The 54,953-nt window shown below is 65.2% G+C and carries 53 protein-coding genes, 2 pseudogenes and 1 riboswitch (2 of these 56 cut by a window edge); of the genes and pseudogenes, 23 read left to right on the forward strand and 32 right to left on the reverse strand.

What is annotated here, in order from left to right:
- The 3 genes from QAZ22_RS23375 to QAZ22_RS23385 form a co-directional block, all read right to left on the reverse strand.
- Positions 1-9, reverse strand: partial view of a pitrilysin family protein gene (locus QAZ22_RS23375; protein ID WP_278203070.1) — the start only. Its footprint begins 1,353 nt before the window's first position; 9 of the gene's 1,362 nt are visible here — the first part of the coding sequence; the start codon lies at positions 7-9; its stop codon lies off the left edge, out of view.
- A gap of 84 nt (positions 10-93) precedes the next feature.
- A complete protein-coding gene (gene rsmD, locus QAZ22_RS23380; protein ID WP_278203072.1) occupies positions 94-648 on the reverse strand; it encodes a 16S rRNA (guanine(966)-N(2))-methyltransferase RsmD in 555 nt (184 codons plus the stop codon).
- Positions 629-2,548: a pseudouridine synthase gene (locus QAZ22_RS23385; RefSeq protein WP_278203074.1), complete on the reverse strand. Its 1,920-nt coding sequence runs from the start codon at positions 2,546-2,548 to the stop codon at positions 629-631. The genes rsmD and QAZ22_RS23385 overlap by 20 nt, the downstream gene beginning before the upstream one ends.
- Before the next feature lie 183 nt (positions 2,549-2,731).
- On the opposite strand from QAZ22_RS23385, the gene QAZ22_RS23390 reads away from it, so the two are divergent.
- Positions 2,732-3,193 (forward strand): nucleoside deaminase, encoded by a 462-nt coding sequence (locus tag QAZ22_RS23390; protein ID WP_278203075.1) that lies wholly within the window; start codon positions 2,732-2,734, stop codon positions 3,191-3,193.
- A 77-nt stretch (positions 3,194-3,270) separates the two neighbouring features.
- Here QAZ22_RS23390 and QAZ22_RS23395 read toward each other — a convergent pair whose 3' ends face one another.
- Together QAZ22_RS23395 and ileS are read right to left on the reverse strand one after the other, a co-directional pair.
- Positions 3,271-3,948, reverse strand: a complete 678-nt coding sequence (locus QAZ22_RS23395) for a hypothetical protein (protein WP_278203077.1) — start codon at positions 3,946-3,948, stop codon at positions 3,271-3,273.
- 247 nt (positions 3,949-4,195) lie between these two features.
- A complete protein-coding gene (gene ileS / locus QAZ22_RS23400; RefSeq protein ID WP_278203079.1) occupies positions 4,196-7,180 on the reverse strand; it encodes an isoleucine--tRNA ligase in 2,985 nt (994 codons plus the stop codon).
- Between the two features lie 208 nt (positions 7,181-7,388).
- Here ileS and QAZ22_RS23405 point away from each other — a divergent pair, with 208 nt between their 5' ends.
- Together QAZ22_RS23405 and QAZ22_RS23410 are read left to right on the forward strand one after the other, a co-directional pair.
- Complete coding sequence (locus QAZ22_RS23405; RefSeq protein WP_278203080.1) at positions 7,389-7,934, forward strand: antitoxin Xre/MbcA/ParS toxin-binding domain-containing protein; 546 nt, start codon at positions 7,389-7,391, stop codon at positions 7,932-7,934.
- Positions 7,935-7,936: 2 nt separating this feature from the next.
- Positions 7,937-8,371, forward strand: a complete 435-nt coding sequence (locus QAZ22_RS23410; protein WP_278203082.1) for an RES family NAD+ phosphorylase — start codon at positions 7,937-7,939, stop codon at positions 8,369-8,371.
- Positions 8,372-8,374: 3 nt separating this feature from the next.
- On the opposite strand, the gene QAZ22_RS23415 is transcribed toward QAZ22_RS23410, so the two are convergent.
- From QAZ22_RS23415 to QAZ22_RS23425, 3 genes are all read right to left on the reverse strand, one after another.
- Complete coding sequence (locus QAZ22_RS23415) at positions 8,375-9,172, reverse strand: MipA/OmpV family protein (protein ID WP_278203083.1); 798 nt, start codon at positions 9,170-9,172, stop codon at positions 8,375-8,377.
- A gap of 235 nt (positions 9,173-9,407) precedes the next feature.
- The gene (locus QAZ22_RS23420) at positions 9,408-9,620 is read right to left on the reverse strand and encodes a hypothetical protein (protein ID WP_278203086.1); all 213 of its coding nucleotides are present in this window, start codon (positions 9,618-9,620) and stop codon (positions 9,408-9,410) included.
- Between the two features lie 23 nt (positions 9,621-9,643).
- Entirely contained in the window at positions 9,644-11,194 is a 1,551-nt protein-coding gene (locus tag QAZ22_RS23425) for an acid phosphatase (RefSeq protein WP_278203087.1), read from the reverse strand.
- A gap of 143 nt (positions 11,195-11,337) precedes the next feature.
- On the opposite strand from QAZ22_RS23425, the gene QAZ22_RS23430 reads away from it, so the two are divergent.
- On the forward strand, positions 11,338-11,892 hold the full coding sequence (locus tag QAZ22_RS23430; RefSeq protein WP_278203089.1) for an HdeD family acid-resistance protein: 555 nt from the start codon (positions 11,338-11,340) through the stop codon (positions 11,890-11,892).
- A gap of 300 nt (positions 11,893-12,192) precedes the next feature.
- Here the strand turns inward: QAZ22_RS23430 and QAZ22_RS23435 are convergent, their stop codons facing one another.
- Together QAZ22_RS23435 and QAZ22_RS23440 are read right to left on the reverse strand one after the other, a co-directional pair.
- Positions 12,193-13,176, reverse strand: a complete 984-nt coding sequence (locus QAZ22_RS23435; protein ID WP_278203091.1) for a bifunctional riboflavin kinase/FAD synthetase — start codon at positions 13,174-13,176, stop codon at positions 12,193-12,195.
- 47 nt (positions 13,177-13,223) lie between these two features.
- Positions 13,224-14,084, reverse strand: coding sequence for a TIGR01459 family HAD-type hydrolase (locus QAZ22_RS23440; protein WP_278203093.1), 861 nt, complete (start codon positions 14,082-14,084; stop codon positions 13,224-13,226).
- Positions 14,085-14,383: 299 nt separating this feature from the next.
- Here QAZ22_RS23440 and QAZ22_RS23445 point away from each other — a divergent pair, with 299 nt between their 5' ends.
- The 3 genes from QAZ22_RS23445 to QAZ22_RS23455 all read left to right on the forward strand — a co-directional run bounded on the left by QAZ22_RS23445 (position 14,384) and on the right by QAZ22_RS23455 (position 19,284).
- On the forward strand, positions 14,384-16,324 hold the full coding sequence (locus QAZ22_RS23445; RefSeq protein ID WP_278203094.1) for a TadE/TadG family type IV pilus assembly protein: 1,941 nt from the start codon (positions 14,384-14,386) through the stop codon (positions 16,322-16,324).
- Positions 16,325-16,351: 27 nt separating this feature from the next.
- Positions 16,352-18,325 carry a pilus assembly protein gene (locus tag QAZ22_RS23450; RefSeq protein WP_278207919.1) on the forward strand — a complete coding sequence of 658 codons (1,974 nt, stop codon included), beginning with the start codon at positions 16,352-16,354 and terminating at the stop codon, positions 18,323-18,325.
- A 326-nt stretch (positions 18,326-18,651) separates the two neighbouring features.
- Entirely contained in the window at positions 18,652-19,284 is a 633-nt protein-coding gene (locus tag QAZ22_RS23455; protein WP_278203096.1) for a LysE family translocator, read from the forward strand.
- 3 nt (positions 19,285-19,287) lie between these two features.
- Here QAZ22_RS23455 and QAZ22_RS23460 read toward each other — a convergent pair whose 3' ends face one another.
- The gene (locus QAZ22_RS23460; RefSeq protein WP_278203097.1) at positions 19,288-20,112 is read right to left on the reverse strand and encodes a DUF2189 domain-containing protein; all 825 of its coding nucleotides are present in this window, start codon (positions 20,110-20,112) and stop codon (positions 19,288-19,290) included.
- 231 nt (positions 20,113-20,343) lie between these two features.
- On the opposite strand from QAZ22_RS23460, the gene QAZ22_RS23465 reads away from it, so the two are divergent.
- A complete protein-coding gene (locus QAZ22_RS23465; protein WP_278203100.1) occupies positions 20,344-20,865 on the forward strand; it encodes a CAP domain-containing protein in 522 nt (173 codons plus the stop codon).
- 233 nt (positions 20,866-21,098) lie between these two features.
- Here the strand turns inward: QAZ22_RS23465 and QAZ22_RS23470 are convergent, their stop codons facing one another.
- The 4 genes from QAZ22_RS23470 to QAZ22_RS23485 form a co-directional block, all read right to left on the reverse strand.
- Complete coding sequence (locus QAZ22_RS23470; RefSeq protein ID WP_278203103.1) at positions 21,099-22,631, reverse strand: DHA2 family efflux MFS transporter permease subunit; 1,533 nt, start codon at positions 22,629-22,631, stop codon at positions 21,099-21,101.
- 349 nt (positions 22,632-22,980) lie between these two features.
- On the reverse strand, positions 22,981-24,225 hold the full coding sequence (locus tag QAZ22_RS23475; RefSeq protein ID WP_278203105.1) for an HlyD family secretion protein: 1,245 nt from the start codon (positions 24,223-24,225) through the stop codon (positions 22,981-22,983).
- The gene (locus QAZ22_RS23480) at positions 24,222-24,701 is read right to left on the reverse strand and encodes a MarR family transcriptional regulator (RefSeq protein WP_278207920.1); all 480 of its coding nucleotides are present in this window, start codon (positions 24,699-24,701) and stop codon (positions 24,222-24,224) included. The genes QAZ22_RS23475 and QAZ22_RS23480 overlap by 4 nt, the downstream gene beginning before the upstream one ends.
- Before the next feature lie 119 nt (positions 24,702-24,820).
- A complete protein-coding gene (locus tag QAZ22_RS23485; RefSeq protein WP_278203106.1) occupies positions 24,821-25,723 on the reverse strand; it encodes a hypothetical protein in 903 nt (300 codons plus the stop codon).
- A 267-nt stretch (positions 25,724-25,990) separates the two neighbouring features.
- Here QAZ22_RS23485 and QAZ22_RS23490 point away from each other — a divergent pair, with 267 nt between their 5' ends.
- From QAZ22_RS23490 to QAZ22_RS23520, 7 genes are all read left to right on the forward strand, one after another.
- Positions 25,991-26,887, forward strand: a complete 897-nt coding sequence (locus tag QAZ22_RS23490; protein WP_278203108.1) for a glycosyl hydrolase family 43 — start codon at positions 25,991-25,993, stop codon at positions 26,885-26,887.
- Between the two features lie 103 nt (positions 26,888-26,990).
- On the forward strand, positions 26,991-27,599 hold the full coding sequence (locus tag QAZ22_RS23495) for a CDP-alcohol phosphatidyltransferase family protein (protein WP_278203109.1): 609 nt from the start codon (positions 26,991-26,993) through the stop codon (positions 27,597-27,599).
- 31 nt (positions 27,600-27,630) lie between these two features.
- Positions 27,631-29,418, forward strand: coding sequence for a bifunctional alpha/beta hydrolase/class I SAM-dependent methyltransferase (locus QAZ22_RS23500; RefSeq protein WP_278203110.1), 1,788 nt, complete (start codon positions 27,631-27,633; stop codon positions 29,416-29,418).
- A gap of 75 nt (positions 29,419-29,493) precedes the next feature.
- On the forward strand, positions 29,494-30,831 hold the full coding sequence (locus tag QAZ22_RS23505) for a phosphatase PAP2/dual specificity phosphatase family protein (protein WP_278203112.1): 1,338 nt from the start codon (positions 29,494-29,496) through the stop codon (positions 30,829-30,831).
- Entirely contained in the window at positions 30,828-31,271 is a 444-nt protein-coding gene (locus tag QAZ22_RS23510) for a hypothetical protein (protein WP_278203114.1), read from the forward strand. Before QAZ22_RS23505 ends, QAZ22_RS23510 begins: the two co-directional genes overlap by 4 nt.
- On the forward strand, positions 31,268-31,927 hold the full coding sequence (locus tag QAZ22_RS23515; RefSeq protein ID WP_278203115.1) for a lysophospholipid acyltransferase family protein: 660 nt from the start codon (positions 31,268-31,270) through the stop codon (positions 31,925-31,927). The genes QAZ22_RS23510 and QAZ22_RS23515 overlap by 4 nt, the downstream gene beginning before the upstream one ends.
- Complete coding sequence (locus QAZ22_RS23520) at positions 31,927-32,862, forward strand: phosphatidate cytidylyltransferase (protein ID WP_278203118.1); 936 nt, start codon at positions 31,927-31,929, stop codon at positions 32,860-32,862. The genes QAZ22_RS23515 and QAZ22_RS23520 overlap by 1 nt, the downstream gene beginning before the upstream one ends.
- A gap of 107 nt (positions 32,863-32,969) precedes the next feature.
- Here the strand turns inward: QAZ22_RS23520 and QAZ22_RS23525 are convergent, their stop codons facing one another.
- From QAZ22_RS23525 to QAZ22_RS23535, 3 genes are all read right to left on the reverse strand, one after another.
- On the reverse strand, positions 32,970-33,956 hold the full coding sequence (locus QAZ22_RS23525; protein ID WP_278207921.1) for an iron ABC transporter permease: 987 nt from the start codon (positions 33,954-33,956) through the stop codon (positions 32,970-32,972).
- Positions 33,957-34,306: 350 nt separating this feature from the next.
- Positions 34,307-35,254 (reverse strand): ABC transporter substrate-binding protein, encoded by a 948-nt coding sequence (locus tag QAZ22_RS23530; protein ID WP_278203119.1) that lies wholly within the window; start codon positions 35,252-35,254, stop codon positions 34,307-34,309.
- Between the two features lie 26 nt (positions 35,255-35,280).
- Positions 35,281-36,069, reverse strand: coding sequence for an ABC transporter ATP-binding protein (locus QAZ22_RS23535; protein WP_278203122.1), 789 nt, complete (start codon positions 36,067-36,069; stop codon positions 35,281-35,283).
- 180 nt (positions 36,070-36,249) lie between these two features.
- A riboswitch (cobalamin riboswitch) is annotated at positions 36,250-36,455 on the reverse strand.
- Positions 36,456-36,662: 207 nt separating this feature from the next.
- Between QAZ22_RS23535 and QAZ22_RS23540 the strand changes: the two genes are divergently transcribed.
- Positions 36,663-37,496: an AraC family transcriptional regulator gene (locus tag QAZ22_RS23540; protein ID WP_278203123.1), complete on the forward strand. Its 834-nt coding sequence runs from the start codon at positions 36,663-36,665 to the stop codon at positions 37,494-37,496.
- A gap of 170 nt (positions 37,497-37,666) precedes the next feature.
- Here the strand turns inward: QAZ22_RS23540 and QAZ22_RS23545 are convergent, their stop codons facing one another.
- From QAZ22_RS23545 to QAZ22_RS23560, 4 genes are all read right to left on the reverse strand, one after another.
- Positions 37,667-38,602 (reverse strand): helix-turn-helix domain-containing GNAT family N-acetyltransferase, encoded by a 936-nt coding sequence (locus QAZ22_RS23545; protein ID WP_278203126.1) that lies wholly within the window; start codon positions 38,600-38,602, stop codon positions 37,667-37,669.
- Positions 38,603-38,934: 332 nt separating this feature from the next.
- Positions 38,935-40,071: an alanine racemase gene (locus QAZ22_RS23550; RefSeq protein ID WP_278203127.1), complete on the reverse strand. Its 1,137-nt coding sequence runs from the start codon at positions 40,069-40,071 to the stop codon at positions 38,935-38,937.
- A complete protein-coding gene (locus tag QAZ22_RS23555) occupies positions 40,068-41,348 on the reverse strand; it encodes a D-arabinono-1,4-lactone oxidase (protein ID WP_278203128.1) in 1,281 nt (426 codons plus the stop codon). The genes QAZ22_RS23550 and QAZ22_RS23555 overlap by 4 nt, the downstream gene beginning before the upstream one ends.
- 13 nt (positions 41,349-41,361) lie before the next feature.
- A complete protein-coding gene (locus tag QAZ22_RS23560; protein WP_278203130.1) occupies positions 41,362-42,546 on the reverse strand; it encodes an MFS transporter in 1,185 nt (394 codons plus the stop codon).
- A gap of 119 nt (positions 42,547-42,665) precedes the next feature.
- Here QAZ22_RS23560 and QAZ22_RS23565 point away from each other — a divergent pair, with 119 nt between their 5' ends.
- Complete coding sequence (locus QAZ22_RS23565) at positions 42,666-43,286, forward strand: TetR/AcrR family transcriptional regulator (RefSeq protein WP_278203131.1); 621 nt, start codon at positions 42,666-42,668, stop codon at positions 43,284-43,286.
- Positions 43,287-43,489: 203 nt separating this feature from the next.
- On the opposite strand, the pseudogene QAZ22_RS23570 reads toward QAZ22_RS23565, so the two are convergent.
- Positions 43,490-43,699: pseudogene (locus tag QAZ22_RS23570) on the reverse strand (LysR substrate-binding domain-containing protein); the annotation flags it as partial.
- A 383-nt stretch (positions 43,700-44,082) separates the two neighbouring features.
- Here QAZ22_RS23570 and groES point away from each other — a divergent pair.
- On the forward strand, positions 44,083-44,379 hold the full coding sequence (gene groES, locus QAZ22_RS23575) for a co-chaperone GroES (protein WP_040975262.1): 297 nt from the start codon (positions 44,083-44,085) through the stop codon (positions 44,377-44,379).
- A 62-nt stretch (positions 44,380-44,441) separates the two neighbouring features.
- A complete protein-coding gene (groL, locus tag QAZ22_RS23580) occupies positions 44,442-46,094 on the forward strand; it encodes a chaperonin GroEL (protein ID WP_278075846.1) in 1,653 nt (550 codons plus the stop codon).
- Between the two features lie 250 nt (positions 46,095-46,344).
- On the opposite strand, the gene QAZ22_RS23585 is transcribed toward groL, so the two are convergent.
- Positions 46,345-46,962 carry a TetR/AcrR family transcriptional regulator gene (locus QAZ22_RS23585; RefSeq protein ID WP_278203133.1) on the reverse strand — a complete coding sequence of 206 codons (618 nt, stop codon included), beginning with the start codon at positions 46,960-46,962 and terminating at the stop codon, positions 46,345-46,347.
- A 108-nt stretch (positions 46,963-47,070) separates the two neighbouring features.
- On the opposite strand from QAZ22_RS23585, the gene QAZ22_RS23590 reads away from it, so the two are divergent.
- Genes QAZ22_RS23590 through QAZ22_RS23600 form a run of 3 tightly spaced genes read left to right on the forward strand, consistent with a single transcriptional unit; the run spans position 47,071 to position 48,944 of the window.
- Positions 47,071-48,081: an NAD(P)-dependent alcohol dehydrogenase gene (locus QAZ22_RS23590; protein WP_278203134.1), complete on the forward strand. Its 1,011-nt coding sequence runs from the start codon at positions 47,071-47,073 to the stop codon at positions 48,079-48,081.
- Between the two features lie 22 nt (positions 48,082-48,103).
- Positions 48,104-48,538, forward strand: coding sequence for an OsmC family protein (locus QAZ22_RS23595; protein ID WP_278203135.1), 435 nt, complete (start codon positions 48,104-48,106; stop codon positions 48,536-48,538).
- 19 nt (positions 48,539-48,557) lie between these two features.
- Entirely contained in the window at positions 48,558-48,944 is a 387-nt protein-coding gene (locus QAZ22_RS23600) for a nuclear transport factor 2 family protein (RefSeq protein WP_278203136.1), read from the forward strand.
- A 76-nt stretch (positions 48,945-49,020) separates the two neighbouring features.
- Here the strand turns inward: QAZ22_RS23600 and QAZ22_RS23605 are convergent, their stop codons facing one another.
- Both QAZ22_RS23605 and QAZ22_RS23610 read right to left on the reverse strand, forming a co-directional pair.
- Positions 49,021-49,536 (reverse strand): OsmC family protein, encoded by a 516-nt coding sequence (locus QAZ22_RS23605; protein WP_278203137.1) that lies wholly within the window; start codon positions 49,534-49,536, stop codon positions 49,021-49,023.
- 57 nt (positions 49,537-49,593) lie between these two features.
- On the reverse strand, positions 49,594-50,019 hold the full coding sequence (locus QAZ22_RS23610) for a GFA family protein (protein ID WP_278203138.1): 426 nt from the start codon (positions 50,017-50,019) through the stop codon (positions 49,594-49,596).
- Between the two features lie 291 nt (positions 50,020-50,310).
- On the opposite strand from QAZ22_RS23610, the gene QAZ22_RS23615 reads away from it, so the two are divergent.
- Positions 50,311-51,330 carry an AraC family transcriptional regulator gene (locus QAZ22_RS23615; protein WP_278203139.1) on the forward strand — a complete coding sequence of 340 codons (1,020 nt, stop codon included), beginning with the start codon at positions 50,311-50,313 and terminating at the stop codon, positions 51,328-51,330.
- Between the two features lies 1 nt (position 51,331).
- Here QAZ22_RS23615 and QAZ22_RS23620 read toward each other — a convergent pair whose 3' ends face one another.
- The 6 genes and pseudogenes from QAZ22_RS23620 to QAZ22_RS23645 all read right to left on the reverse strand — a co-directional run.
- Positions 51,332-51,943 carry a LysE family translocator gene (locus tag QAZ22_RS23620; protein WP_278203140.1) on the reverse strand — a complete coding sequence of 204 codons (612 nt, stop codon included), beginning with the start codon at positions 51,941-51,943 and terminating at the stop codon, positions 51,332-51,334.
- A gap of 259 nt (positions 51,944-52,202) precedes the next feature.
- A pseudogene (locus tag QAZ22_RS23625) lies at positions 52,203-52,541 on the reverse strand (YkgJ family cysteine cluster protein); the annotation flags it as partial.
- A 197-nt stretch (positions 52,542-52,738) separates the two neighbouring features.
- Positions 52,739-53,542 (reverse strand): SRPBCC domain-containing protein, encoded by an 804-nt coding sequence (locus tag QAZ22_RS23630; protein ID WP_278203141.1) that lies wholly within the window; start codon positions 53,540-53,542, stop codon positions 52,739-52,741.
- Complete coding sequence (locus QAZ22_RS23635; RefSeq protein WP_278203142.1) at positions 53,542-53,874, reverse strand: metalloregulator ArsR/SmtB family transcription factor; 333 nt, start codon at positions 53,872-53,874, stop codon at positions 53,542-53,544. Before QAZ22_RS23635 ends, QAZ22_RS23630 begins: the two co-directional genes overlap by 1 nt.
- An 86-nt stretch (positions 53,875-53,960) precedes the next feature.
- Positions 53,961-54,716, reverse strand: a complete 756-nt coding sequence (locus QAZ22_RS23640) for an SDR family NAD(P)-dependent oxidoreductase (RefSeq protein ID WP_278203143.1) — start codon at positions 54,714-54,716, stop codon at positions 53,961-53,963.
- Between the two features lie 113 nt (positions 54,717-54,829).
- Positions 54,830-54,953, reverse strand: partial view of a glutathione S-transferase family protein gene (locus QAZ22_RS23645; RefSeq protein WP_278203144.1) — the end only. 536 nt of this gene lie beyond the right edge of the window; 124 of the gene's 660 nt are visible here — the last part of the coding sequence; its start codon lies off the right edge, out of view — the gene reads right to left on this strand; it ends in the stop codon at positions 54,830-54,832.

Consider the following 54,953-nt stretch of genomic DNA (forward strand, 5'->3'; position numbering starts at 1 on the left):
GAATGTCATCAAATGCTCCGGTCCCGGTCGCGCGACGATAGAAAGCCTCCCGGACGAGGCAAAGTGAATTGTTCGTCATTTTCGAGGCGGCGTTTACCCAACCTCGATGAACCGGACCACCGTATCGCCATAGCCGCGCTGGTCCACCACCGAAAAACCCGCGCCCGGCTCGAACGACGCGGAGGCCGCCTCCTCGACGACGCAGAGCGCGCCGGGCAACAGCCAGCCGCCGGCCTTGGCCGAACGCAGCGCGCGCTCGCCGAGGCCCTTGCCGTAGGGCGGATCGGCGAAGACAAGGCCGAAGGGCGAGAGCGTGCCGGCCTCGCCGAGATGGGTGGCGTCGCGACGGAAGATCTTCGTCCGGCCGGTGAGCCCGAAGGCCTCGACATTCTCGCGGATCAGCCCGCGCCCTTCCGTCGATTCCTCGATGAAGACGCAATAGGAGGCGCCGCGCGACAGCGCCTCCAGCCCAAGCGCGCCGGTGCCGGCAAAGAGATCGAGCACGCGGCCGCCTTCGAGCTTTTCGGCATGGCGATGCGCCAGCACGTTGAACACCGCCTCGCGGGTTCGGTCGGTGGTCGGGCGGATGGCGTTCGAACGCGGCGTCGCCAGCGGACGCCCGCGCAACTCACCGCCGACGATCCGCATTGCCACCCCTCGGACCCTTCGGACCGCGCGGCCTGTCGCCGCCTTCCCCTTCGGGGCGATCGCCCTTCGGTTTGCCGAACGGCTTGCCCTTGCCGCCGGGTTTGAACGATGCCTTGCGCGCCTTAGCCTCGGCAGCCTTCGCGGCGTCGGCCTCCGCCCTTCCCTTGCCTATGGGGCGCGCGCCCGGCGCCATCCAGACATTGGCCTTGCGTTGACCGGGCGGCTCGATCGGGCGCGGCTCGCCTTTCTTGCCGCCGAAGTCACGGCCGGACTTGCCGAAGCCGCGTTCGGATTTGTCGAACTTGGGACCGCGCTCGCCGAAAACCCTCTCAGGCTTCGTCGAAAGCTTGCTCAGCGCCTCGTCGCGGCTGCCTTCGCGGCGCTTGCGGGCCTTGATCAGCCCGCCCTCGCCTATCGGCCGGCGGTCGCCGTCGCGCGAGAATTTCGGCCGCTCGCCCTCGTCACGGCGCGACTCGCTGCGCCGCACCGGCTTGTTGGAGAAAGGCTTTTGGATTTCCGCCTCGAAGTTGGCGCCGGACTCCTCGACCAGCCGTTCGCCGAGCTGCTCGCGCAGCGTGCGGCCCTTGATCTCCAGCACGTGGCCTTCGGGCAGCTCGTTCAGCTGGAACGGCCCGTAGGAGATGCGGATCAGCCGCGTCACGTCCAGGCCAAGCGCGCCGAGAATGTTCTTCACCTCGCGGTTCTTTCCCTCGCGCAGACCGATCGTCAGCCAGGCGTTGCTGCCCTGCTCGCGATCGAGCGAGGCTTCGACCGAACCGTAGAAGACGCCGTCGACGGCAATGCCGTCGCGCAAGGCGGCCAGCGCACTCTCCTCGACCTTGCCGTGGACGCGCACGCGATAGCGCCGCAGCCAGCCGGTGGCCGGCAATTCGAGCACCCGCGACAGCCCGCCGTCATTGGTGAGCAGCAGCAACCCTTCGGTGTTGATGTCGAGACGGCCGACGGTCATCAGCCGCGGCAGGTCGGCGGGCAGCACGTCGAAGACGGTCTTGCGGCCCTCCGGATCGCGGTTGGTGGTCACGACGCCCGCCGGCTTGTGGAACAGGAACAGCCGCGTGCGTTCGATCGGCGGGATTTCCGTGCCGTCGAGATGGATGACATCGTCGGCCATGACGTTGAAGGCCGGCGAGGACAGCACCTTGCCGTTGACCTTGATGCGGCCGGCGGCGATCAGTTCCTCGGCGTCGCGGCGCGAAGCAATGCCGGCGCGCGCCAACCGCTTGGCGATGCGCTCGCCGGCTTCCGGCACTGCTTGCGAAGGCCGCGGCCGCGGCTTGAAGCCGCCCTCGGGCTTTCCCGCGGCGGCGCGCGGCGGGCGATCGGCGAAATCTCGCTTGGGGCGGTCGAAGCGCCGTTCGCCGCGCTCGCCTTCGGCGGCTACGGGCCGGTCGCCGCGCGGCGTGTAGGGCCGGCTTTCTTCACGTTTTTGGAAGGGCTTGCCCTCGCGCGGCGGGCCCTTGCGGAACGGTCTTTCGCCACGCTCTCCACCCTCGCCCACTTCACGCGGCTTGTAGCTGCGCTTGAAATCGCGGCGCTCGCCTTCGGCGGCCATGGGGCGGCCGCCGCGCGGCGCGTATGGCTTGCGGTCTTCACGCTTCTCGAAAGGCTTGCCCTCGCGCGGCGGGCCTTTGCGAAACGGCCTGTCGCCGCGTTCCGCACCCTCGCCAGTTTCACGCGGCTTGTAGCTGCGCTTGAAATCGCGCGCCGGGCGCTCGCCATCCGCGGCCATCGACCGGTCGCGCTTGGCGAACGGCTTCTTGCCGCCGAAGGATGCCTTGCCATCGCTGCCCGCGGCTCCGCCGCGGCCGCGCGGGCCTGCCGGCCTCGATCCGCCTTTGCCCGCACCCTTGCGCGGAAATTTCTTGTCGTTGTCGTCCATTACCTTGGCTCTTCTTAAAGCTGCTACGATGCCGCCCGCCCTTTCGGACGCCCAACGCAGGCAGTGTCGTCTTGATTTTTGCGCATATGTCAGCGCGGCAAAAACCGATTCCGGTTTTCAGGGTCTCGCGCTAGATAACAGGATCACCATCGGGTGGCGAGGAGTAATCGGAATGGAAACCGCGTGAGGCGGCCGGATTTCATGGCTTTGGCCCTCCAGGAGGCCGAGGCGGCCGCAAGCCGCGGCGAAGTGCCGGTCGGCGCGGTGATTGCCAATGGCAGCACTGTCGTCGCGAAGGCAGGCAACCGCACGCGCGAGCTCGCCGACCCGACCGCCCATGCCGAGATGCTGGCGATCCGCGAAGCCTGCCAAAGGCTCGCCAGCGAACGGCTTACCGGTCACGACCTCTATGTGACGCTGGAGCCCTGTACCATGTGCGCCGGCGCCATCTCGTTCGCACGGTTGCGGCGACTTTATTTCGGCGCCGCAGACGATAAAGGCGGCGCGGTGGTCAACGGCGTGCGCTTCTTCGCTTCACCCACCTGCCACCACACGCCCGATATCTATCCCGGGCTGGGCGAAAGCCAAGCCGCTCTCATCCTGAAGGAGTTCTTTCGCGAGAAACGGAATGGTGGTGAATGGTGAATGCAGTGAGTAGTAAGTTAGCAGTTTGTGAATAGCGCAGAGGACTTATTCACTATTCACTATTCACTATTCACTATTCACAGACCCAGCCAGTCGAACCAGCCGCCGCTCTTCTTGCCTTCCGCCTGCGCCTTCAGCCGGCGCTCCTTCTTGTATTCGTCCTCGCCGAGCTCGTTCTGCGGCGCGGTATCGGCGGCCTGACGATAGGCGAGCGGCGGCTCGCTCAGATATTTGCGGACATTGGGATTGCCCTGCTTCTGCTCGGCAAGGCGGCGCTGGATCTCGGCGGTGCGGGTCGCGCTGGAATCGTCCGGCGACCAGCGCGGCGGATGGCTCGACGCCGAATCGGCCATCGCCTTCTTCACCGCCACCGGATCGGTCTGCACATCCTCGACGGCTTCCGGCTGATAGTTCGGATCATTCTGGTGGGCGGTGGCGTCGGCGCGGATACGGGCGCGGCGCGCCTCGGGCGATTCCGGCCAGTCGGCGCTCGCCGTCTGGATGCTTTCCTGCGGCGGCGGCAGGTTTTCCTTCTGTCCCGGCGCAGGCTTCACCAAGTCGGGGCGCGGCTTGTAGTCGATCGGGTCGCGGTGCTTCGGCGTGATCGAGGCGGCGCCGGAAACGTCGTCGAAAAGCTGGGCGGCAGCAGTCTTATCGGTTCCGTAGGTGGGCGAACTGACGCAGCCGGACATGGCGAAGGCCGATGCCACAAGCGGCGCCAGCAGCGCGGCGCGCGCAAACGTTCTTTCGGTCATGCCAAAAAGTCCCACTCTAACAGCCTTTCGGTCGCCACCGGCCACAGGGGCGCGGTCCCCTTCTTCCCCGCATTTGCGATGGAAATCCGGCGACAATTTGTCTGCCGGAGTGCCGCGTGTTTACCTCAACCGCTTATCAAGGGCAACGCGCGGGCGGATTTGCGCCGCCCGGCGTGGCACTTTTGCACTTGTTTGATGGTGCATGTCGTTGTCCCAAAACCGCCGCACACTTTTGGGCGCCATGCACCTAGAGCCGCCCAAGCGCCTTCAGCTCGTGCAGCACCGCCGCGTCGCGGGCCGAGACATCCGGGAATTCCGGGTCCTGCCCGACATCGGCGGTGTAGCGCCAGGAGCGCGCACATTTGACCAGACCGCGATCCTCGGCCTTTTCCACGACCACGGCGACGCCCTTGACATCGTCGAGAGTGAAAGCGCCCCCAGGCGCCGTGCCGTGCTGAATGACGAGGTCGCTGGTGATCGCCATCTCGGCCATGTCGACATCGGCGATCGCGGCTTCCAGCGCGGCGTCGTCGATGGTGACCACCGGCACGGCCTCGAGCGAGGAACCGATCAGTTTTTCCGCGCGCGCGATCTCGAGCGCGCCGGTTACGACGCGGCGCACCTGCCGGACCTTGCGCCACTTCTCGGCCAGCGCCTCGTTGCGCCAGTTTTCCGGGATCCTCGGGAACTGGTCGAGATGCACCGAGACGGCATCCGGGTGACGGTCGAGCCAGGCCTCCTCCATGGTGAAGGGCAGCATCGGCGACAGCCACTTCACCAGGCATTCGAAGAGGTGGCGCACGACCTGCACCGCCGCCTTGCGGCGCAGGCTGGAAGGCGCGTCGCAGTAGAGTGCGTCCTTGCGGATGTCGAAGTAGAAGGCCGACAGCTCGACCACCATGAAGTCGAGCAGGGCGCGGGTGATGCGCTTGAACTCGAAGGCGTCGTAGCCCTGGCGCACCACCTCGTCGAGCTCGGATAGCCGGTGCAGCATCAGCCGCTCCAGCTCCGGCATGGTCTCCAACGGCACGTCCTCGCCATCGTCATGGGCCAGCGTGCCCAGCATCCAGCGGATCGTGTTGCGGAGCTTGCGGTAGGCGTCGATATTGGTCTGCAGCACGTTCTTGCCGAGCCGCTGGTCTTCCCAATAGTCGGTCGTCACCACCCAGAGCCTGAGGATATCGGCGCCGGACTGTTTTATCACGTCCTGCGGCACGACGGTGTTGCCGAGCGACTTCGACATCTTGCGGCCTTCCTCGTCCATGGTGAAACCATGGGTGATGACCGTGTCGTAGGGCGCCCTGCCCCTGGTGCCGCAGCTTTCGAGCAACGAGGAATGGAACCAGCCGCGGTGCTGGTCGGAACCTTCGAGATAGACGTCGGCCGGCCATTTGAGATCCGGACGATCCTCCAGCGTGAAGACGTGCGTCGAGCCGGAATCGAACCAGACATCGAGGATGTCCCTGACCTGATGCCATTTCGATGCGTCGTGATTGCCGAGGAAACGTTCCTTGGCGCCGGGCGCGAACCAGGCGTCGGCGCCCTCCTTCTCGAAGGCGTCCATGATGCGCTGGTTGACGGCCTCGTCCTTCAGCACGTTGCCGTCCTCGTCGGCGAAGACGGCGATCGGCACGCCCCAGGCGCGCTGGCGCGACAGCACCCAGTCGGGCCGTTCCTCGATCATGGCGCGAATGCGGTTCTGGCCCGCCCCGGGCACGAAGCGGGTGTCGTCGATCGCCTTCAGCGCGCGGCTGCGCAGCGTCGTGCCGTCGCCGAGGTCCTTGTCCATATAGACGAACCATTGCGGCGTGTTGCGGAAGATGACGGGCTTCTTCGAGCGCCAGGAATGCGGATAGCTGTGCTTCAGCCGGCCGCGCGCGAAGAGCGCGTTGCGCTTGATCAGCTCGTCGATGACCGCCTGGTTGGCGTTGCCCTTCTTGCCGCTGTCGTCGATGACGCGCGCGGCACCGCCCTCGCGGTCCGGGCCGAAGCCGGGCGCGTCCTTGGTGAAGAAGCCTGCGTCGTCGACCGGGAACGGGATCGTGGTGTCGACGCCGCGCTTGAGCAGCTCTGCCACCGCATCCATCCAGGCATCGAAGTCCTCGCGGCCGTGGCTGGGCGCGGTGTGCACGAAGCCGGTACCGGCGTCGTCGGTGACATGCTCGCCGGCAACCATCGGCACCGGGAATTCGTAGCCGCCGCCGAGGCCCTTGAAGGGATGCGAAAGCGTAAGGCTTGCAAGCTGTTCGCTTGAGACGCTGTGAAGCCGGTTCAAGGTGACCTTGGCCTTGGCGGCGCTTTCCTCGGCGAGCGCGTCGGCGAAGATCAGCTTCTCGCCGGGCTGCGGGCCGAAGGCGTTTTCCGCCGCCGTGACCTCGTAAAGACCATAGCCGACGCGCGGCGAATAGCTGACGGCGCGGTTGCCGGGGATGGTCCAGGGCGTCGTCGTCCAGATGACGACATGCGCCTCGACGAGATCGAGCGCGGTCTCGCTCAATGCCGGTGTCGTGTCGGCGCCGGCGACCGGCTGGGCGAGACTGGCGACCGGGAACTTCACCCAGATCGTGTCGCTCTCATAGTCCTGGTACTCGACCTCGGCCTCGGCGAGCGCGGTGCGCTCGACGACGCTCCACATCACCGGCTTGGAGCCGCGATAGAGCTGGCCGGACATGGCGAACTTCAACAGCTCGCCGGCGATCCGCGCCTCGGCGTGGTAGGCCATGGTGGTGTAGGGATTGTGGAAATCGCCGATGACGCCGAGGCGCTGGAACTCGTCGCCCTGCACCTTGATCCAATGCTGGGCGAAGTCGCGGCATTCCCTGCGGAACTCGTTGACCGGCACCTCGTCCTTGTTCTTGCCCTTGGCGCGATACTGCTCCTCGATCTTCCATTCGATCGGCAGGCCGTGGCAGTCCCAGCCCGGCACGTAATTGGCGTCGTAGCCGCGCATCTGGAAGGACCGGTTGATGACGTCCTTGAGGATCTTGTTCAGCGCGTGGCCGATATGGATGTTGCCGTTGGCGTAGGGCGGGCCGTCATGCAGCACGAATTTCTCGCGGCCGGCGGCTTCCTCGCGCAGCTTCCTATAAAGGTCCATGTCCTGCCAGCGCTTGACCAGCACCGGTTCCTTCTCGGGCAGGCCCGCGCGCATCGGGAAATCCGTCCGCGGCAGGTAAAGCGTGCTGGAATAGTCGATCGTTTCAGCGGTATCGGTCACTGGGGTGTCGGTCATCGATCTGTCATCTCAATTGCCCGGCGGCGGGAAGCTCGGGCGCTGAAGTATCATGTTCTGGAAAAAGCGCGAGGGGCGCGCGCGAAACTTCCCGGCGGCTCCGGCGGCGCTCAGGCCGCCCGGAACACCGGGCCCGTAATTCGTATCGCGATCGCGAAAAGGCGCGAAAAGCTCGTCATGGCGTGGCTTTTAAACGAGGCGCGGCGGCTTGAAAAGCCTGAACTCCACGGCATTTCCCAGCCAGCAGCCTTCGGGCGCCAGTTTCTGTCACCAGTTTTCTTTCTGTCACCGGTTTGCTTGCGGCATGGGCCATTTGCGCCTATATTCATGGGCAAATGGCAACGGGGCCAAAACCATGTCCAGCTCGCATATCGGCGCACAGACAAAGGCTGCGACGTCGTCCGCAGCGGTAACAGACCGGTTTCTCGTCCCCGTGGCCAGGGTCGAAGGCCTTCGTCAGCGAGGCTTCAGTAATGACGAAATCTACAGAATAGTCGGTCCGCGGCGCACGTTGGCTCGCCGCAAAGAGCGAGGCGAAGCACTGACAGTCGCCGAATCCGATCGGGTCGTGCGGCTAGAGCGGATCTCTGCGATGGCAGATCGGGTATTCGGTAGCCATGAAAAAGCCCAACGTTGGCTCCGCAAGCACAGCAAGGTGCTCGGCGAAACACCTATCAACCTGCTCCAGTCCGAGACAGGCGCCGTACTGGTGGAGGAAGAACTCCATCGCATAGACTATGGCATTTTTGCCTGAGAATGCGGCTCTGGCGTATCTCCAATTATGCCGACCTGTCGGGCATCGGCGGCACGTTAAGCACCGGCCGCTGGCATTCCTTGGGAACACCCATCGTCTATTGCGCCGATCAGCCGGCGACGGCGCTTCTTGAGATACTGGTTCATCTCGACGCGGAAGACCTGCCTCAGACCTATCAGCTTCTGGAAATCGAAGTGCCGGACGGCGTGGCGATTGCATCCGCCAACCTGCCAGCAGATTGGAAGAACAATCTGGCCATGACGCAGCAGCTCGGAACGAACTTTGTCAGCGCCGCCACGCATGCGGTCATGGAGGTTCCCAGTGTCATCGTCCCGTTTACCAAGAACTTTCTTCTCAGCCCCAGCCTCCTGGCTCGCGACGGCATCCACATCGCCAGTGTCACGCAGCACCCGGTCGATACACGATTGCTGGGGTAACACCTACATCGAGAAATTGAAGCGGTAGGTGGTCGACACGCCGACGGTCCACTGGTTGCGGTCGCCGCGCTCCTTGACCAGGCTGGAATCGGCCGCCGGCCCCATCAGGCGCGAATATTCGGTGAAGACGCTCGCCGTCATCGGCTCGGTCACCTTCCAGGTGATCGCGCCGCCGAGACCGGTCGACTTCACGCCGCCGCCCGGATGGTATTCGCTGAGGCCCGACGCCGCCGCTTCCTTGGCATTGACGCCATAATAGGCGTCGAAATAGCCGGAGGAAGCGAAGGACACGCGCGGGCCGCCGGAGATGCGCACCGTTGGCGTGACGTCGTAGAAGGCGTCCGCCGCGATGTCGGCGACGAAGCCGTCATGGGCGCGGATGCCATGCCGCAACTCGGCGCGGGCGCGCAGCCAGTCCAGAGGATAGAACTCGAAGAAGCCGCCCGCTTCGCCGCCCCAGCGCACCGGATCGAGACCCTGGAGCTCGTCCTTGCTGTCGCGCGCGAAGAGGAACTTGCCGGTGAGGCCGGCGCGCACGCTGCCGTCATCGATCAGCGCCAGCGAGATGTTGTCGTTGCGCGAGGTGAAGCGCGCCTCGGGACCGGCCTTGCCGAGCGAGATGATCGGCTGGGCGCTCAGCATATACTTCTTGCCGCCCTCGAAATTCGGGGCGACGAGGCCGGTGGCGCCGAGCGTCAGGTACCAGTCGCCAGAAATCCAGCTCCCCTCGCCCGCCTGGGCTGCGGAGACTGCCATCAGGCCAGAGGCGAGAACCAGCGGAATCGTCCCGACAATACGCATCGTCACCCCTTACGCGAAACGGGCCGGCAGGAACACCCCGGACCGGGCGGAAGGCATGGCGCCAATTCGGTAAAATTTGACTTAATTTAAAGCGCGTCGCAACGAACCGGATTTAGGCGACGCGCTTCAAGTCTTTGTATCGATGCATGTCGTTCTCCCCGCTACGCTTGGGCGACATGCATTGAAATCCGTGACGTCGGCGTTAGCCGCCATGAACAAGATCGGCCGCACCGGTTCAGCCGCCACGTCGCGCGACCGGCAGGTCCAGCAGCCTGACCACTGCCGTGGCGCCCTTGCCGGAGGTGCGCGCCGATCCGTCGTCGCCCACCTCGACGGTGGCGCCGTTGGAGAAGCTGAGCGACCAACCGTCACCCTTGGCGTTACGGCGGCGGTCGGTGAGTTCGATGCCGGCAGCGGTGACCAGCGCGACGATCTTGTCGGCATCCATCGTCGTCCTCCGGATGCGGCGCTTCAATTGAGGTCGAGCCCGCCGGTAAGATCGCCGAGCGGCGGCTCCCCGTGCGCCGCGACGGCCTTGTCGCGCACCACGATGCCATGCAGCACCGGCAGCTCGAAGCGCTCGGTGATGAAGCGCAGGATCGACGTCGTGTCGTAGGGCATATGATCGACGTAGCCGTGCTTGGCGAAAGGCGAAACGATGATCGCCGGAATGCGCGTGCCCGGTCCCCAGCGGTCGCCCTTGGGCGGAGCGACGTGATCCCAGATGCCGCCATTCTCGTCATAGGTGACGACGACCAGCATATGCGGCCATTGCGGGCTTTTCTCCAGATGGGCGACGACATCGGCGATGTGGCGGTCGCCGGCCTGGATGTCGGCATAGCCGGAATGCTCGTTGAGATTGCCCTGCGGCTTGTAGAAGGAGACCTGCGGCAAGGCGCCGTCGTCGATGGCCTGGATAAAGCTCACGCCGCCCAAGCCGGCGTCGCGCAGATGCTCGCGCCTGGCCTCGGTGCCCGGCGCGTAATTGGCATAATAGTTGAACGGCTGGTGATGATACTGGAAATTCGGGATCGGCGTGTGGTTACCGTGGTCGAGCGTGTATTGCCAGGCGCCCGAATACCACGCCCAGCTGACGTGCTTGAGGCTGAGCATGTCGCCGATCGTCGGCTCGGTCTGCGGCGGCAGCGTCGTGGCCTTGGCCGGATCCGCCAGGCGCGGATCGCCTCCGGGAGCCGGATCGTTGCCGCTCGGCTGGTAAGGCGGCTGCATCGTGTTCACCGCGTAGAAATCCGGCGTCAGATTGCCGTCGGAGACGAATTTCGGGATGCCGTCGCGCGCCGATTTGGGCGAATTGTCGGCGACCTTCAGCGCCGTGCCGCTGTCGTCCGTCACCGAGATCGAGGGCTTGGCCGGGTTCTTGTCGGCATCCGCGTAGTAAGGCGCGCAGGCGCAGATCAGCCACTGGTGGTTGAAGAACGAGCCGCCGAAGCCGCCCATGAAGAAATGGTCGGCCAGCACGTATTTCTGCGCGACCGCCCACATGTCGGTCTTGGAGCCGTCCCAGTTGCTCATCGGCATGGCGCCCGAATCGGCCCAGGCGACGAACATGTCGTTCTTGCCGCCGTTGATCTGCATCTGGTTCTGGTAGTAGCGGTGCCAGAGATCGTGGGTGACGACGCTGAGGGGAACGTTGAAGCCTTTCGCGTCGTTCACGGTGAACGGCGCGTTCGGAAGGTGCTCGGTCATTGCCTGCGTCACCGGCGGCGTGACTCCCTTGGCGGTCAGCCCGTCCCAGACCGGCGGCAGCTCGGACAGTATGGAACCGTCACGGTCGCGCTGCTCAAGGCTTTCCTTGCTCGCCTTGTCGATGCCCTCGGCACCGGGAAAATGGCCGTACAGGTTGTCGAAGGCTCGGTTCTCGGCGAAGATGACGACCACCGTCTCTATCTTGCCGATGCCCTCCGGCGAATCTCCGGGTTGCGCTGCGATCGCGGCAGCCGAAACGGCAGCACACAGAGCGAGAGTCGAGGAAAACAGGGCGAGTCCAGAGGATCGCTTCATCGCCAAACCTCCCTAGCGCAAAAACGGAATGACACCAGCTTCGGCACGTCTTTGCAATAGAGCCACGCTGGACGGGTAATGCCATTGGGACTACCTTGCCTCACCCGCAGGATGCGCGGCGAACTCTGGAGGGAGACGAAGCCATGAGCTTGCAAGGCAATACCCTGGGAGACGCGATCGGCCGGACGCGCGACAAATGGGGATGGTTCGTGGCGCTCGGCGTGCTGCTGTTGATTTTCGGCGGCATCGCCTTCGGCAATCTCTTCATCGCCACGGTCGCCTCGGTCTATGTCGTCGGCTGGCTGATGCTGATGGCTGGCGCCATCGAGATCGTCCATGCCTTCGGCGTCAAGACCTGGGGGCGCTTCTTCTATTGGCTAGCCAGCGGCCTGCTCTATGCCGTTGCCGGCTTCTTCGCTTTCGACAATCCGTTGCTTGCCTCGGCGGTGCTCACCCTGCTGCTCGCCGTCGCGCTCGTCGCTTCCGGGCTGCTGAGGGCCTGGGTCGCCTACAATCACCGGCCGGAGCAAGGCTGGGGATGGCTGCTCGCGGCCGCCGTCATCACCATCCTGCTTGGCCTGATCATCGCCATGGGCTGGCCGGTCAACAGCCTGTGGGTGCTCGGCATGTTCCTGGCCATCGACCTGATCTTCCAGGGCTGGAGCTTCATTGCCATCGGGCTGGCGTTGAAGAGGTAAGGTCCTGGCCTCCGCGGTTTAGCCGAGGCCTTCCAACGTCGTCATCCCAGGGCGAAGCAGGAGCGAAGCTCCGTCGCGAAGACCCTGGGATCCATGCCATAACCTCAGCCGACGAATTGCACCGAAGCAAAGTTTTGAAGTCAGGGCATGTCCTCGGGTCTGCGCCGCGTCGCTTCGCTCCTTGCTTCGCCCGAGGATGACGAAGCGACGGGCGTTTTCGCCAATCTCCAAGGTTAGCAATCTGCTAGTCAGGGCGCTGCCGCGTTAACGAGCCGCTTTGCGTTCGATGCGCTCCAGAGGTCAAAAACAGATCGCGGCGTCCAGATCCGATAGCGGGCGCACGCCGGCGAGCAGCGCCCTCGCCTCGGCCTCGTCCCGCTTCATCTGCACCACCAGCGCATCGAGCCCGTCGAACTTCAGCTCGGGGCGCAGATAGCCGAAGAACGACACCTCGCAGGTTTCGCCGTAGAGATCGCCGGAGAAATCGAAGACATAGGTTTCGAGCAGCGGCGCGCCGTTGTCGTCGACGGTCGGGCGGCGGCCGAAGCTGGCGACGCCGTCGTGAAGCGTGCCGTCGGCGCGGCGGAAGCGGACGGCGTAAATGCCTTCCCTCAACGTGGCTTCCGGCGACAGCCTCATATTGGCGGTCGGAAAGCCGAGCGTGCGGCCGAGCTGCTGGCCGCCGATCACCTCGCTCTCGACGGTGAAGCGATAGCCGAGCAGGCCGGCGGCCTCCTCCACCTTGCCTTCGCAAAGCAGGGCGCGGATGCGGCTCGACGAGACCACCTCGGCGCCCTCGTCGCGAAAGGCGTCGACCAGCGTGACGCCGAAGCCGTGGCGCTCGCCGGCCGCCATCAGGAAGGCCGGGCCGCCCTGGCGGTCCTTGCCGAAATGGAAGTCGAAGCCGGTGACCGCATGGGAGATGCCGAGCTTGTTCTGCAGCACGTCGGTCACGAACGCCTCGGCCGAGAGCGCCGCGAAGTCGCGCGTGAACGGCTGCTCGACCAAGGCGGCGAAGCCGAGCTTGGACAGGAGCCGCGCCTTCATCGGCGGCGGCGTCAGCACGAAAAGCGGCGCGTCCGGCCTGAACACCTTGCGCGGGTGCGGCTCGAAAGTGAGCACAAGAGCCGGCACGCCACGGCGGCCGGCCTCGGCCAGCGCCCGCTCCAGCACCGAGAGGTGACCGCGGTGGGCGCCGTCGAAATTGCCGATCGCCACGACGCCGCCGCGCAGATGGGCAGGCAACGGCGCGACCGCCGAAATGCGTTCGAAAGCTTGCGTCATGTCGACCTGCGTAATGTGGGGGCACCCGTCATGACCCGGCTTCCCGCCTATTGCAGTCGCGGAATGACGGCGACCGGCTGATAGCCGTGCGTTGCGAGAAAGCCTGCCAGCCTTTCAGGATCGGGCCGCAGCGGGTCGCCATAGTCGCGGGCATGAATGCCGCCCGAGACATAGAGCACGTCGAAGCCGTTGTCGGCGGCGCCCTTGACGTCTGTCATCATGCCGTCGCCGATGGCGAGCACCGCCGTACGCTCGACAGCGTGGCCGAGCAGGCCGGCTACTTCCTTCATGGCGACGTTGTAGATCGGCGCGAAAGGCTTGCCGGCGATCAGCGTGCGGCCGCCGAGCTGCGCGTAGTCGCGGGCGAGCGCGCCGGCGCACCAGATGGTGCGTTCGCCGCGCTCCACCAGTATATCGGGATTGGCGCAGATGAACGGCAGGTTGCGGGCACGCAGCCGCTGCAGCAGCTCGGCATAGTCGGTCGGCTTCTCCACCTCGTCGTCATAGAGCCCGGTGCAGACGATGCCGGAAGCCTCGAACTCCTCGACGAGCTCGACGTCCAGGCCGTCATAGAGGGTGAAATCGCGCTCCGGACCGATGTGGAAGATCTTCCTCGGCCCCTCGGCGATCAGGTCGCGGGTCACGTCGCCGGACGTGACGACACGGTCATAGGCTTCGGCCGGAACGCCGATCGCGTTCATCTGCGCGATGACGTCAGCGCTGCGGCGCGGCGAATTGGTGATCAGCACCACCGGGACCTTTGTCGCGCGCGCCCGCGCCAGCGCCTCCGCGGCGACGGGAAAGTGCCATTCGCCATTGTGCACCACGCCCCATACGTCGCACAGGATGGCCGCGTAGTTTCCCGCCAGGTCGGCGAGCGAAGCGATGATGTCGGGCGAATCCGCCATGCGTTATCCTGATCCCTGATCTCGGGCAAAGCCGCGAAAGCCATCCTTTGGTTCAGAGGCCGCCACGGCCGGTCCCGCATAGCCGAAGCGCTTCATCCTGTCACCCGCTTTCCCCATCGCCGGCGCGGCGAGCCACGATATCGCCGTTCGGAAGCACAGGGTTAATGCGTCGCAAAAAACGCCGTGCGTTCTTGATTGTTTCGCGCAAGCTGAAATTTAACGATTTGTGACCATGGTAGTAGGTCAACTGCGACCTTGGTCGCATATCAACATGGATCCTTGGCGGGGGCTGGGTGCAAATGATCCGCAGATTTCTGCACGACAAACGGGGCAACTATGCCCTGATGACGGTCATCACGATGATACCGCTGATGGGCGGCGTGGCGCTTGCCGTCGACTACACGGAGCTGATCCGAGAGAGGCAGGAGACGCTGAACGCGCTGGACGCGGCCGGTCTTGCCACGGCGCAGCAGATCGTCGCCGGAGCCAGCGACGCCGATGCCGTGGCTTACGCCAAGCAGTTCTTCGAGGCCAATCTCGCGCACGTGCTGCCGTCCAACACGACGTTGACGGTCACATTGCCCAAGGACAATACCGGCAGCGGCACGCTGGTCATGCAGGCCACCATGAAATATAAGCCCTACTTCCTGCCGGTGGCGGCAGCATTGCTTGGCGGGAAGGCCAGCGACACCACCATCAACTTCTCGGCGAAATCAGAGGTCAAGCTGAAGAACACGCTGGAAGTGGCGCTGGTGCTCGACAATTCCGGATCGATGGCCGAGCTCGGCCACGGCTCGAACAAGGTGCGGTTCGATCTGCTGAAGAGCGCGGCCAAGCAGCTTGTCGATCAGCTCGCCGGCCAGGCGCAACTGATGAAGCAGGTCGCCAACCCCGTCCAGTTCAGCCTCGTCCCGTTCGCCGCTTCGGTCAACGTCGGTCCGAACAATTGGAACGCCGCCTGGATGGACACGACAGGCATTTCACCCATTCAGCATGAGAATTTCGACTGGACGACGCTCACCCAGGCAAAAGATCCAACACGGTACGCTCAGAAGGTCGGCTCGATCTGGTATGCGCGGGGCACGGCATGGGATACCAGTCAGAAGGATGCGCCGCTGACGCGTATCTCGCTCTACAACTCAATGAAGCGAATTTCGGCGTGCAGTTCCAAGAATTCGGACGGAACTTGCAAGAGCACCGCGACGTTCACCTATGCGCCGATCGCGACTTGGGGCGGCTGTGTCGAATCTCGCCCCTACCCCTACAATATCCAGGACACGGCAGCCTCTACGGGGACGCCGGCGACGCTGTTCGTGCCGATGTTCGCACCCGACGAAACCGACAACACGGACAGCAGCTCGCGTCCAGCGAACAACAACTGGCACGTCGACGGCGACATGACCGGGACAGGAAATGATGCGGCTCGCCAGAAATACATGCCCAAATATTTCTGGCTCGGGAACAAAGTGACCCCGGCCTACGGCACCAATGCCGGGCCGAACACCAGTTGCAGCACCACCGCGATCACGCCGCTGAGCGATGTATCCACCACGACCGGCGCCAATACTGTGAAGACAGCCATCGACGCCATGGTCGATGTCGGCGCCACCAACGTGCCGGAAGGCATGGCCTGGGGCTGGCGGACCCTTTCCAGCGGCGCACCGTTTACCGAGGGCCGGCCCGAAACCAACAAGGGCAACGACAAGGTGCTGATCGTGCTCACCGACGGAGCCAACACCTATTACACGCCAACGTCGGTGACTGCGCAAAGCTATTCGGGGTCCAACTGGGCCTATGGCGGCAATGACCTTGCCGGCAACAAGGCCATCTATTCGGCACTGGGGTATCTTGCATACGGCGGCATCCAGACCAAGCCGTTTGGCAGCACCTACACCTATGGTCGCCCGTTTCTTGGCACCAGCAGCAGTGTCAGCAAAACGGACTATTCCAACGCCAACTACACCAAGGCCATGAGCGAGCATTTCGCAACGCTCTGCAACAACGCGAAGACAGCCGGCGTCATTGTCATGACCATCGCGCTCGACCTCGATTCGAGCAACACGGCGGAGACAGCGCAGATGGCCGCGCTGAAGACCTGCTCGTCCGACTCGCGCTTCCGCCAGGACCCTACCGATCCGAGCAAGCCTGCGAAGCTGTTCTGGAACTCTACCGGCGCCACGCTGTCGGATGACTTCAAGGAAATCGGCAACGAATTGTCGAACCTGCGTATCGTCGGCTGATCAAGAATGAGGCGCCGTTTACCCGAGATGCGCGAATTCTGGCGTCGATTTTGCCGCGACCGGCGCGGCAACTATGCCCTGATGACGGCCATCGCCATGGTGCCCCTGATGGGGGCCGTGGCAATGGGCGTCGATTACACGGAGCTCAACCGCCAAAAGCAGATGGTGCTGAACGCGCTCGACGCGGCCAACTTTGCCGCCGCGAGGCGGTTGGCGGAAGGCGCCACCGACGACCAGATCAAGGCCTATGCGGTCGACTTCTTCAACGCCAACCTCAACAATATCGACCCCGCCAACATCTCGCTTGACGTCACGCTGCCCAGCAGCCAAGCCGGGGGCGGCCTGGTGACCTTGTGCGCGACGCTGCACTACCATCCCTATTTCCACCCGGTGGCGGCTCTGCTCAACGGCGTGTCCGAAGGTGACGCGAACAAGCCGATCACGGTCGCGCCGTGCTCTCAGGTGCGGCTGAAGAACACGCTGGAAGTCGCTATGGTGCTCGACAATTCGGGCTCGATGTCGACGGCCGGCACCGGCACCGGGCAGAAGCGCATCGACCTGCTCAAGCAGGCCGCCAAGCAGCTCGTCGACACGCTGGCGCAGCAGGCGGCGCAGATCAAGCAGATCGACAAGCCGGTCCAGTTCAGCCTCGTGCCCTTCGCCGCCTCGGTCAATGTTGGACCGCGGAACGACAACGCCGCGTGGATGGATACTTACGGCCTGTCGCCGATCGCGAACGAGAATTTCGACTGGTCGACGCTCGGCGCGCCCGACAAATATGCCCAGAAGATCAACGGCATCTGGTACAAGAAAGGTACCGGCTGGGGCACCGAGGAAGGCCAGATCCTGACCCGCTTCGAGCTCTATCGCGACATGAAGGTGGTCACCAGCCACGAACGCATCGCCGGCAGCAAGCGGGTCGTCTGCGACAGGTACCGCTCCAATCATACCTGCTCGGACAGCCACGACGAGTACGACTATAACGACACCTACGGGCCCTTCGCCAGTTGGCAGGGCTGCGTCGAGGTGCGGCCCTACCCTTACAATGTCGACGACACGCCGGCCTCCGGCGGACCGAACAACACGGGCATCGGCGTCGGCGACCCCGCGACGATGTTCGTGCCGATGTTCGCTCCGGACGAGCCCGGCAACCACTGGTACGTGACCCAGGACCCGGACGAGCCGAAGCCCGTGACCTACGGCGCGGCCAACAGCTGGTGGAACGACGACCCATCGAGCACCACCGGCAAGACCCGGCAGTCCAACATGGCCAAGTATTTCCAGCCTCGGCCGATGAATGCACCGGTGCTGGCAAAGGGCGCAGGCCCTAACTACAGCTGCACCACCACGCCGATCACGCCGCTCACCGACGTCACCAATGCGGATGGGCTGGCCGCCATCAAGGCGGCGATCGACCTGATGGTTCCAAACGGCAACACCAATGTTCCGGAAGGCATGGCCTGGGGCTGGCGCACCGTCTCCAGCAGCCCGCCGTTCGCCGAGGGACGGCTGGAGAGCGAACGCGGCAACGACAAGGTGGTCATCGTGCTGACCGACGGCGAGAACACCTATTCGACGGTGAGCTCCGACCCCGCCGGCAACAAGTCGACCTATGCCGCCTACGGCTATACCGGTGTCGGCTACAACGGCACCTCTGTGACCCGCCTGTTCGGCGGCACGTCGAGCGCCATCGGCCAGTTCAACTATTCGTCCGGCAACTACACCAACGCGCTCAACGAGCAGATGGCCAAGCTCTGCGACAACGCCAAGGCGGCCAACATCATGGTGATGACGGTTGCGCTCGACATGTCCTCGGCCGACGCCGGCGACAAGAAGGCGATGGACGCGCTGAAGACCTGCTCGTCCGACTCGCGCTTCCGCAAGGACCCGACCGATCCCAGCAAGCCGGCAAAACTGTTCTGGAACGCGACGGGAGCGACGCTGTCCGACAACTTCAAGGAAATCGCCAACGAGTTGTCGAACCTGCGGGTGGTTGGCTGACGGGAATTCCTAGCGACATTTGAAAGGCCGGCAGGACAGCGCCCCCCTCTGGCCTGCCGGCCATCTCCCCCACTTGGGGGGAGATTGGCAGCTTCGCTGGCGGCGCCCCTCCTGCGACGTTGGCGATTGGCGAAAGCGAACGCGAAATCCGATCTCCCCCCTAGTGGGGGAGATGTCCGGCAGGACAGAGGGGGGCGCGAAGGAACGCTGCCTGAATTACTTTTTCCATAGATGGATAATGGCTGGCGCAACAGCCGGCGCCTTGAAGCCCTTGTGGCATTCCGCGAAGCAGGGCACATCTCAGGCGCGCTTTCCAGGAGACGCCTGTGCCCGACGCCGCCAATCATCTCACCTTCGCGCTGATCTGCCTCGGCATGGTGCTCACGCCTGGGCCGAACATGATCTACCTGATCTCGCGCTCGCTGTCGCAAGGGCCGAAGGCGGGGCTGATCTCGCTGGGCGGCGTGGCGCTGGGCTTCCTGTTCTACGTCGTGTCGGCCGCTCTCGGCATCACGGCGCTGATCTTCGCCGTGCCTTTCGCCTATGACGCGCTGCGCATCGCCGGCGCGCTTTACCTTTTGTGGCTCGCCTGGCAGGCGCTGAGACCCGGCGGCCGCTCGCCGTTCCAGGTGCGCGAGCTGCCGAAGGACAGGCCGCGCAAGCTGTTCGTCATGGGGCTGATGACCAACCTGCTCAACCCGAAAGTGGCGGTACTCTACCTCTCGCTGCTGCCGCAGTTCATCAACCCGGCCAAGGGCCATGTGCTGTCGCAGCTTCTGGTGCTGGGCGTGACGCAGATCTCGATCAGCCTCACCGTCAACGCCGTCATCGCCGTGACCGCCGGCTCGATCGCCGCCTTCCTTGCCGGACGGCCGTTCTGGCTGGTCGTCCAGCGCTGGATGATGGGCACGGTGCTGACCGCGCTGGCGCTGAGGATGGCAACCGAAGCTCAGCGTTAACTGCTACATCGGCCGGCGCACGGGCCGGATCTGTTCCGGCTCGACCACCTTGCGGTAGAGATGCCAGGTCGCGTGGCCGAGGATCGGCATGACGACGGCGAGCCCCGCAAACAGCGGGATCGAGCCGATCACCAGAAGCACGGCGACCGTCAGGCCCCAGAGCGCCATCTGCAGCGGATTGGCCATGACGGCGCGCGCCGAGGTTTCGATCGCCGAGACGGCGCCGACATCGCGGTCGAGCAGCAGCGGGAAGGCAATCACGGTGGTGGCCAGCACGACGACCGCGAAGATGAAGCCTGCCGCATTGCCGAGCAGGATCAGCGTCCAGCCCTTGCCGGTCGTCAGCACGTCGCGCAGGAAGGTGCCGACCGAAGCCGGCGGCTCGGCGCCGAACAGGCTGGTGTAGAGCGATTGCGCGGTGAACAGCCACAGAAGGAACAGCGCGAAAAGCAGGACGCCGATCACCGCGATCGAGGGCAGCGCCGGCGAATGGCGCACGTCCAGCGCATGGTGCCAGCGGCTGCTCATGCCGAGCTCGCGCCGGCGGCTGATCTCATAGAGGCCGATCGCCGCGAAGGGTCCGATCAGCGCGAAGCCGGACATCAGCGGATAGACGAGCTGAATGGCGTTGGAGCCCGACGACCACTGCGTCAGGATCAGGCCGACGACCGGATAGATCAGGCACAGGAACACATAGTGCGAAGGCTTGGCCCAGAAATCCTCGGCGCCGAGCCGCAACGCATCCCACAGATCAGACGTGGTGATGTGGCGCACCGTGGGCTGCACATGCATCCCCCGCGCGTCCGCCATGACATGAAAACCGGCCATTACCGTCCTCCGTATTGCTCGGGGGCGGTCACCGCCTGGGTGGCCGCCCGTGGCTGCCACTTCTAAAGCCTTTGTTTTTATGCATGTCGTTTCCGCAAAACCGCTGCACACTTTTGCGCGACATGCATTGGAACGCGGCGATCATAGCCGATCTTCCGGGGAATGTCGCCGCATAACGCGATTTTCAACGCCTGCCCGGCAAAAGCCATGATCGCCGGTATCAGAGGCCAAATGACGAGCCTGACCACCGATTCCCGCAATCTCGACAGACGCGCATTGCTCAAAGCCGTTGGGCTCAAGGCCGCCGGCCTTGCGGCGCTCACCGCCATTGCCGCCTGCACCAGCGTCTCGCTGCCGACCGGCGAAGGTGCCGGCGTGTCGTCCTCCGCCATCACCACCTTGAGCACGATCCGCACATCGGCCGGACTGCCGGCGCTGGTTCCGGATGCGCAGCTCGAACAGGCCGCACTCCAGCAGGCCGGCTACATGGCCTCGCGCGCCCGCATGAGCCACACCACCGGCTGGGGCAAGGATTTTGCCTCGCGCATGAAGGACAACGGCGTACACGGCGCGGCAGGCGAGAACATCGCCGAGGGCCGCTTCGACCTGCAGAAGCTATTCGACATCTGGATGCATTCCGACGGCCACCGCCGCAACATGCTCGATCCGGATTTCAGCCGGTTCGGGCTCGCCTATGTGCGCGACGGCCGCGACCCCGGCCTGCGCTACTGGGCGCTGGTGCTGGGTAGATAGGCAAGTTGCGGTAGCGATCCTTCGCGCCCCCTGACCGATTGCATAGTCTCCCCCCTTGAGGGGGAGATGGCCGGCAGGCCAGAGGGGGTCGGTCCGACTGGGCTCGGCTTGCTTGTGCAAATGGAGGTTGGCGTTCTATGCGCAGCGACCCCCTCTGTCGCCTTCGGCGACATCTCCCCCTCAAGGGGGGAGATTACGCAGTCGACCCAGCAACGCGGAGCGAGCGATGAAAGTCAGTCCATCTGCGCTGCCGGCGCGCCGCCGGCCGGCGCGGCCTTCGGCTTGCGCAGCAGGATCACGAACGGAACGGCGATCAGCGTCATCACCATCAAGATTTTGAAGTCGTTGATATAGGAGATCATCATCGCCTGGACGTTCACCAGCCTGTCGACCTGCGAAAGCGCTGAGGGATCGCCGCCCGCGGCCGCCGGGGAGGCCGCCCACAGATTGGGGTTGTAGGGGTTGATGAAGGCTCCGAGCTCGCTGTGGTTGATCTGCGTGTTCTGCACCATCAGCGCCGCAACCACCGACACGCCGATCGAGGAACCCAGATTGCGCACCAGGCTGAACAGCGAGGTGGCATCGGTGCGATAGCGTGCGTCGAGCGTGGCGAAGGCCACCGCCGACAGCGGCACGAACACCATGCCCATGCCGAGACCCTGGATGACGCCGGACGAGATGATCAGCCAGTTGTCCATCTGCGGCGTGAAGCTCGCCATGGTGTAGAGCGACTGCGCGGTGAGCAGGAAGCCGATGGCGACCAGGATACGCGCGTCGATCCGGTGCATGATGCGGCCGACGAACAGCATCGAGATCATCGTGCCGATGCCGCGCGGCCCCAGCACGACGCCGATGGTCACGGTCGGATAGCCGAAGATGTTGGCAAGCATCGGCGGCAGCAGCGACATCGAGGCCAGGATCAGCACACCCATGACGAAGATGAAGCCCAGCCCGGTCACGAAATTGCGGTCGAGGAAGATCTTTGGGTCGATGAAGGGATGCTCGGACGTCACCGTGTGGATGATGAACACCCAGAAGCCGGTGATCGACAGGCCGAGCTCGACCCAGATCTCGGTGGAAGAGAACCAGTCGACCTCGCCGCCGCGGTCGAGCAGCAGCTGCAGCGCGCCGACGCCGAGCGAGATCATGGCGAAGCCGAAGAAATCGAAGCTGCGCACGCGCTTGGCGACGGCAGGCAGATAGGCTGCCATGCCGAGGAAGGCGAGGATACCGACCGGCAGGTTGATGAAAAAGACCCAGCGCCAGTTGAAATTCTCGGTCAGCCAGCCGCCGAGCGTCGGCCCGAGGATCGGCCCCAGCATGATGCCGGCGCCCCAGATGGCCATCGCCTGGCCATGGCGCTCCCTGGGATTGATGTCGAGCAGGAAGGTCTGCGACAGCGGCACGATCGCCGCGCCGAACACGCCCTGCAGCAGGCGAAAGAGCACCATCGTCTCGAGGCTCCAGGCCATGCCGCAGGCCATGGAGAAGATGGTGAAGCCGACGACGGAGGCCAGGAACAGCTCCTTGCGGCCGAGGCGGTCGGCGAGCCAGCCGGTGACCGGCGTCATGATCGCGGCGGCCACGATGTAGGAGGTCAGCACCCAGTTGATATTGTCGGGCGAGGCGCCGAGATCGCCGGTCATGGTCGGCAGCGCGACATTGGCGATCGTGGTGTCGAGCGCCTGCATGATCGTCGCCAGCATCAGCGCGACCGTGATCAGGCCGCGATGCGGCACTTCCTTGAAGGGTTCGGGCGTGCTCATGGTGGCGAACTTCCAGCAGGTAACAAAAACGTGTAGCTATTTGTTTCTACGCAATTCCGGACGGAAAACCGCTACACACTTTTCCTGGAATTGCTTTAGGTTTCCGGGCGGCAAGGCCTTCCGTTGAGAGACCCTCATCGCGGTGGGACGCGAGGATCGATGTGGGGGTTACATCGACCGAAAGTCTCTGTTCGAGCGGATGCCTGCCGCCCGGAAACCTGAGGACCGACGGGTCCGTGTCGAAAGCTTCAGCCTGGATCGAGCCGCGAAGCGGCTCGTCTCAAACGCTTAGCTTTCCCACTTCTCCCATCATACCAATTCCCTGCTCCAACTCCCTGTTTCCAGGTCGCTATTGCGCCTGCTCGCCGGCCGTGGCGTGGCCGAAGATCGACGGCAGGCCGCGCGCCACACCTGTATCGACGGTGACCGTCGCGCTCATGCCGGTGCGCAGCGCCATCTTGGCGTCGGGGTCGGTCAATTCCAGGCGCACGGGGATGCGCTGGGTGACCTTGACCCAGTTGCCGGTGGCGTTCTGGGCGGGCAGTAGCGAGAACTCGGCGCCGGTGCCGGCGCCGATCGCCTTGACGGTCGCCTCGAACGTACGGCCCGGATAGGTGTCGACCACGATCTCCGCCTTCTGGCCCGGCTTCATATGGGTGAGCTGCGTCTCCTTGAAATTGGCGTCGATCCAGGTGTCGCCGGTCTCGACCAGCGCGAACAGCGGCGTGCCGACGGCGACATACTGGCCGACCTTGAAGGACGAGGCCTGGTAGACGACGCCGTCGGCCGGCGCCTTCACCGTGGTCTGCGCGAGGTCATAGGCGGCCTTGTCGCGCGCGGCGATCGCCGACATCACGGTCGGATGCTTGTCGGTCTCGATGTCCGGTTTGCCGCCGAGCGCCGCCTTGGCGCTGACGATGCCTTGCTCGGCGACCGCCAGCTGCTGCTTGGCCTTGTCGAGGTCGTTGCGGGCCTCGTCCAGCGCCGACTTGGCGTTGATGCCCTTCTGGGCGAGATCGGCGGCGCGGTCATATTGCGACTGCGCGTAGTCGACCTCGCTGCTCGCCGACTTCTCCTGCGCCATCGCCTGGCTGTAGGCGGCGCGCAGCTGCTCGACATTGAGGCGCGCGGCGGCCACCGCCGCGTCCGCCTGGGCCAGCGCAATCCTGTAGGGCTCGGGGTCGATGACGAAGAGAAGATCGCCCGCCTTGACCGTCTGGTTGTCGGCAATGCCGACCTTAACGATGCGGCCGGCCGTATCCGAGGCGATCGAGATCCTGGCCTGCTGCAGGTTGGCGTTCTCTGTTTCCTGGTAGCGCCCGCCCGTCACCCAGACATAAGCGCCGCCGGCGAGCAGCGCGAGCGGCAGCGCGACCATCAGCAGGAAGCGGCCGGTACGGCGCTTCTTCTTCGGCGCCGGCGCCGGCTGCGGCGCGGGCGCCACCGAAACCGGGGCGGGCGCGGGTTGCGCCGGGGCTTCGGCGATCGGCTCCGCCGACGCCTTGCCGATCGGCTCCGCCGACGCCTTGCCGGCCGGCTGCGCCTCCATCTCAAGCTTGGTGACGTTGTCTTCTATCTTGGCTGCGGCGTTCATGCTGCTGCGCCTTCCTTGTTCTTCATCGTTTCCAGCGACGCCGTTTCGCCGTCCGTCAGATTCTGCACGATCGTGTCGAGCACCCGGATCAGGATGCGGCGGTCTTCCGGCGACACGCCGGTGAGCGATTCCTCATAGACCTCGCCGGCAAGGCTCTTGACGTCGGCATAGGCCGCGTTTGCCTTCTCGGTCGGGAAGATCATGCGAACGCGGCGGTCGGTGGCGTCCTGGCGGCGCTCGATCCAGCCGCCCTCCTCCATCCTGTCGACCAGGCGCGAGACGCTGATCGGCTCGATCTCGAGCAGTTCGGCAAGCCGCGCCTGCGCCACGCCCGCCTCCTTGGCGACGCGTACGAGAAGCCGCCATTGCGCCGAGGAGAGGCCCAATCCACTGGCGCGCGCCTCGAAGCGCTTGCGCATGAGACGCTGCACGTCGTGGATCAAAAATCCCAATCTGTCGATGCCGTCTGAAACCATGAGCGGCATATATAATAAGCGTGCTTACTATTCAAGCAAAATGCATTGTTCCAGATGCCGGCAAATCGCATGGCAGCCATGCGATGCGTTCATGGTTACCGGTCGGCGAAGAAATGCTGTCAGGAAAGCGTGGCGAAGTCCGGGTCGGGTCCGGCCTTGAGCTCCAACAGCCTGCCGATCACCCTTGTGCCGAGTGGCTGCCGCAGGCTCAGGCGCTTCGCCTCGGCCATCTGCACATCGAGCGGCGCAGCGCGATTGCGCTGGAAGAACTCGAATATCCTACGGCGCGCAAAGGCTCTTGTCCTGGAAGTCGAGAAGATGCTGAAGCTGCCGTAGGATGGCACCACCTGATGATCCTTGGCCAGCGCCACGCCGAGGGCGAACTGTTCCAGCGTATGCGTGTCGACCTTCCCGAACAGTCCGCGGATGACGCGGTCGGCGCACTCGACGCTTGCCCGCATGTTCCGGTGCAGCCCCATCACTGCCGAGCTCCAAAGCGGCGCGCTTGGCGACAGGACGAGATCGTCGTCCGCGAACAGGTCTTTCGGCAGGCCGGCAAGGCCCCGGTAGTGCGATTTCGGCGACCTGTTCGCCCGCCCTTCGTTGCGGAACAGAACCGCCGTCCCCGGCGTGACGCGGCCGATGTCGATATCGGGATTGCCGGTGAAAGCGATATCACTGTCGATGTAGAGCACGCGCTCGAAGCCGCGGCCCAGCACGTCGTGCATGACGCGGTTCTTGATGCGGAACCAGTAGCGGCCTTCGAGCGACCAATCGCTGATCTGCTGCGGCGAGATCGGCACGATCTGGAACGGATAGTTTCGGAACAGCTCAGGACGATCGGTATAGGTCACGATCGGACTGGCATCACCCTTGTAGGCGCTGATCAGCAGACCTGCAAAAATCGCGCTATAGTGATAGCCAAGTCCGTTCCCATAAGCGATTATGACATATGCTTGCGACGAACGCTGCTCGACAGTGCTGTCATGGACAGCACCGAGCACACCCACACCAATTTCCATAAAACCCCACCTCTCGATTGCGCATTCACCGCAATCGAGCACCCCCATCTTGCTTATACTGGGAGCAACCCAGCACCTAAACCCGCCTTCACATAATGCTTTGTTCCTCCCCCAGTCAATGGCAACACTAGCTGGCCAGGATTACGTCAGCATGACATGCTCGACTTAAGACAAAAGAATTGGCGAATGGAAATCGACGGTCCATACACACGGTTTGCACGCGATACAGTTTGCTGCATAGATGCGCCGGCGCGAGGGGGCGAATCCATGGTCGACATCTGGCAAGTGGGCATTGTGCCCGAATCGATCGGAAATGCTCTTGCCCCGCACGGTCTCGACAAGAGCCGTGTCGTCTGGCTGCCGCCGCAGGGATCGTTCCGCTTCGTCGCCGACCCGTTCGGCCTTTTCCACCGCGACCGTTTCACGGTGATGGTCGAGGCCTATGACTACCGGGTGAAACGCGGCGAGATCCATTACTACAGCTACGACCGGGACTGGACGCTTCTGGAGCGCGGCGCGGCCCTGAAGGAGCGGTTCCACCTCTCCTATCCATTCCTGATCCGGCAGGGCGAAGACATCTTCATGCTGCCGGAGGCTTACCAGAGCGGGCGGCTGACGCTCTACAAGGCGACCGAATTTCCGAAGGCATGGCAGCCGGTTGCGGTGCTGCTTGACGAGCCGGCGGTCGATGCGACGATCTTGCGCCACCAGCAGCGCTGGTGGATGCTCTATGCGCTGCATGGCCCCGACGGCCAAGACACGCGAGAGCTGCATGCCGCCTTCGCCGACAGCCTGACCGGCCCATGGCGCAAGCACCCGCAAAATCCGGTACGCACCGGCCGCGCATCGTCGCGGCCTGCCGGCTCGGCCTTCGAGCATGAGGGCCAGCTCCATTTCCCGACGCAGGATTGCGAGGCGGGCTACGGCACCGCCATCAACCTGTTGCGCATCGAGCGGCTGACGCCGGAGGAATTTTCGGCCGACATCGTCAAGCGGCTGACGCCGCAGGGCTGGCTCGACGGCTTCGACACCGGCCTGCACACGCTGTCGGACGGTGGCGGCGTCACGCTGATCGACGTGCGGCGCGTTGAGCGCTCACCGACGCGGCACCTGATCAAGCTGCAATACTGGTTGCGGCGACGGCTTGCGGCGATGCCTTCATAGCCGGGCGTCAACCGACTGAAAATTCACTGTGTTTTCGCCGTGCGCTGGCGTCGTTCGGCATGTTCATGATACACCTGTTGCCGTGGATCGGGGGATCAACGCAATGCCGACGCTCTATGCGCTGAAGCCGGCTTTCCAGGACAGGCTGCGGCCGCTGGTCGGCAAGTTGGCTGCAATCGGCGTGACGGCCAATGGCATTACCATACTGGCAACCCTCTTCTCCGTGGCGGCCGGTACGGCGATCGCGGCCTTGCCCGATTGGCGCGCGCCGCTCTTCCTCATCCCTGTCGCGCTTTTCGTGCGCATGGCGCTCAACGCCATCGACGGCATGCTCGCGCGGGAACACGGCCAGGCCTCTATCCTCGGCATGTACCTCAACGAAATCTGCGATGTCGTCTCCGACCTCGCGCTGATCCTGCCCTTTGCCGCCTTTCCGCAATTCGGCGCCTGGGGTGTCGTCGCTTTTGCCGTCGCCGCGGCGCTCACCGAATTCGCAGGCGTGCTCGGCATCGCCGCCGGTGTCGGGCGAAACTACGCCGGGCCGTTCGGCAAAAGCGACAGGGCGCTGGCGCTCGGCGTGGTGGCCGTGCTCGCCGCCGCCGGGCTTTGGCCGGCCGCAATCGCGCCTTTTGTGTTTCCGGCCATGGCTACGCTTTCGCTGCTGACCGCCATAAACCGGATACGCGCCGGTCTTATTGGCAGCGCCGGCTGAGCATCGAGCCATGCCGCCCGGGGAAAACGCCATGCTTCACGAACAGATCGCCACCGCGCCGGCGCAAAGCCTTGCCCGGCAGGCGCAGGAACGCACGTTCCGCAGCCATGACGGCACGGAGATCTTCTACCGTTTCTGGCCGGCGGTGTCCGCCGAGGCCAAGGGCGCCATCGTGCTCTTCCATCGCGGCCACGAGCATGGCGGCCGCATGGCGCATCTGGTCGACGAACTCGGCACGCCCGATTACGCCTTCTATGCCTGGGACGCGCGCGGCAACGGCCGCTCCACCGGCGAACGCGGCTATGCGCCGTCTTTCGCGGCGCTGGTGCGCGATATGGACTGTTTCATGCGCGAGGTCGCCGCCAGGGACGGCTTTGGCACGCAGGACATCGCGCTGATCGCGCAGTCCTTCGGCGCGGTGCTTGCGGCCGCCTGGGTGCACGACTATGCGCCGAAACTTCGCGCCATGGTGCTGGCCTCGCCGGCCTTCTCGGTCAAGCTCTACGTGCCCTTCGCCAAGGAAGGCATCGCGCTCTGGCAGAAGATCAAGGGGCGCTTCTTCGTCAATTCCTACGTCAAGGCGAAGCTGTTGACCCATGACCCGGCGCGCATCGCCTCCTTCGAAAACGATCCGCTGATCACGAGACCGATCGCGTCGAACATCCTCGTCGAGCTCTACCAGCATGCGGCGCGCATCGTTGCCGATGCGCGCGCCATCACCGTGCCGACGCAGCTTCTCCTGTCGGGCAGCGACTGGGTGGTGCGGCATGGCCCCCAGCACGAGTTCTTCGTCAACCTCGGCAGCCGCATCAAGGAGCGGCACGTTCTGCCGGGCTTCTTCCACGACACGCTGGGCGAGCGCGACCGCGCCGAAGCCCTCGACCTGATCCGACCGTTCCTCGAAGCGCGATTCGCGGCGCCGGCAGAGGCCGTCGACCTCAAGCAGGCGGATATCGCCGGCTACACGCGCGACGAGGCCGACCGGCTCGCCTCGCCGCTCGATCTCCTGTCGCCCAAGGGCCTCTACTGGGCGGTGAGCCGCGCCTTCATCCGCGTCGGCGGCTGGTTCTCGCAAGGCATGAAGATCGGCGTCGATACCGGCTTCGATTCCGGTTCGACGCTGGACTATGTCTATGAGAACGAGCCGCGCGGTCTCGGGCCGATTGGCCGCGTGGTCGACCGCGTCTTCCTCGACGCCATCGGCTGGCGCGGTATCCGCCGGCGCAAGCTTCATCTCGAGGAACTGATCGGCTCGGCGCTGGCAACGCTGAAGGCCGCGGGACGGTCCACCAACATCCTGGACATCGCGGCCGGCCACGGCCGCTATGTTCTCGACGCGATCGCCAAAAGCCCGGAGCAACCGACCAGCGTGCGCCTGCGGGACTATTCCGACCTCAATGTCGAGCTCGGACGCAAGCTGATCGCCGAACGCCAATTCCCGGCGAGCGTGTCGTTCCAGCGCGCCGATGCCTTCGACGGCGATGGTCTCGCCGCGCTGGATCCCGCGCCGGATCTCGCCATCGTCTCCGGGCTCTACGAGCTCTTCTCCGACAATGCCCTAATCGCCCGCTCGCTTGGCGGCCTTGCCCGCGCCATGCAACCCGGCAGCCTGCTCCTTTATACCAACCAGCCCTGGCACCCGCAGCTCGAGATGATCGCGCGCAGCCTGACCTCGCATCGCGGCGGACAGGCCTGGGTGATGCGGCGTCGAACGCAAGGCGAGATCGACCAGCTGGTCGAAGCGGCCGGTTTCGAAAAGCTCGACCAGCGCATCGACCAATGGGGCATCTTCACCGTCTCGCTGGCAAGGCGTGTTTAAATCGAGAGACAGAGCATGATGTCGTCCGGAAACCGCTTCATACTTTTCGGCATCATGCTCTAGGACCACCGACGCATGCCGACCGGTGTCGAGCCCCCGCCGCTTTCAACCAGCCCAGCCGCCGAGCCCTATGGGCGGATCGTGATCGGGGCCGCGCTTTGGCTCGCTTTGCTCGCGCCGTTCTTCTATTCGACCTACGGCTTCGCCAACTGGCTGGCCTCGACGCGCGACCATGTCGGCAGCATCGTGTTCTCCTGGGAGCACCATGTTCCGTTCGTCGCCTGGACCATCGTGCCCTACTGGTCGATCAACCTGTTCTACGGACTGTCGCTCCTGCTCAACGACAGCCGGCGCAGCGTCGACCGCCTGGCCGGTCGCTATCTCACCGCGCAGATCGTGGCCGTCGCCTGCTTCGTCCTGTTTCCGCTCACCGCCACTTTCGTGCGGCCGGCGACGAGCGGCCTGCCGGGCTTCCTGTTTGCCGTGCTCGGCGGCTTCGACAAGCCGTTCAACCAGGCGCCGTCGCTGCACATCGCGCTTTTGGCGATCATCTGGGATCACTGGCGCCTGCGCCTTGCCGGTCCGCTTTCGATGCTGTGGCACGGCTGGTGCTTGCTGATCGGCGCCTCGGTGCTGACGACTTGGCAGCACCATTTCATCGACATCCCGACCGGCGCGCTGCTCGGCTTCTTCGCGCTGTGGCTCTTTCCGGCCCAGGGCGAGTTGCCCTTCGCCGGTTTCCGCCTGACCACCGACGGCAAGGCGCGGCGGCTTTCGCTGTGCTACGCGCTGGGTGCCGCCTTCGCGCTCGCGGGCACTGCGATCGGCACCGCCAATTCCGCCGTCGCGCTCGTGCTTTTGTGGCCGGCTCTGGCGTTGGCCATCGTCGCCTTCGCCTATGCCGGAGCCGGCGCGAAAGTGTTCCAGAAGACGGCGGACGGCCATGTGTCGCTGGCAAGCCGCATCCTGCTTTGGCCTTATCGGTTGGGCGCCTGGGTCAACGTCTGGGCATGGACGCTCAAGCTGCCGCCGGTCGTGGCGGTTACCGACGGCGTCTTCCTTGGGCGTTTTCCCGTTGCCGGTGAGGCCAACGGCTTCGCCACGGTGATCGACCTTGCCGCCGAGCTGGAACGGCCGCGCGGCGTGACAGGCCGTTGGCAAAGCTTCGGCATGCTCGATCTCCTGCCGCCGCCGGCGGACATGCTCGACCGGGCGGTGGCGGCGATCGAGCCGGCACGCCGGCAAGGCACGGTGCTGGTCTGCTGCGCGCTCGGCTTCCAGCGCAGCGCCACCGTCGTCGCCCGATGGCTGGTCGCCACCGGCCGCTCGCATACGCCGGCGCAGGCGCGCAAGCAGCTCGCCGCCTCCGGCCGACCGGTGCATCTCCAGGCCGGACTGGATGAGCCGCCATGAGGGACGAAGCCTATCAGCAACGGACAACCGCCTTCGCCGCCATGCTGATCAAGCAGGCGGCGTGGCCGGCTGCCATCGTCATCGCCGGCGACAGCGTCGCGCCTCTGGTCGCTTCGGCGCGCGGCGCGTTCCAGGCGCCGATCGCGGTCCTGGCGCTTCTGGTCGCGGCGGCGAGCGCCGTCGTGGTGCTAGGGCTTTCGGCACTTCTCGTGTTCGACGCGCTGCTGTTCCGGCTGATGGCGACGCACCCCGACGAGGTTTCCGGCGGCGCCGCGGTCGACGATATCCTGGCGCGCATGCGGCTGAAGCCTGCCTCCTCCTCGCCGCGACCGCTCGACGACCGCATCGCCGGAACGCGCCGCCTGCTTGCCCGGCAGCGCATCGCCTTCGCGATCTTCGTCGTCGCGTTTCTCGCAGCAGGGTTCTGGATGCCCAGATGAGCAGGCTTGCGCTCCGGACCTTCACCCTGCTGCAGACGGTCACGTCCGTCGGCCTGTCGGCGCTGGCATGGGCCGTGACCGGCGTGCGCCCGATCTGGAGCGGCAGCCAGCCGTCCGACCGGCAGCGCATCTATTTCGCCAACCATACCAGCCATGGCGATTTCATCCTTTTGTCGGCATGCCTCAGCGAGAAGGAGCGCGCGATAACGCACGCGGTGGCCGCCGCCGAATATTGGGGAAAGTCGCGGCTGCGCCGCTTCATCGCCGAGGACATGCTGTCCTCCGTGCTGATCAGCCGGCAATGGACGAGCCCGGAAGAGAACCCGATCTCCGTCATGCTCTCGGTTCTCGACCAGGGCCATTCGCTGATCATCTTCCCGGAAGGCACGCGCAACATGAGCGACGAGCTGCTGCCGTTCCGCTCAGGGCTCTACAACCTGTCGATGGCGCGGCCCGATGTCGAATTGATCCCGTGCTGGATCGAGAACATGTCGCGCGTGCTGCCCAAGGGCCAGTTCCTGCCGGTGCCGCTGCTTTGCCGCGTCGTCTTCGGCGCGCCGGTGGCGGTGGCGCCGGGCGAGGAACGCCGCGCCTTCCTCGAGCGCGCCCGCGCAGCACTTCTGGCGCTCAATCCGCGCCCCGACCGAGACGATTGATGCGCCACGAAATCAGCATTCTCATTATCGGACTCTTCGTGGTGCTCACCACCGCCAGCGCCACCGCCGCCGTGTTGTCGGCGCGCGCGCCGAAGCCGCTGAGCGCGACGCTCGTCAACCTCACGCAGCGCATCAACGCCTGGTGGGTGATGGTGGCGCTGATGACGGTCGCCTTCTTCTTCGGCCGCTACGGCATGACCATCCTGTTCGCACTGATCTCGTTCGCGGCGCTGCGCGAATTCGTGACGCTGACGCATAGCCGCCGCAGCGACCATTGGGTGCTGCTCGGCATGTTCGGCATCGTCATTCCGTTCCAGTACTGGCTGGTGTGGACGGCCTGGTACGGCCTGTTCGTCATCTTCATCCCGGTCTACTGCTTCCTGCTGATGCCGGCGATCACGGCGCTGCATGGCGATACCGAGCGCTTCCTGGAGCGCGTGTCGGCTCAGCAATGGGCAATCATGATCTCGGTCTACTGCGTCAGCCATGTCCCTGCCCTGCTGACGCTCAACGTGCCGGGCTTCGAGGGCCGCAATCTCTTGCTCATCGCCTTCCTGATCATCGTCGTGCAGGGCAGCGACGTGCTGCAGTACATCTTCGGCAAGCTGTTTGGAAAACACCGCTTCTCACCCAACGTCTCGCCGTCGAAGACCTGGGAGGGCCTGATCGGCGGGCTGGTCGCGTCGAGCCTGCTCGGCGCGCTGCTCTCCTTCATCACACCGTTCTCGCCGCTGCAGGCTTCGGCCGTCGCCTTCGTCGCCTGCACGATGGGCTTCCTCGGCGGGCTCGTCGCCTCGGCCATCAAGCGCGACCAGGGGGTCAAGGACTGGGGCCACCTGATCGAGGGCCATGGCGGCATGCTCGACCGGACCGACAGCCTGGTCTTCGCCGCGCCGATCTTCTTCCACATCGTGCGCTATTTCTGGACGGTGTGATCGCGGCTAGAGCGTTTCACCGTTTCACGGAAACGGCGAACCACTCTATCTCTTTGTTTTTGCGCAATTGCGGACGGAAAGCCGCTCACACCTTTCCTGGAATTGCTTTAAAGCCGCCTGCGCATCAGCAGCGTGACGACGAAGAAAGCGCCGAGCGAGCTGGTGATGATGCCGATCGGCAGTTCCTGCGGCGGCAGCAGCGTACGGGCGAGCAGATCGCTGGCGAGCAGAAGGATCGCGCCGAACAGCGCGCAGATCGCTATCAGCGGCCGATGCAGCGGACCCGCGAGCGGACGGCCGAGATGCGGGATCATCAGCCCGACGAAGCCGATGACGCCGGCCACCGCAACGAGGATAGCAGTGGCCAGAGCGGCGATGAGGAATGTCTTGCGGCGCATGCCCGCCACAGGCACGCCGAGGCTTTCGGCAGCATTTTCACCGGCGAGGAAGGCATCGAAGCGGCGGTGGTTCCAGAGCCCGTAGGCAAGGATGATGCCGGCGCCCAGCGCCGCCAGGCCGATATTGTCCCAGCGGGCGAGACCGAGCCCGCCCATGGTCCAGAACAGCACCGAATGGGCGGCGCGCTGGTCACCGGCGAAGACGAGGTAGTTGGTTAAGGCGGTGAACATGAAGGAAACGGCGAGCCCGGCGAGGATCAGCCGCTCGGGCCCTTGCCCTCTCACCCGCGACACGAGCAGAAGCACGATGGCCGCCGCCAGTATGCCGCCGGTGAAGGCCGCCACCGGCAAGGTCCAGATGCCGAAACTGTCGCCGAAGATGGTGATGACCGAGACCGCGCCGGCGGCGGCGCCCGAGGAGAGGCCGAACAGGAACGGGTCGGCGAGGTCGTTGCGGGTGACGGTCTGCAGCAGCACGCCGACGACACCGAGGCCGGCGCCAACGGAGATCGCCAGCAGCGTGCGCGGCAGCCTGAGGTCGACGACGATGCCGCCGACAGGTCCCGGCACGGCCCGGCCGTCCAGACCGGCCGCACGCGCCAGGGCGCCGACAACCTCGCGAAGCGGTATCAGCGTCGAGCCATAGGCGATCGACAGCAGCGCGAGCGCGACCAGAAGGATCGCGCCCAGCGTCATCGCGAGGGTGAAGGATCGGTGCAAGGTCACGCCGTCAGACCTGTCATCGCCTTGCTTGCCTTCGCGATTGTCCGAAGCCTCCGCGACTTCGTCATTCCAGGGCGAAGCAGGAGCGAAGCTCCGTCGCGGAGACCCTGGAATCCATGCCGTGACCTCGCGCGAAGGGTGCCACGGAGCAGAATTCTGCACCGTGGCGGCGCCTCTGCGTCATGGCATGGATCCTCGGGTCTGCGCCGCGTCGCTTCGCTCCTTGCTCCGCCCGTGGATGACGACGTCGCGGGCGTTTCGGCCAATCTCCGAGGCAGGCGATCAGTCAACGGGAGCATCTCAGGCCATCTGAACGCAAGACCTCAGAACGCTTCCGGATGCATGGCCCTGGCGATCTTGCCGATCGCCTCGATGTTGGCGGGTCCGGGCGTCAGTTCGGCGTAGCGCAGCGCCACGAAGTGCTCGTTCCTGACCGCGTCGGTCTCCTTCATCGCCGGATGCGCCTTGAGAAAATCGAGCAGCTTCCGATAGCCGCCGCCATCCTGGGAGTCGAGCAGGATGAGGAATTGCGGATTGCGCGAAGCGACCGTCTCCCAGTCGGTGTTGCCCCAGCTCGTTTCCATATCGGCCATGATGTTTTCGCCGCCCGCGGCGGCGATCATCGCGTTGGGGATGGCGAACTTGCCGGCGGTGAAGGGCTTGTCCTCGCCGGAGTCGTAGAGGAACACGCGCGTGCCCTTGCGGTCGCCCACCTTGGCGTTGATGTCGGCGAGCTCGGTTTTCCAGCCGGCGACCAGCTTCTCCGCCTCGGCCGCCTTGCCGAAGATCTTGCCGAGCTTCTCGACATCGCCAAAGAGCAGGTCCATCGAGGCGGCGGGCCGGTTCTTGTCGAGATGGACGCAGCTCTCGGTCAGCACCAGCGTCTTGATGCCGTGCGGGGCGAGCGTGTCGGGCGTGACCTCGCCGCCCGGCTTCATGCCGTAATACCAGCCGGCGAAGAAGAAATCGGGCTCGACGGCGACGAGGTTTTCGAGCGTCGGATATTTCGGCGCGAGCTCCGGAATAGACCCTTGCTCAGCCTTGAATTCGGGGCCGACCTTGTACCAGCCGGTGATGCCGGTGAGCCCGACGATAGACGGCTGCAGCTTCAGCGCGAAAGCCATCTCGGCCATGTTGAGGTCCTGGATGACGGCGCGCTTCGGCGGGGCGTCGAAGGTGAGCGGCTTGCCGCAACTGTCGACGGTAACCGGGAAGGCAACAGCCGCCGAGGCGAAAAGCGACAAGGCAAAGGACGGCACGAGGCGTTTCATCGGAAGATGCTCCTTGTTTGGACGGTTCAGGATGACGAGGCGGCGCGACCGGCAAGGTCGAAGACGGTGAGCTCGCGGTCTTCGGTCGGGTGCTGCAGATGCAGCACGTCGATGCCGAAGACCTCGCGGATGAGCGGCTGCGCCAGCGCCTGGCGCGGCGGCGCCAGCGCGTGCAGCCGGGCGTTGCTCATCACCGCGACACGGGTGGCGAAGGGCGCCACCAGAGCGAGATCATGCAGCACGGCGACGACGGTCATGTCGAAGCCGGCCACCAGGCCGAGCAGCTCGCCGCGGGCGCGCGGATCGAGGTGGTTGGTCGGCTCGTCGAGGAACAGGATTTTCGGCTCCTGCGCGATAGCGCGGGCGAGCTGCGCGCGCTGGCGTTCGCCGCCGGACAGCGAGCCGATGGTGCGCGCGAGCAGCGGCAAGAGCCCGGTCCGCCGCAGCGCTTCGACGACGATGTCGCGGTCGTGGTGCCGGCGCCTCAGGCCGGCGTGCGGGACGCGGCCAAGCTCGACATAGTCGATGACGGCAAGTCGCGGATCCGGCTGGTCTGTCTGGCCGACGACGGCGATGTTGAGGGCGCGCTCGGCCGTGGTGATCCTGTCCAGCCGACGTCCGGCCAAGCGGACCTCGCCGTGGCTCGGCGACAGAGCGCCGCACAGCATGCGCAGCAGCGTCGTCTTGCCGGCGCCGTTGGGGCCGACGATGGCCAGCCGCTCGCCGGCCGCCAGCGACAGGCTGACATTGTCGACCAGCGCGCGGCCGTTGGCCGTCGCGCCGAGGCCACGGGCTTCGAGGACCGGCGGCATCACGAGCCAAGCCCCGCCAGGTCGCCCGGATGGTATCTCCAGGCCGCATATCCGATGGCTTGATGGATACGATCGATGGAGCCGTCCAGCATTCCGTCACTCTCCAAAAATGGCGACGGAAGGATGCTGGGACGAGCCGGCCGACAAGGCCGGTGCCCGCGTCTCCTCCCGGCACACCCCGTCCGGTCAACTCGTGTCGATGGCAGGTCTCCTGGCTCGCGGGTCGTTGCGCCATCCGCCTTCCCAGCCTTGCCGGCCAGTGGCGTTCGGATGGAGCTCGCCGCTCACAGTTGCGGGGGCAGCCACGGCCTCGACCCGAAGCAGGTCTCACCGTGTTCCCTTTTCACCCCTTGCCTTGCGGCTCAGGGACCATGACGCCGCCATCGTAGGTTGTCCGCGTGCGAGTCGCAACGGGCTGCCGCGCATCCCCTCACTACAGCTGCCATTTTGTTCTCCCTTCGTTATGTAATAACGTTACGCACTAGAGAATGCCGCCTTCGTTTGTCAACATCGTTTCGACTTCGCTCACCGCGCAATTTCGATCAAACTGGCTGTCGGCGCGGTGGCTAGTGTCGCCCCGCCAAATGCGAGGAGCCATGAACCCGACCGAGAAAGCGCTGTGGTTTGTCGAAAGCCGTCTGCCCGATGCGATTTCGCTCGACGATGTCGCGGCAAGCAGCGGCGTGTCGCGCTTCCATGTGACGCGCGCCTTCGGCGCCGCGACCGGACGGTCGGTGATGGGCTACGTGCGGGCGCGCCGGCTCAGCGAAGCGGCGCGCAAGCTTGCGGGCGGCGCGCCCGACATCCTGTCGGTCGCGCTCGATGCCGGCTACAACTCGCATGAGGCTTTCACGCGGGCTTTCCGCGAGCAGTTCGGCACCACGCCGGAACTGGTGCGCGCGCAGGGCTCGACCCAAAATCTCGACCTCGTGGAGCCTATCCTGATGGACAGTTCATTTCTCGCCGCACTCGAACCGCCGCGCTTCGAGACCAGCCGGCCCTTCCTCATCGCCGGTCTCGGCGAGCGCTACAGCTGCGAGAGCAGCGCCGGCATCCCGATGCTGTGGCAGCGCTTCGGCCCCTATATCGGCCACATCCCCGGCGAGGTCGGCGACGTCGCCTACGGCGTCTGCGTCAATGGCGACGATGCCGGCAATTTCGACTACATCGCCGGTGTCGAGGTGAGCGATTTCTCCGACCTGCCCAAGGAGTTCTTCCGGGTGCGGGTGCCGGCGCAGAAATACGCGGTGTTCCCGCATCGCGAGCACATCTCGACCATCCGCCGCACCGTCAACACGATCTGGAACAAATGGCTGCCGGCCTCGGGACACGAGATCGCCGACGCCCCGGAATTCGAACGCTACGGGCCGGAATTCGATGCACGCAGCGGCAATGGCGGGCTGGAAATCTGGGTGCCCGTGAAGGGCTGAGTGCTGCGGCTTCCCCCTTCTCCCCTTGTGGGAGAAGGTGTCGCCGAAGGCGATGGATGAGGGGTGTTCCAGCGGAATGAGACGCCGGCGTTCCCTGGAATACCCCTCATCCGTCTCGGCGCTGCGCGCCGATCCACCTTCTCCCACAAGGGGAGAAGGGAAAGAGCTAACTAAAGCTCCAGATTCCAGGTCTGGCCGACCAAATCCTTGCCGAAGGAATGGTGGCGCTCTTCCTCGACCAGCTTGAAGCCCGCCGCCTGGTAGATGCGGCGGGCCGAACCCAGTATGTCGTTGGTCCACAACGTCAGCGTCTTGTAGCCCTTGGCGCGCGCGAAGGCGATGCACTCGTCGACCAGGCGTGCGCCGATGCCCAAGCCGCGCGCCGAGGGCTCGACATAGAGCAGCCTGAGCTTCGCCACCTTGGGCGATTTGCGGACAACGAAGACCGAGCCGACCACCTCGCCTTCGCGTTCGGCGATCCAGCTGCGCTCCCATTGCGGGACGAAATTCTTGACGAACTCGCCGAGGATCTCGGCGACCAGCGCTTCGTAGGTCTCGTCCCAGCCATATTCCTGCGCGTAGAGCAGGCCCTGGCGGTGCGTGACCCAACCGATGTCGCCGACCTGCAGCGGCCGCAAGATATAGGGCACCTTGGGTTCGGGTTTGTCGCCGAGCAGGTCCTGCACGGTCCGCATCGCCTTGACCAGGCGCTCCTGGTCGGCCGGCGCCAGACGATCGAGCAGCGCGCGCACCTGGTTGTGCGAGTCCTGGTTGAGCGGCGCGAAGGCCTCCTTGCCTGCCTTGGTCAGCGCGATCGGCGAGCGCCGCGCATCGGCCTCCGAAGCGGCGCGCTCGACCAGGCCGCGCTCCTCGAACTTCTTCAGCAGCCGGCTGACATAGCCTGGGTCGAGGCCAAGGTCGCGCACCAGGTCGCTGGCGACGAGCCCGTCGCGATGGGCCAGTTCGTAGAGCACCCGCGCCTCGGTCAGCGAAAAGCTGCTTTTCAGCCAGCCCTCGTCGAGCACGCCGATCTGCCGGGTATAGAAGCGGTTGAAGGCACGGACCGCATCGATGCGTTCCTTGCCGGGATGGTCGTGGATGGTCATGGCAGTTCCTCCTGTCGCGGACAGGATCAATCATTTAGTTGACTGAGTCAATAAATAGGCGAGCGGGACACTACACAACTTCGTCATTCCAGGGCGGAGCAAGGAGCGAAGCGACGCGCGCAGACCCTGGAATCCATGCCGTGACTTTAGAGCCCCACAACGGTGCAGACCTTGGGGCTGGAGCACCAGCGTAGGCTGTCCTTCGTTTGCATCGCATCATCCTACGGCGAACGTAACGGCATGGATCCTAGGGTCTGCGCGACGCTTCGCGTCGCTCCGCCCTAGGATGACGACGTCGCGGATGCCGGCGCCAAATTGGCCCGGGCACACTCTCACCCCATCGGCAGCGCCGGCCAGAATTCGACGATGCGCCCGCCGGAAAACACCGCAAGCGAGCCGAAATGCTGCAGCACGGCCTCGCTCTGCGTCGGCCTCAGAAAAGCATAGTCCCCCGGCTTCACGTCCGATCCGGCCGGCAACCCCATGAACTGCTGGTTGGACGACAACCCTATCAACCCGCTCGGCTTCATGACTTCAGGGAACAGCGGTTCGGCCATCCACTTGCCGCCATAGAGATAGCACCCCTTGCGCGGGAAGAGGCCGAGCGCCTGCAACGTTTTGGACAGCGCCGCCGGGCCGGGCAGCACCGGGTCGAGCGCCTTCAGGATCGGCGTCGCGATCAGGGCCGCCGGCTGGAAGCCGTCGAGGCCGGGCGTGTCGAAGTCGCTGGGCAGGACGAAGGCCGAGCCGATCGAGACTTCATTGGCGACGCCGCCGCCATGAAGCAGCGCCGTCTTCGAACCGCCGATGTTCAATGTGCGGCGCCGGTCCGGATCGAGGCCAGCCACGAAATCGGCGGCCTTGGCCGATGCCTTCTTCAATGCTCTTTCGGCGCCGCCGAACAAGCCGGGAATTTCCGGCGCATGCGCCTCATAGGCCATGATGCCTTCGCAGCGCAGGCCTTTCGGAATCGAGAGCGCCTCGATCTCGGCCGGGCTTGAGAACCCGCCGCGATGCAGGCCGACGTCGATCTCGAAGGCGAAACGCAGCTCGGTGTCTAGCGCGCTTGCCAGCGCGCCGTATTCCGAAAGCCGCTCCGGCGTGTCGATAAGCCAGCACACGCGCGACCGCCAGCCGGCGCCGCCCCTGGTGAGCGCGGCGCTGGCCGCGCCGGCCGGCATCGGCTTGCCGTAGAGCAGGTCGCCCTCCGGGAAGGCATCGAGCACGGCCTGCGTCACCGGCGGATGGAAGGTCATGAACCGGTTGGTTTCAAGCGCTCTCGCGATATAGGAAAGCAGCGGCAGGCAGGGCAGCGACTTGTCGACGAGACGCACGGCGAGGCCCGGCGCCAGCCTCTGCTTCACCAGCGCGATGTTGGCGTCCAGCCTGTCGCGATCGAGCACCAGACAGGGCCGAAAGATCTGGGCCGCCTTCAGCGCCTTCGACAGTTCGGCGAAATACTCGCTCATCGATCGATGCCGAACAGGCCGGCCATATAGGGCGACACGAAACGGTTCTGAGGGTCGATGTCGCGGCGCACCGCCATCGCATCGTCCCAACGCGGATAGAGTTTCTTGAAATCTGCCGCCTTCAGGCCGTGCATCTTCCCCCAATGCGGCCGGCCGCCATATCTGCGGAAGACCGGCTCGGCGGCGCGCATGAAGGGCAGCGGGTCGTTCGCCGCATCGTGGTGGATGGCGATCGAGCAGGTCAGCCTCTTGTAAAAGGGCGAGAGCCAGAACTCGTCCGGCGCCACCGAACGCACCTCCATCGGGAAGTAGACTTCCGGAAAATGCTTTTCCGTCAGCGCGATGATCTCGGCCAGCGCCTTCGGGCCTTCCTCGTAAGGCAGGTGATATTCCATCTCGTTGAACCTGGTGCGACGGTCGCTGACATAGACGTTGAGCCAGTCCTGCACATAGTCCTCGGACGGCACCTTTCTCACCGCGCCCTTGATCAGCGCGCGGCGCAGCGCCGGCAGCCAGCGCAGCGCGGTGCGCAGCTTGCGCAACGTCGCCAGCCCCTCCTCGTCGTCCTCGGTCGGCCGCGGCGTCGGCCGCGCGTCGCTCAGATCGCTGGCGATGAACTGCGCGTAGCCGGAGAACGGGATGTAGTAGAACTCGGCCGAACGGTGCGCGGCCATCGTCGTCTCGAAATCGCGCAGCATGTCGCCGATCGGCAGCACCCATTTGCGGCGGCGCAGCCGGTAGGTCGCGATGTTGTTCATCGTCACTTCGGTGAGCACGCCGAACGCACCCAGCGCGACGCCGGTGGCGTGGATCATGTCCCGGTCGCCCGCCCGGCTGAACTCGCGCAGCTTGCCTTGCCCGTCGACGAACTGCACCGTTTCGAGCTGCGTGTGATAGGCGCCCAGCGTCGGACCGGAGCCGTGCGTCGCCGTGCCCAGCGCGCCACCGATCGCCTGGCGGTCGATGTCGCCCATATTGGGCAGGCCCTGGCCGATGTCTTGCAGGATGTGCATCAAGGCGCCGAGACGCGTGCCCGCCCTCACCCGCGCCCGGTTGGCGCGGGGGTCGTGCGAGACGAGCCCCTCGATCTTCTCCAGCGAGACGATGGTGCCATTCGATTGCACCAGCGGCGTGAAGGAATGGCCGGCGCCGGCGACGCGCAGGGGACCTGGCGCCGAGCGCACCAGTTCGGCCAGCTCGCCGGCGTCGGCGGGTGTGGCGATCAGCTTGGGCGCCGCCGTTACAAAGCCCGACCAGTTGCTCCAGGCGTTTGCCATCGTCACCTCCCGCTCAGGCTGGAACGCGCCGCCGCGCCACCAGCACAAAGACGCCGAGCAGCGCGACGCTGGCCAGCGCGCTTGCCGCGGCGAATTCCGGCACCGGCCGAAAATTCTCGCCGTCGATCAGCAGCGACGCGGCGATCGGGCCGATGGCGAGGCCGAAGAGCTGCGCGGCCGGCACCAGGAGCACCGCCGTTCGCGTCTCGTCGGCGGTGATCGCCATGCGGATCTGATAGGGCACGATGAAGAGCAGGATGAAGCCCATCACCAGCACGACAGCCCAGAAGACGGAGAGCGCCGGTCCCGATGCGAGCAGCGCCGAGCTGATCGCAGCGACGGCGCCGATGCCGGCGATGGCGAAGCGGTAGTCGATACGCGCTTCGAGCACGGTCGCGGTCATGGCGCCCACCACCTGCGCGGCTAGGCTTGCCGAAACCATCAGGCCGACGGTGCGGCCGTCGATGCCGAACTCGCCGCCGAGCGGCTCGAGGAAGGCCCAGACGGCGCCGAAAAACATGAAGTAGCAGAAGATCGACAGCAGCGCGGCGATGGCCGGCACGGTGAGCACGTTGGAAAGATGTTCTTCCTTCGGCAGATCGGCATAGTCGTCCGGCACGATCCATGCTGCGACGAGCGACAGCAGGCAGACGATGCCGAGCGCGATGAAGCCGCCGGCAGAGCCGGCCGCAGGCACCGCACAAAGCGCGAGCAGCAGCGCCAGCGCGCATTGCGCCAAGGTCTGCACCGTGACGAAATAGCCGCCGATACGCTCGGCCCGGCGCGAGCGGGCGATCAGCTCGGTGGCGACGGCGACAAGACCGCCCTCGGCAAGGCCTGCGAGCGTGCGCGCGCCGATCAGCGCATTGGGACTTCCGGCATAAGCCGTCCAGAAATTGGCGAGCGCCAGCAGGACGAGGAGCAGAGCGCTCTTCCAGCGCATGTTGCGAGCCGGCAAGAGCATCGCCACGATCGCCGATCCGATGGCGATCGCGATCATCTCGGCGGTGGCGACCAGCGCCAGTTCGTCGCCGGTGACATGGCCTTCCGCGTAGAGCGCGCCGAGCAGCACCGGCTGGAGTCCCAGGATCAGCAAGCCGACCGAGCCGATCCACAATGCCGAGGCGAGTTGCAGGCCGGTCGGATTGCCAACCAGCCAGTCGCCGTTTTCGGCTTGCGCGACATCGGTGACGGTCACGAAGCGCCTCCCTTGCAGTCCGAATGAAAAGCTGACAAGTTGTCAGCATTTCGCGAAACTGATACTTGATCAGTTTCCTGTCAACCGAGAATTCACAGCTCTCGCGAGAGATTTGGTGGATGAGCGAAGCAAAGGCGACGGAACCCAGGCGCAGGCCGAAGCAGGAGCGCAGCCGCGAGCGCATCGATGCGATCCTCGCCACGACCATGCGGCTGATCGGCGAGAAAGGCATCGACGCGGTGACGATGAAGGAAGTCGGCGCGCTGGCCGGCGGACCGATCGCCACGGTCTATCATTACTTCCCGAGCAAGTCGGCGATCCTAGCCATGCTCTACGAGCGCTTCTCGGAGGAGAGCCGCGCGCGGCTCTGCGAGATCATCGCCCATGTGCGGCACCGCGACGACGTGATGCCGGCTGCGGACCGGCTGCTCGACGACTATCACGGCCGCGTCGCCGGAGATCCGGCGATCCAGGACCTGCAGAACGCGATCCAGGCCGACAAGGCGCTCAAGAATCTCGACATCGCCGAAACGAGGCGACAGGCGGAGATGTTCTGCGATCATGTCGGCCCGCTGATCGAGCCGGAGCGGCGCGAGGCTTTCGCACGCATAGTCTTCCTCATCTTCCAGCTCGCCGGCGGCGTCGTGCGGCTGGCGCTGACCCAGGACGAAGACGAGGGACGGCGCACGATCGAGGACTACCGCTCGATCATCCATGCGCAGCTGAGGTTGTTTTTGTAGAATCGTCGTCATACTCGGGCTTGACCCGAGTATCCATGCCGTGACCCTTGCTGTAGAGTGCAACAGTGCAGAATTCTGTAACCGTTGCAATGCCTTAGCGTCACGGCATGGATCCTAGGGTCTGCGCGCGTCGCTTCGCTCCTTGCTCCGCCCTAGGATGACGACCGAGGTGGGCGCTGTCCCTCTCGCCGCGCTTGGCTGGCTCACCCAGCCTCCAGCTTCGGCCCCAGAATCTCCACCAGCCAGTCCACGAACACCCTCACCCGCGGCGAGAGCTGCCGGCTGCGCGGATAGAGCACCGAGATCGGCGTCGGCGTCGGCGGGAAATCGGGAAGCACCTCGACCAGCCGGCCGGCCTCGATATCCTCGGCGTAGCGGAGTTTTGGCGCCTGGAACAGGCCTAAGCCCAGCCGCACCAGCGCAGCGCTGGTGTCGGAGGACAATCGCTGGGTCAACGCCCAGCGCATCGAGGTGTCCGGCGGCATGAACATCTAACGCGGACTTATCCCGCTCCGGTCCGCCCGTCATTCGCATCGCGCCGTGCTTCGCCGCTGTTTGCCGGCGAAACACGGCGCTTCTGTTTTGATACCCACCCGCGATCCGCCTTTTTCGGCATCGCGTCATGCGCAGAAAAATTTCGCGCCATTGCCCCTTCCCGCGCGCCTTGACTCTGGCAAGGCGCCAGCCTATTTCAGCGCCACGTTAGCACTCGCCATAGGTGAGTGCTAACTCATATATCCGGCGGCCTCGCCGGATGGAGGAACAGTTCTCACCGTTCTCATTCGAGGAAGACAACATGGCAAAGTCCAAGTTCCGCCCGCTTCATGACCGCGTGGTCGTCCGCCGGGTCGAATCCGAATCCAAGACCGCCGGCGGGATCATCATCCCGGATACGGCGAAGGAGAAGCCGCAGGAAGGCGAGATCATCGCCGTCGGCTCCGGCGCTCGCGACGAAAGCGGCAAGCTCGTGCCGCTCGACGTCAAGGCCGGCGATCGTGTGCTGTTCGGCAAGTGGTCGGGCACTGAAGTCAAGCTCAATGGCGAGGACCTTCTGATCATGAAGGAATCCGACATCATGGGCATCATCGGCTGAATATCGGCCTCTCCATCAACTGAGTTTTCGGGCTCTGTCCGAGCCCCTGTCAGGAGCTAACTATGGCTGCAAAAGACGTAAAATTCTCCCGCGATGCCCGTGAGCGCATGCTGCGCGGCGTCAACATCCTCGCCGACGCGGTGAAGGTGACCCTCGGCCCGAAGGGCCGCAACGTCGTCATCGACAAGTCGTTCGGCGCCCCGCGCATCACCAAGGACGGCGTCACCGTCGCCAAGGAGATCGAGCTCGAGGACAAGTTCGAGAACATGGGCGCGCAGATGGTGCGCGAGGTCGCCTCGAAGACCAACGACATCGCCGGCGACGGCACGACCACCGCGACCGTTCTCGCCCAGGCCATCGTCCAGGAAGGCAACAAGGCTGTTGCCGCCGGCATGAACCCGATGGACCTGAAGCGCGGCATCGACCTCGCCGTCGGTGAAGTCGTCACCGCCCTCGGCAAGGCCTCCAAGAAGATCAAGACCTCCGAGGAAGTCGCCCAGGTCGGCACGATCTCGGCCAATGGCGACGAGTCGGTCGGCAAGATGATCGCGGAAGCGATGCAGAAGGTCGGCAACGAAGGCGTCATCACCGTCGAGGAAGCCAAGACCGCCGACACCGAGCTGGAAGTCGTCGAAGGCATGCAGTTCGACCGCGGCTACCTCTCGCCCTACTTCGTCACCAACGCCGACAAGATGGTCGCCGATCTGGAAGACGCCTACATCCTGCTGCACGAGAAGAAGCTCTCCAACCTGCAGGCCATGCTGCCGGTCCTGGAAGCCGTCGTTCAGACCTCGAAGCCGCTGCTCATCATCTCGGAAGATGTCGAAGGCGAGGCTCTGGCCACGCTGGTCGTCAACAAGCTGCGCGGCGGCCTGAAGATCGCCGCCGTCAAGGCTCCGGGCTTCGGTGACCGCCGCAAGGCCATGCTGGAAGACATCGCCATCCTCACCGGTGGCCAGGTCATCTCGGAAGACCTCGGCATCAAGCTCGAGAATGTCGGCCTCAACATGCTCGGCCGCGCCAAGAAGGTGTCAATCTCCAAGGAGAACACCACCATCGTCGACGGCGCCGGCAAGAAGGCCGAGATCCAGGGTCGCGTCGCCCAGATCAAGCAGCAGATCGAGGAGACCACCTCGGACTACGACAAGGAAAAGCTGCAGGAGCGCCTTGCCAAGCTCGCTGGCGGCGTCGCGGTGATCCGCGTCGGCGGCGCGACCGAGGTCGAGGTCAAGGAAAAGAAGGACCGCGTTGATGACGCTCTGAACGCGACCCGCGCGGCCGTGGAAGAAGGCATCGTCGCCGGCGGCGGCGTCGCGCTGCTGCGCGCCTCGGGCAACCTCAAGGCTACCGGCGCCAATGCCGACCAGGAGGCCGGCATCAACATCGTTCGTCGCGCGCTGCAGGCTCCGGCCCGCCAGATCGCGGCCAACGCCGGTGCCGAAGCCTCGATCGTCGCTGGCAAGATCCTCGAGAACAAGGGCGGCACCTTCGGCTTCAACGCCCAGACCGGCGAGTATGGCGACATGATCGCCATGGGCATCGTCGACCCGGTCAAGGTCGTGCGCACCGCTCTCCAGGACGCGGCCTCGGTCGCCGGCCTGCTCGTCACCACCGAAGCCATGATCGCCGAGGCCCCGAAGAAGGAAGCCGCCGGCGGTATGCCGGGCGGCATGCCTGGCGGCGGCATGGGTGGCATGGGCGGCATGGATTTCTAATCCAGGCTGCCAAGCTGATACGGAAAGGGCGCCGAGAGGCGCCCTTTTTGTTTGGCAGTTGCAACCAGTCTTAAAAGGAGGGCAACACCTTCGTACTGCGGCGATTGGCGAAAGCTTGCGCGACAGCCAATCTCCCCACTTGAGGGGGAGATGGCCGGCAGGCCAGAGGGGGTCGCCGCGCGTGAAGCGCCAACCTGTGTCGAGCCCGGTCGGACCGTCCCCCTCTGTCGGCCTCGCCGACATCTCCCCCTCAAGGGGGGAGATCAGCAGCGTCTGCGCGCTGCGCGACCTTACCGGCCAGCACTGCGGCTTCAACCAGCGCAGCGACCTCGTCCGCAACCGTCGAGACCGGCGTGCGGTCGCGGGTGGCGCGGGCGATCACCATCAGGCCCTCGAGCGAGGATTCGACGAGCAGCGCCAGCGCCTGCGCCCGCCGCTCCGGCACCCCTGCCCTGACGAAGGCCTGGCGCAGCAGTCCGATCCACTGCTCGAAGGCCGATCTGCAGATCTCGGCCAGGTCCGGAACATCGTTCGGCGCGTCGAGCACGACGGGCGCGACCGGACAGCCGAGCGAGAACTCGTTGTCCTCCAGCATGCGCGCGACCGACTGATAGATGTGATGGACGGCAACGGCGGGATCGCTTTCCTCCGACAGCGCCGCGCCCAGCCGGTCGGTCACATCGGCGACGCTGGCGCGCGTCACCTCGATCACCAATTGGTCCTTGCCGCCCGGGAAATGGAAATAGAGCGAGCCGCGGGGGGCGCCGCTGGCGCTCAAAATGTCGTTGAGCGAGGTGCCGTGATAGCCGCGCTGCCTGATGAGCAGCGCCGTCGCCTCGATCATGCGGGTGCGTGTGTCCGTCGCCACATCAACCTCAATGTCAACCTCTGTCAGGAGTGCGCATTATAAGTCTTGCCGAGAATATGACAATCGGTCTACATAATATGTAAATCGGTCTACATACCGGAGGCGAAAATGCAAACATATCGACTGGAGGGGCAAGGCGGCATCGACAAACTGGTGATGCACGAAGAGGCGATGCCACAGCCGGGGCCGCATCAGATCGTCGTACGGGTGCGCGCCACCTCGCTCAACCGCCGCGACACGATGATCCTCAACGGCATCTATCCGCTGACGCCGCGGCCCGGCATCGTTCCGCTGAGCGACGGCGCCGGCGAGGTGACGGCGATCGGCGACGGCGTCACACGCTTTGCGGTCGGCGACCGCGTCACCGGCAGCTATTTCGCGCGCTGGGTCGACGGCCGCATGCATCCGGGCGTCGTCGACCAGCTCGGCTGCACGCTGGACGGCATGCTCTCGGAATACGCCCTGCTCGACGAGCAATGGGCAGTGCGACTGCCCGACCATCTCTCATGGCAGGAGGGTGCCACCTTCACCTGCGCCGGCTTGACCGCCTGGAGCGCGCTGACCGGCGCCGAGATTCCGAAGCCCGGACAATGGGTTCTCGTCATCGGCTCGGGCGGCGTCGCAGTGTTCGCGGTGCAGTTCGCCAAACTCATGGGCTGCCGCGTGGCGGCGGTCACCTCGCGCGCCGAGAAGACCGACAGGCTGCGGGCGCTCGGCGCCGACCTCGTCATCGCGACGGCCGAAACGCCTGATTGGGGCATGGCACTGCGCGCGGCGACCGGCGGCATCGACCTCGTCGTCGAGACCGGCGGCCCGGCGACCTTCGCGCAATCGCTGATCGCGAGCTCCCTTTACGGACGCATCGTGCTGCTCACCGTGCAGAACCACAACGGGAAGTCGGTCGAGATTCCAGGCTCCGTCTACCAGCGCAGTCTGGTTACCTTCAGTCGGGTCTTCGTCGGCAGCCGCAGCGCTCTCGAGACGATGCTCGCCGCCGTCGCCACGCATCGGCTGAAGCCCGTCATCGACAGGATCTTCCCCTTCGCCGAGGCGCGCGAGGCCTACCACCATTTCCAGCAGGGCGACGTCTTCGGCAAGGTCGTCATCGACGGCGCCTGACCAACCAGAGAGGAGAACAGCAATGACGATCCGCGACGCTTCGGCCGAATGGCAAGGCACACTCAAGGAGGGATCCGGCCGGCTGTGGCTGGGCAGCGGCGTGTTCGAAGGCGCCTATTCCTTCCCGTCTCGTTTCGAGAATGGTCCGGGCACCAATCCGGAGGAGCTGATCGCGGCAGCGCATGCCGGCTGCTTCTCGATGGCGTTGAGCGCCATCCTCGGCCGCGAGGGCTACACCCCCGCGCGCATCCGCACGATCGCAAAAGTGCATCTCGGCGCCACGACGGCCGGGCCGACCATCACCCGCATCGAACTGGAGACCGAGGCGAGCGTCGCCGGGCTGACCGAGGAGGAATTCGAGCGGCTCGCGCAAGCCGCCAAGGCGACCTGCCTCGTCTCGCGGGCGCTGGCCGGCGTCGCTGCGATCACGCTCAAGGTGAGCCTCATAGATAGCTGAAATGGAAGGAGAATATCCAGTGACACAGGAATTGATCCTCGACGTCGCCACGGCCAAGCGCTCTGCCGAAACGGCCGAGATCATGCGGCGCTACAACGACGTCTTCCAACGTCACGACCCGTCCGCGCTGGCCGAACTGGTGGCGGATGACTGCGTGATCGAGAACACGACGCCGGCGCCGGACGGCGCCCGCCGGACCGGCAGGGCTGCCTGCGTCGAGCTGTGGTCGGCGATCGCCACCGCACCGGGCACGCGCTTCGATATCGAAGAAACCTTCGTTGCCGGCGACCGGGCGACGATCCGCTGGCGTTTCTGGATGTCCGACGGCAACTCGCTGCGCGGCGTCAACCTGATGCGCGTCGCGGACGGTCGCATCGTCGAGGCGATGGGCTATGTGAAGGGATAGGGCCCGGCGTGGAAAGCCGCGCTCAGGCCCCGGCCCGGAATCCCCCCGCCAAGGTCAGGATTCCGGGCAACTCGCTTTACCTCGCGATCCTGTTGAGCTTCACGAAGGTCTTGGGGCTGCGCTGGATCGTCTGGAAGATCACGCAGTAGCGGTCGGTGAGCTCCATCAGCTGGGTCAGCCGGTTTTGCGGAGCGTCCGTCTCGATGTCGAAGCGCAGGCGGATCTCCTTGAAGCCGACCGGCACGCCCTCGGTGACGCCCAGCGTGCCGCGAAGGTCGACATCGCCCTCGGCCGAGATCTCGGCCGACTTGATCGGAATCTCCAGCACGGCGGCGGCAGCCCGCATCGAGACGCCGGCGCAGGCGATCAGCGCCTCCAAGAGCATGTCGCCGGAACAAAGCTCCTGCCCGCTGCCGCCGGCCTTCGGATGGATGCCTGCCAACGCGAGACCACGGCCGGTCTCGACCTTGCAGGTGACCCTGGAGTCGTCGGCGCTGCCCTTGGCCTTCAGCGTGAGAAGCGCCGCCCGGGCATCCTTGCGATAAAGATCCTTGATCGGCTCCTGCGTGGCGCGAAATGTCGCGATGTCCATGCGTATTCTCCTGTCGTTGACTTTGGTTCGTGGAGGTCGTGCGTCATCGTCCGGGACCTACTCCGGCACGCTCACGCCGGACCCGCCGAGCTCGGCCGGAAAATCCTTCAGCTTCGGCAGGCCGTCCTTCATCGGCAGGACCGTCTCGGCGTAGTTGACATGGACGCCCGGCGTGAATGCCACCGTCGGTATCGTGGCAGCATAGACGTCGACCAGGCCGAGCGGCGGGTGATCCGTCATCAGATGGCCGCCGCATTTGGTGCAGAACTGGCGCTCGCTCATCTTCGACTTCCTGAAGCCGGACAGGAACTCCGCGCCCCTGGTGACCTTGACGTTCTGCGGCTTCCACAGCGTGAAGGCGTTCACGGGAGACGCCGACCACGAACGACAGGAACTGCAGTGGCAATAGCCCATCGCCTCGGCAGTTCCGTGCACTTCGATTTCCACGGCGCCGCAAAAACACCCGCCCTTATGTACCGTCATGACTTACATCCTTCCTTGAGTTCGATTGCGCTCGAGCGCCCGGTTCGGGGACGAAGCTCGGCACCGGCAGGGGTTTAAAGCTTCCGGCCATGAGCGGAATGACGCGGCGTCCGCCTCACTTGACAGCGCGTCCGGAACTCGAAAGGGATGCCGCGCCGGGTTGCCGCGCGGCTAGAGCGTTTCACCGTTTCACGGAAACGGCGAACCGCTCTATCTTCTCGTTTTGACGCAATTCCGGACGGAAAACCGCTCACACTTTTCCTGGAATTGCTCTAGCGGGACTTGGGTGGAATGGCCGGGGACGCTCTGTCTGACCTGTTGAAAACGGTGCGCCTCACCGGCGCGACGTTCTTCGACATCGAGGCTCAGGACCCATGGGCGGTCTGCTCGCCCGCTCCCGCCGCGATATTGCCGAGGATCCTGCCCGGTGCAGACCACCTGATCTCCTATCACCTGCTAACCGCCGGCCGCTGCTTTGCCCGCATCATCGGCCGGGAGGCTATTGCCGTGGAGGCCGGCGAGGTGGTGGTCTTCACCAACAGCGATCCGCATATCATGTCGAGCACGCCCGACCTTCGGGCCGATCCGCCGACCGCGGATGTGCTGGAGATCGCGGCCGCCAGCCAGACGCCGTTCCCCATCAACTTCGTCAAGGACGGATCGTTGTCGGCCCGGCTGGTGTGCGGCTATCTCGCTTGCGACGCCCTGCCCTTCAATCCGCTGCTCGAAGCGCTGCCGCCGGTCATCAAGGCCGGGGACGTGAAGGGCGATGGCGGCTGGCTCGGCCAGTTCATCAAGCTCGCCGTATCGGAGGTCGCGGAAAAGCGGGCGGGCAGCGAGACGGTGCTGACCAAGCTCAGCGAGCTGATGTTCGTCGACGTCTTGCGCCGCTACGTGGAAGCGCTGCCGCCGCAGCAGACCGGCTGGCTGGCGGGGCTGCGCGATCCACATCTGAGCAAGGCGCTGGCGCTGATCCACGACCGCCCGGAGCATAACTGGACGGTGGAGGCGCTGGCACGGGAAGCCGCGCTGTCGCGCACAGTGCTCGCCGAACGCTTCACCAGGCTCGTCGGCATGCCGCCGATGCACTATCTCGCCAAATGGCGCATGCAGATCGCCTCTGAGCTGCTCAGCGCCGGCAACAGCAACGTCGCGAGCATCGCCGCGGACATCGGCTACGAATCCGAGGCGGCGTTCAGCCGTGCCTTCAAGAAGATGATCGGCGTCCCGCCCTCGGCCTGGCGCCTTGGCGTCCGGCCCGCGCCTGGCTCCGGAAGCGACGAGGCTTCCGAAATCGGGGGCGCAGATTGAGCTAGCGATCGGCCAGCGCCAGCTTGGCGCCGAGCATGACGAAGGCGCCGGCGAAGGTGCGGCGCATCCAGGTCAGCACCATCGGCCGCGACACGATGTGGCTGCGCACCGAGGCGGCGAACACGCCGTAGATCGCGAAGACGACGAAAGTCATCAGCATGAAGACGCCGGAGAGCTCCAGCATCTTGCCGAGCGCGTGCGGCTCGCCGGTGCTGACGAATTGCGGCAGGAAGGCAAAGAAGAAGATCGACAGTTTCGGGTTGAGGATGTTGATCAAGATGCCGGAGGTGATGATCCTGGCGGCGGAGCGCGGGGCGACGTTCTCGTCGACGCTCAAGCCGCCTTTCTCCTTCAGCGTGTTCCAGGCCATGTAGAGCAGATAGGCGACGCCGAGATATTTCAGCGTCTCGAAGGCGACGGCGCTGGTGTGCAGCACCGCGGCAAGGCCGGTGACGGCGGCCGCCATATGCGGAACGATGCCCAGCGTGCAGGCGAAGGCGGCGATGATCGAGGCGCGCGCGCCGCGCGAGAGGCCGGCGCTCAGCGTGTAGAGAACGCCGGTGCCGGGCGAAGCGACGATAATCAGCGACGTCAACAGGAATTCGATGCTCACGGTTTCCTCCACGGCCCTGCCCGCGCGGCAAGGTACCGGGAGGTGTGAAGCTGGGCAAGCGGGCGCGAGAAAGTAATCTCCCCCCAAGTGGGGGAGATGGCCGGCAGGCCAGAGGGGGGCGCGAAGGATCGCTACCTCTGCCCTCTTGGCCGAAAATCTACTCCGGTGTGCGACGGAAGCTCAGTTGAGACGCCGGCGGGACAGCGCCCCCCTCTGCCCTGCCGGGCATCTCCCCCACAAGGGGGGAGATTGGCAGTTCGACCGCCAGCCCATACATCTCCCTTGCCATCAGGCAGTCGTCGCCGCCGGGCATGCAGGCGCGGCAGACATGCGGGCGGACTTCGTAGATCGCGCAGGCCGTCCCCCTGCCCACCTCGCCGCCAAGCGCGGCACAGCGGCGGCCCTCGCAGCGCATGCCGGACTGATCGGCAGCGACGAGCGCTTCGGGGATGCGGTCGAGTTCCGCATCCTCCTCGGTGGAGAAGCGCGGCCAGTCGGCAGAATAGGCGCAGCAGGCGCCGCAGCTCTGGCAGTCGAAGGCGGCAGATGCGTCGGCCAGGCTCAGGAAGGAATGGTCGTGCGGCAAGGCGATCCTCATGTGGGCAGTGCCTTTAGCACAGAGCCCGGAAACGCGCCCACGCCGACCGAACAAGATTTTTTTATTTTGCCGGGAACCTTTTCGCCGGCTGCGGGTTTTGGGCCTGTCGTTAGCAGTTCACGACCAATCGAGAAAGGCTGACGACAAAGACGCCTCCCGCGCCGTGAAAAGCGCGAGAGGCGTTTTCGCTTTCGGCCTCACATGATCGTGCTCATCATCGGCAGGATCTCATAGCGGAAGCCGCGGCCCGAACGCACCGTCGGGTCGCCGTCGGTCACCGCTCTGGCCTCGGCCTCGCTGCCGACGCGCAGGATCAGCAGACCCCAGGGCCCGGCGGGATCGGCGACAGGTCCGGCCAGCATCATCGTGCCGGCGCGAAGCTGGCCGCGCAGATAGTCGGCATGCGCGTTCATCAGCGCCCTTTCTTCCTCCGTCATGGTGAAGGCGAAATCCGGCCGCGGCGGGATCATCCGGCAGTGAAAGACCGACGGCGGCTTGGCACCGGTCTCCTTGGACAGAAAATCGCCGAGCCAGCCCAGCACGCGTTCCCAGCCGGAACCATGGTCGCGGCAGGACTCGTGGCGCGGGCCGAAGCCGTCATGGCGAAGCGTCAGCCGGGTGCCGTTTTCCACCGGCTCCAGCGTGTAAGTCACGGTCGTGACGTTGTCGCCGTCCCACGGCGCTATCCAGGTCATCACCAGGCGGTGCGGCGGCTCGACCTCGATATATTCGCCGCCGACGACCTCGATATATTCGCCGCCGACATGGAAATCCTGGCCGTCTGCGCCCTTGCCTTCCGAGCGCCAGGCGCCGCCAGGCCGGACATCGGCCGTGTGTTTCGTCGTCCGGTACATGTCGTCGGCGCCCCACCAGAGCGGGATCTGGTCCTTGGCGGTGATGGCGCGAAAGACGCGCTCGGGCGGCACGGCGATCGTCACCGTGGCAAGGATGGTGCCGGCGGAGATATCGGCGATCGCGCGCGGACTGTCATTGCTCGCCATCAGTCTTCCTCCTGATTGGCGCTCTCCAGATAGGATTTCAGATTGCCGAGGCTGTGCTGCCAGAAATCGCGGTAAGGCAGGATCCAGTCGGCGACATCCTTCAGTTCGGCCGGCTCCAGCCGGTAGACACGCTCGCGCCCCTGCCGTTGCTCGGAGACGACGTTGAGCTCGCGCAGGATCCTCAGATGCTTGGAAATGGCCGGCCGGCTTTGCGAGAAGGCGGAAGCCAGCTCGTTGACCGGCGCCGGCCCCTGACGCAACCGGTCCAGGATGGCGCGCCGTGTCGGATCGGCGATGGCGCGGAAAACGGAACGGTCCTGCTCAGCTTGCATGATGCGTATCCATTTGGTTACGTATTAAGCCGAATTGCGGGACCGGTCAATTCTTCTTGGCGGGTGCCATCCGCGCTCGAGGCAATTCAGCGCTCTTGGTCGGTCGGACGGATCAGGATCTCGTTGATGTTGACGTGCGGCGGCTGGCTGACGGCGTAGAGGATGGCATTGGCGATATCCTCGGCGGTCAGCGCTTCCATGGTGGCAAGGCGGTGCTCGAGTCCGGCCTTGAATTCCTCGTTGGTGATGTGGTCGGCGAGCTCGGTGCGCACAAGGCCGGGCTCGATGACGGTGACGCGCACCTTGTCGGCATAGACCTCGCGGCGCAACGACTCCGAAAAGGCGACGACGCCGAACTTGGTCGCCGCATAGCCGCTGGCGCCAGGGTTGGCGACGCGGCCGGCCACCGACGAAACGTTGACGATGTGGCCCTTGGCAGCCTTGAGATGCGGCAGCGCCGCCTTGGTGGTCGCCATCAGGCCGATCAGATTGAGCTCGATCATGCGGCGCCAGTCGTCGAGATCGGCCTCGGCCGCGGGCGCGAGCAGCATGACGCCGGCGTTGTTGACCAGGATGTCGAGCCGGCCCCATTCGGAAACGACCTTGTCGACCATGGCGGTGACGTCGCCGCCCTTGGCGATGTCGGCTGCGATGGCGAGCGCGGTGCCACCGGCTTTGTCGATGCGGCTGGCCAGCGTCGCCAGGCGATCGATGCGGCGGGCGGCGACGGCCACCTTCGCGCCGGCGGCGGCAAGTGCGGCGGCGGTCGCTTCGCCGATGCCGGATGAGGCACCGGTGACCAGCGCGACCTTGCCGGCGAGTGAGGAGTTAGAAGATGTCATGTGAAATCTCCGGAAGCCGCCCGACCCTTCACATAGGCCGTGCCGGAGGTTCTTGAAGTCCCGCCATCAGAGCAGTTGACGCGAATTGCGGCGAAACCGCCGCCCGCTGAGAGCTAATCCTGCTCATGAGGCCCTGGTTCGGGCCAGGGCTCCCTGGCGGCCTCCGCATACCAATGCCGCATCGCCGGCGTCGCCAGAACCGCGTCGACATGGGCGCGGGTGACGGGTGCAAGCTCC

Origin of the sequence: Mesorhizobium sp. WSM4906, from assembly GCF_029674625.1 — a bacterium.
Taxonomy (GTDB): domain Bacteria; phylum Pseudomonadota; class Alphaproteobacteria; order Rhizobiales; family Rhizobiaceae; genus Mesorhizobium.

Bases quoted from the DNA above. Each gene is read 5' to 3' on its own strand.
- rsmD (WP_278203072.1), bottom strand. From the start codon at position 648: ATGCGGATCGTCGGCGGTGAGTTGCGCGGGCGTCCGCTGGCGACGCCG.
- QAZ22_RS23385 (WP_278203074.1), bottom strand. From the start codon at position 2,548: ATGGACGACAACGACAAGAAATTTCCGCGCAAGGGTGCGGGCAAAGGC.
- QAZ22_RS23395 (WP_278203077.1), bottom strand. From the start codon at position 3,948: ATGACCGAAAGAACGTTTGCGCGCGCCGCGCTGCTGGCGCCGCTTGTG.
- ileS (WP_278203079.1), bottom strand. From the start codon at position 7,180: ATGACCGACACCCCAGTGACCGATACCGCTGAAACGATCGACTATTCC.
- QAZ22_RS23410 (WP_278203082.1), top strand. From the start codon at position 7,937: ATGCGGCTCTGGCGTATCTCCAATTATGCCGACCTGTCGGGCATCGGC.
- QAZ22_RS23415 (WP_278203083.1), bottom strand. From the start codon at position 9,172: ATGCGTATTGTCGGGACGATTCCGCTGGTTCTCGCCTCTGGCCTGATG.
- QAZ22_RS23420 (WP_278203086.1), bottom strand. From the start codon at position 9,620: ATGGATGCCGACAAGATCGTCGCGCTGGTCACCGCTGCCGGCATCGAA.
- QAZ22_RS23425 (WP_278203087.1), bottom strand. From the start codon at position 11,194: ATGAAGCGATCCTCTGGACTCGCCCTGTTTTCCTCGACTCTCGCTCTG.
- QAZ22_RS23430 (WP_278203089.1), top strand. From the start codon at position 11,338: ATGAGCTTGCAAGGCAATACCCTGGGAGACGCGATCGGCCGGACGCGC.
- QAZ22_RS23435 (WP_278203091.1), bottom strand. From the start codon at position 13,176: ATGACGCAAGCTTTCGAACGCATTTCGGCGGTCGCGCCGTTGCCTGCC.
- QAZ22_RS23440 (WP_278203093.1), bottom strand. From the start codon at position 14,084: ATGGCGGATTCGCCCGACATCATCGCTTCGCTCGCCGACCTGGCGGGA.
- QAZ22_RS23445 (WP_278203094.1), top strand. From the start codon at position 14,384: ATGATCCGCAGATTTCTGCACGACAAACGGGGCAACTATGCCCTGATG.
- QAZ22_RS23450 (WP_278207919.1), top strand. From the start codon at position 16,352: ATGCGCGAATTCTGGCGTCGATTTTGCCGCGACCGGCGCGGCAACTAT.
- QAZ22_RS23460 (WP_278203097.1), bottom strand. From the start codon at position 20,112: ATGGCCGGTTTTCATGTCATGGCGGACGCGCGGGGGATGCATGTGCAG.
- QAZ22_RS23465 (WP_278203100.1), top strand. From the start codon at position 20,344: ATGACGAGCCTGACCACCGATTCCCGCAATCTCGACAGACGCGCATTG.
- QAZ22_RS23470 (WP_278203103.1), bottom strand. From the start codon at position 22,631: ATGAGCACGCCCGAACCCTTCAAGGAAGTGCCGCATCGCGGCCTGATC.
- QAZ22_RS23475 (WP_278203105.1), bottom strand. From the start codon at position 24,225: ATGAACGCCGCAGCCAAGATAGAAGACAACGTCACCAAGCTTGAGATG.
- QAZ22_RS23480 (WP_278207920.1), bottom strand. From the start codon at position 24,701: ATGGTTTCAGACGGCATCGACAGATTGGGATTTTTGATCCACGACGTG.
- QAZ22_RS23485 (WP_278203106.1), bottom strand. From the start codon at position 25,723: ATGGAAATTGGTGTGGGTGTGCTCGGTGCTGTCCATGACAGCACTGTC.
- QAZ22_RS23490 (WP_278203108.1), top strand. From the start codon at position 25,991: ATGGTCGACATCTGGCAAGTGGGCATTGTGCCCGAATCGATCGGAAAT.
- QAZ22_RS23495 (WP_278203109.1), top strand. From the start codon at position 26,991: ATGCCGACGCTCTATGCGCTGAAGCCGGCTTTCCAGGACAGGCTGCGG.
- QAZ22_RS23500 (WP_278203110.1), top strand. From the start codon at position 27,631: ATGCTTCACGAACAGATCGCCACCGCGCCGGCGCAAAGCCTTGCCCGG.
- QAZ22_RS23505 (WP_278203112.1), top strand. From the start codon at position 29,494: ATGCCGACCGGTGTCGAGCCCCCGCCGCTTTCAACCAGCCCAGCCGCC.
- QAZ22_RS23510 (WP_278203114.1), top strand. From the start codon at position 30,828: ATGAGGGACGAAGCCTATCAGCAACGGACAACCGCCTTCGCCGCCATG.
- QAZ22_RS23515 (WP_278203115.1), top strand. From the start codon at position 31,268: ATGAGCAGGCTTGCGCTCCGGACCTTCACCCTGCTGCAGACGGTCACG.
- QAZ22_RS23520 (WP_278203118.1), top strand. From the start codon at position 31,927: ATGCGCCACGAAATCAGCATTCTCATTATCGGACTCTTCGTGGTGCTC.
- QAZ22_RS23525 (WP_278207921.1), bottom strand. From the start codon at position 33,956: ATGACGCTGGGCGCGATCCTTCTGGTCGCGCTCGCGCTGCTGTCGATC.
- QAZ22_RS23530 (WP_278203119.1), bottom strand. From the start codon at position 35,254: ATGAAACGCCTCGTGCCGTCCTTTGCCTTGTCGCTTTTCGCCTCGGCG.
- QAZ22_RS23540 (WP_278203123.1), top strand. From the start codon at position 36,663: ATGAACCCGACCGAGAAAGCGCTGTGGTTTGTCGAAAGCCGTCTGCCC.
- QAZ22_RS23545 (WP_278203126.1), bottom strand. From the start codon at position 38,602: ATGACCATCCACGACCATCCCGGCAAGGAACGCATCGATGCGGTCCGT.
- QAZ22_RS23550 (WP_278203127.1), bottom strand. From the start codon at position 40,071: ATGAGCGAGTATTTCGCCGAACTGTCGAAGGCGCTGAAGGCGGCCCAG.
- QAZ22_RS23555 (WP_278203128.1), bottom strand. From the start codon at position 41,348: ATGGCAAACGCCTGGAGCAACTGGTCGGGCTTTGTAACGGCGGCGCCC.
- QAZ22_RS23565 (WP_278203131.1), top strand. From the start codon at position 42,666: ATGAGCGAAGCAAAGGCGACGGAACCCAGGCGCAGGCCGAAGCAGGAG.
- groES (WP_040975262.1), top strand. From the start codon at position 44,083: ATGGCAAAGTCCAAGTTCCGCCCGCTTCATGACCGCGTGGTCGTCCGC.
- groL (WP_278075846.1), top strand. From the start codon at position 44,442: ATGGCTGCAAAAGACGTAAAATTCTCCCGCGATGCCCGTGAGCGCATG.
- QAZ22_RS23590 (WP_278203134.1), top strand. From the start codon at position 47,071: ATGCAAACATATCGACTGGAGGGGCAAGGCGGCATCGACAAACTGGTG.
- QAZ22_RS23595 (WP_278203135.1), top strand. From the start codon at position 48,104: ATGACGATCCGCGACGCTTCGGCCGAATGGCAAGGCACACTCAAGGAG.
- QAZ22_RS23605 (WP_278203137.1), bottom strand. From the start codon at position 49,536: ATGGACATCGCGACATTTCGCGCCACGCAGGAGCCGATCAAGGATCTT.
- QAZ22_RS23610 (WP_278203138.1), bottom strand. From the start codon at position 50,019: ATGACGGTACATAAGGGCGGGTGTTTTTGCGGCGCCGTGGAAATCGAA.
- QAZ22_RS23615 (WP_278203139.1), top strand. From the start codon at position 50,311: ATGGCCGGGGACGCTCTGTCTGACCTGTTGAAAACGGTGCGCCTCACC.
- QAZ22_RS23630 (WP_278203141.1), bottom strand. From the start codon at position 53,542: ATGGCGAGCAATGACAGTCCGCGCGCGATCGCCGATATCTCCGCCGGC.
- QAZ22_RS23635 (WP_278203142.1), bottom strand. From the start codon at position 53,874: ATGCAAGCTGAGCAGGACCGTTCCGTTTTCCGCGCCATCGCCGATCCG.
- QAZ22_RS23640 (WP_278203143.1), bottom strand. From the start codon at position 54,716: ATGACATCTTCTAACTCCTCACTCGCCGGCAAGGTCGCGCTGGTCACC.